The following is a 56,922-nucleotide window of genomic DNA, read 5'->3' as shown; positions in this document are numbered from 1 at the left end:
GAAAAGGAGGATTTCATTCCTTTTCAGACGGCCTTTATCATGCTTTAAGCCTGATTAGTGATGGTGATGACCGTGCGGGCCATGTACGTGACCATGGGCAATTTCTTCCTCAGTCGCATCGCGCACACCTTCAACAGTCGCTTTGAACAATACTTTCATACCGGCCAAAGGATGGTTGCCGTCTACTACGGCTTTACCGTCGGCAACATCGGTTACACGATAAATCAATACATCGCCTGTTTCCGGATCATCGGCTTCAAACATCATGCCGACTTCAACTTCAACAGGGAACACACTTACATCTTCAATGCGCACCAGCTCAGGATCTTGCTCGCCGAAAGCATCATCAGGCGACAAAGCCACTTCAACGGTATCGCCTACATTTTTACCGTGCAACGCTTCTTCCACCAAAGGGAAAATACCGTCATAACCGCCATGCAGATAAGCAATCGGCTCTTCGGTTTTGTCCAACAGTTGGTTGTTGGCATCGTACATTTCATAATGCAGGGAAACTACGGAATTTTTAACAATAGACATCATGTCGTCCTTAATTAATATTTATAAAGTCAAGCTCAGGCTATTCTATCACAGCTGTAACTAAACAATCGGTTTACCTTAAACAAATACTTTTAGCAAACACAACAAAACCAAAAAAGTCCATATAAAAAACAAAATTGAATGATTCCAATCCATAAAAGTTGCTTTTTCACAACACAAAGTTGCTAAATTACAAAAATTTCCCTAAACGCAAAAACATTCCAAACCCTTAAAACCTATAACAAATAAAAATACACAATTCATTGAATACAATGTATTTTTAAAATCTTCATTAATAATGAATATTTTCAGATGATTTTTCGCGCGCCAATATGATTTACATTATTTTCACTATTTTCGTATTGATTTTAGCCAACAAACGGTTATGCAACGTTGCATTGACCTATCCCGTGAGGCATAATATTAAAAAATTCAGCAATGAATTTCTACTGTACAGGCCGTTTGACGGCTATTTTTAGTTTAAATCGATTTAAAAAAGGTTCTTAAAAATGAAAAAATCCCTGTTCGCTGCTGCTTTGTTGTCTTTAGCTTTGGCCGCTTGTGGCGGTGCTGATAAAGCTGCTGAAACTGCTGCTTCTGCCGCTTCTGCTGCTTCCGAAGCCGCTGCTTCTGCTACTGAAGCTGCTGCATCTGCTACTGAAGCTACCGCTTCTGCTGCTACCGAAGCTACTGAAGCTGCTGCTTCTGCTACTGAAGCTGCTGCATCTGCTACTGAAGCCGCTGCTTCTGCTGCTTCTGAAGCTGCTAAATAATATTCTTTTGAATATAAGAAAAGCAGGATACCATTGCGTATCCTGCTTTTTTACATTCCTCACACTCCACTTCCCGACTTTTCCGCCTGACTGCCATGCACCTTCACGACCGTTTTGCTGAGTTTCTTTCCGCCTCTGAAATCATCGAAGCCACTCCGGCCTTGTTAAACGACCAACGCCGCCGCTTTGTTTCTTCGCCGGATATTGTCTTACAGCCGAACTCTGTCGAAAGCGTGCAGAAAATCATGCGTTTCTGCTTTGAGAACCGTATCCGCGTCACCCCGCAGGGCGGCAATACCGGATTATGCGGCGCAACGGTAACCACCGAGGGTGTACTGCTCAATCTCTCCAAGCTCAACCGCATCCGCGATATCAACCTTGCCGACAACAGCATGACGGTTGAAGCAGGCGTGATTTTGCAGAATGCACAAAACGCGGCAGCCGAAGCCGGTCGACTGTTTCCGCTCAGCCTTGCCAGCGAAGGCTCTTGCCAAATCGGCGGCAATATCGCCTGTAATGCCGGCGGTTTGAATGTCTTGCGCTACGGCAGTATGCGTGATTTGGTATTGGGTTTGGAAGTCGTTTTACCAAACGGCGAACTGGTTTCCCACCTTCAGCCCCTGCACAAAAACACGACCGGCTACGATTTGCGCCATCTTTTTATCGGCAGCGAAGGAACATTGGGCATTATTACCGCCGCCACACTCAAACTCTTTGCCCAGCCCAAAACCAAAGCAACCGCATGGGTAGGTTTAGACGATATTAAATCCGCCGTCTCGCTTTTAACTGCGGTGCAAGGCCATTTTGCCGAGCGCTTGACCAGCTTCGAGCTGATCAGCCGCTTTGCCCTCGATTTATCTTCGGAATTCAGCCAACTCAAAAAGCCTGCCGATGCGCAATGGCATATTTTGATTGAACTTGCAGATTCCGTTCCCGATGCCGGACTGGATGAAAAACTTGCCGAATTTCTCTATCAAAACGGATGGGAAAACAGCATCTTAGCGCAATCCGAGCAAGAGCGCTCCGACTTATGGACCTTGCGTGAAAATATTTCCGCTTCCCAACGCAAACTCGGCACCAGCATCAAACACGATATCGCCATCCCTATCGCCCAAGTGGCCGCCTTTGTCCACCAATGCGCCCCTGCCCTGGAAACCCGCTTTCCCGGCATACAAATTGTTTGCTTCGGACATTTAGGCGACGGCAGCCTGCATTACAATACATTCCTGCCCAACGTATTGAGCAACGAAGCCTATCAATACGAAGACGCCGTCAATACCATTGTTTATGAAAACATCCTTGCCTGCCACGGTACGATTGCCGCCGAACACGGCGTAGGCATCATCAAAAAACATTGGCTGCCCCGCGTGCGTACACAGGCAGAACTCGTTCTGATGCATGCCATCAAAAATCAGCTTGACCCTTATGGCATTATGAATCCGGACAAACTCCTGCCTTCTCTGGATTAAGTAATACAAAAAGGCCGTCTGAAACATTTCAGACGGCCTTTTATCTTATCCAAACTATTTCAATGCCGTTTTCCAATCCAATCCGCCCAAGGACGGTACCTGTATCACTTCGTTGGTATCCAAATTGACCGCCGTCAGCTCTCCGCCCCACAACGCGCCGGTGTCCAAAGCGATGACCTGATCGGTATTAACGTAGCCCAATGACGACCAATGTCCGAACACGGTAATATAATCCAAATTCTGCCTATCCGGCGCTTTAAACCAAGGGCGCAGGTAAAGCGGCATTTTTTTCAGAGTGGATTTATATTCGTAATCCAATTCACCTTTGTACGTCAGCGCACGCATACGGGTAAAGACGTTGATAATCATGCGTAGGCGCTCATAGCCTGTCAAATCGTCTGTCCACTCGGTCGGCTTATTGCCGTACATTTTGCTAAAAAATTTCCTGTACTTTTTACCTTGCAATTCATCCTCAGCTTCACGGGCAAGGCTTTCGGCTTTATCAACCGACCATTGCGGCAAAATACCGGCATGCACCATCACATGCCTGTCGCCGCGCACCAACAGCGGCTGATGACGCAGCCAGTCAAGCATGGCATGACTATCGGGGTGGGACAAAATCGGCTCAACCGTATCACTACGCTTGAGCGTTCCTTCACCGCAACCGACTGCCAGAAGATGTAAATCATGATTACCCAAAACCATTTGCACGCTGCTGTCATGCTCTTTGGCAAATTTCAGGGTTTCCAAAGACTTCGGACCGCGATTGACAATATCGCCGACCAGCCAAAGGGTGTCCGTACCATGATTAAAGCCGATTTTGGCAAGCAACAAAGTTAGCTCGTCAAAACAGCCTTGAATGTCTCCGATTGCGTAATGTGCCATTATTATTGTTTTCCGTTGTTATTCTTTTCAGACGGCCTCAAGCCCAGCCCAGGCCGTCTGAAAACATCAATTATGCATTTAAAACCAATACAGCCTCTGCTTCAACCTGAACGCCTTTAGGCAGGCTGGCCACGCCAACCGCCGCACGCGCCGGGAAAGGTTGCTCGATAAATTCAGCCATCACTTCATTGAACACGGCAAAGTTGGCCAAATCAGTCAAATAAGCATTGAGTTTGACGATATCGTTCAAAGAACCGCCGGCCGCTTCGGCTACGGCTTGCAGGTTTTTAAATACTTGCACTGCTTCGGCGCGGAAGTCGCCATTGCCGACCACGGTCATCGTAGCCGGATCCAAAGGAATCTGACCGCTCATATAAACCGTATCGCCTGCGCGGACTGCTTGGCTGTATGCACCAATCGCTGCAGGGGCTTTGTCGGTATGGATAATGGTTTTAGACATGATATTCTCCTCAAGTAGAAATGTCAGAATCAGGTGGAAGCTTCGAATTTTACTTTCAACAGAAATACGTTTCAATAAAAGCATTCAATTAATGCGTTTAGCCCGTCTTGTTCTTCCTCAATTTTAAACCTACAATCCCACACATTATTCATTTCAAAGCCGAAATTATCATGTTTTTTGTCTTATCCCCAGCCAAAAACCTCAACGAAAAAGACCCTTCCCCCGTCAGCAGCTTTACCCTGCCCGACCTTCTGCCCGAAGCAGAAATCCTGATGCAGGAGTTGCGTCAGCTTGCCCCTCAACAAATCGCCGAACTGATGCATGTTTCCGATAAAATCGCCCTGCTCAATGCCGAACGCAATGCCGCATGGCACACGCCGTTTACGCCTGAAAACGCCAAACAAGCCGTATTTATGTTCAACGGTGACGTCTATGAAGGCATCGCCGCCGATACGCTCAAACCGGAGCAAATCGACTACCTGCAACAACACGTCCGCCTGCTCTCCGGCCTATACGGCGTACTGCGCCCACTCGACTTGATGCAGCCCTATCGCTTGGAAATGGGTACGGCCTTTGCCAACTCTCGCGGTAAGAACCTCTACGAATTTTGGGGCGATAAAATCACCGACCTGCTCAACCAAACGCTGAAGCAGGCCGACAGCGACGTTTTAATCAACCTCGCCTCACAAGAATATTTCAAATCCGTCAACACCAAAAAACTCAACGCACGCCTGATTACGCCGATTTTTAAAGATGAGAAAAACGGCAAATACAAAATCATCAGCTTCTACGCCAAACGTGCGCGCGGTTTGATGGTGCGCTACGCTGCAGAACACGGCATTACCGAGCCTGAAATGCTCAAAAATTTCGACTACGAGGGCTATTCATTCAATGAAGCAGCTTCAAACGAAGCCGAATGGGTATTCATGCGTGAAGAACAATCTAAATAAAAACAAAATCCTAGATATTTTTTCTAAAATACCTCTTGGCAAAGGCCGTAAGTTCCATTAATATTACAGCTTCAAGAATGGAAGCGTGGCAGAGCGGTTTAATGCAACGGTCTTGAAAACCGTCGAGGGTTGATAGCCCTCCGTGAGTTCGAATCTCACCGCTTCCGCCATTCTTGATATTTTTTTATCTAGTGAAAATGAAATGCGAGACTTGATGATTCAAGTCTTTTTTTTATTTTCAAATCCAAAGAATACCCAAGGGCCGTCTGAAACTTTCTATAACGCAGTTTCAGACGGCCTAATATCTTTAAAAATCCCCCAAATCCCTAAAGTCCTACCCAGACATTTAGAGACTTGAGGGACTTTTGCAAAGGTCTCCGCTTTTCTGATCATTGCCGTCAAGGGTATCAACCTACCCATCACCAATACGGAATTTTTACTCGACCATGGAGGGACGTTTTCCATGCCGACGCGATTGTACATTTTGCCTCAGGTCCGCGTGCCGCCGTATCGTTTGCGGTAGGGTTTGCTGCATATTCCGAGCTGTTGCCACAAAGTACCGCCCTTGCTTTTATCCTGGATAAGGTCACGGTAAACGGCATTGTGATGGGGTGTCATTCGATGATGGTGTGGTGGCAGGACAGGTCTTGAATGTGATATCGTTCTTCTTGGGTCAGTTGCGTGTCGCTCAGGGTAATCTTTCTTATAGGAAAGGCTGTATGCTGCTACATACCGAACTTTTCCGTTATGGAAAGTTTGCCCTTCAAATCCGAATCTGCTGACCTCTATTTATCATTATTTCATCGCTACAAGGATATTTAAATGAAATGGGAAACCATTGCCCTGCATGCAGGCTATCAATCCGAACCGACTACCAAATCCGCTGCTGTCCCCATTTACCAAACCACTTCCTACACTTTTGACAATACGCAACACGGCGCAGACTTGTTCAACCTTGATGTAGCGGGCAATATCTACACCCGTATGATGAATCCGACCACTGCCGTTTTGGAAGAACGCGTTGCCCGTTTGGAAGGCGGTATCGCCGCATTGGCTGTCGCCAGCGGTATGGCTGCGATTACCTATGCTGTTCAAACCTTGGTTGAAGCAGGCGACAACATCATTGCAACCAAAACCCTCTACGGCGGCACATACAATTTCTTTGCCCACAGCCTACCGCGCCAAGGCATAGAAGTACGCTTTATCGATCCGGCCAAGCCCGAAGAAATTGCTGCCAATACCGACAGCCGCACCAAACTGGTGTATTGCGAATCTATCGGCAATCCCGCCATCAATGTCGTTGATATTCCAGCATTCGCACAAGCCGCGCACGCTCAAGGGCTGCCACTAATGGTAGACAACACCGTTGCTACGCCTACATTGTTCCGCCCGATAGAACACGGAGCCGACATTGTTATCCAATCTCTGACAAAATACATCGGCGGCCACGGCACAACGATTGGCGGTGCCATTATCGACGGCGGTAAATTCCAATGGGCAGGCAATCCGCGTTTTGAAAAAACCCTCAATCAGCCTGATCCGTCTTACCACGGAGTAAACTACTGCGAACATTTTGGTGCGGCAGCCTATATCGCCCGTGCCCGTGTCGTCCCATTGCGTAATACCGGTGCCGCCCTGTCTCCGCACAGCGCATTTTTACTGCTTCAAGGTTTGGAAACCCTCGCGCTGCGCATGGAACGTCATTGCGAAAACGCCCTAAAAGTAGCCGAATTCTTAAAGAAACATCCGCAAGTCGAATGGGTGAACTATCCTGCCCTGCCCGACAGTCCGTATAAAGCTCTGATTGACCGCGACTACGGCGGCAAAGCCTCCGGTTTGCTGAGTTTCGGCATTAAAGGCGGACGCGAAGCCGGTGCAAAATTTATCGACGCACTGCAACTCTTCCTGCGCTTGGTAAATATCGGCGATGCCAAATCGCTGGCTACCCATCCTGCCACAACGACCCACCGCCAGCTTGACGATGCAGAACTCGCCGCAGCAGGCGTCAGCCCCGACATGGTACGCCTGAGCGTGGGTATCGAGCATATCGACGATTTGCTTGCCGACTTGGCACAGGCATTGGATGCCGCACAGGCATAGGCAATAGCAGCGCTAATTAGATGAAAAAAGCCTCCGCTTAAAAAGGCCGTCTGAAAACTTCTTTTCAGATGGCCTTTTCCTTTTCTACAAATCAAATGCGGCGTTAATCAAACGTTTGGTGTAGTCGTTTTGCGGATGATGGAAAATCTGATCCGCGCTGCCGTACTCAACCATTTCGCCCTGCTTCATCACAATCACATTATCGCTGACGGCACGCACAACAGACAAATCATGACTGATGAACATATAAGTCAGGCCGTATTTCTTCTGCAAGTCGCGCAAAAGTTCGACCACTTTGGATTGCACGGAGCGGTCAAGTGCAGAGGTCGGCTCGTCCAAAAGGATGAATTTCGGGCGCAGGATAACGGCGCGTGCAATCGCGATACGCTGACGCTGGCCGCCGGAAAATTCGTGCGGATAACGGTTGAGCGCGTCAAGTGGCAGGGATACTTCCTTCATGACTTCCAAAACGCGCTGGATACGTTCTTTTTTGGTCATTTCAGGATGATGAACCGTCAAACCTTCGCCAATAATTTCGCCAACGGTCAAACGCGGAGAAAGCGAACCGAACGGGTCTTGGAACACAATTTGCCGTTGCGATTTCAGACGGCGTGCTTCTTCGGCGGTATAGTTTTTCAGGTCTTTGCCTTCAAAGGAGATATGGCCGGTATAAGGCAGCATCTGCATGACGGCTTTGCCCAGCGTAGATTTGCCGGAACCGGACTCGCCGACGACGCCCAATGTTTCGCCTTCTTTAATTTTGAGGCTGATGCCTTTGACGGCATCAAAAGTTTTGAGCGGCTTGCCGAAAAAATTTTGCTTCAATACGAAAGAAACATTGACATTATCGGCATCGATTAACACACCGGCGTTGTTTTCTTCCGGCTCTTTCATGCCTTTTGGAATGGCATTGATGAGTTCGGCGGTATATTCGTGTTTCGGATGGGCAAATACTTCTTTGATTTTGCCGCGCTCGACAATTTCGCCGTTACGCATGACGCAGACGGTTTTGGAATAGTGTTCCGCCAAACCCAAATCGTGGGTAATGAAGATAATCGCCATACCCATTTGCTGTTGCAAATCGTGGAGCAAATCGAGAATCTCGGCTTGAATGGTCACATCCAAAGCCGTGGTCGGCTCATCGGCAATCAGCAGGTCAGGTTCATTGATGAGCGCCATGGCAATCATAATGCGTTGCAACTGACCGCCGGAAAACTCGTGCGGATATTGTTTCATGCGGCGCTCGGCTTCTTTGATGCCCACACGTTCCAGCAATGCCAATGCCTTCTGTCCTGCTTCTTTTTTGCCAAGCTTTTTATTGTGCACACGCGCCGCTTCAATCAGCTGCGCACCGATACGCATAAATGGATTGAGCGAGGTCATCGGCTCTTGGAAAATCACGCTGATGCGGTTGCCGCGCAAATCACGCAGGGTTTTCTCATCGGCATCCAAAATGGAAATGCCGTCAAAAGTAATGCGCGAATCTTTGCTGTATCGGGCAAATTTCTCAGGCAGCAGGCGCATAACGGACATAGATGTTACGGACTTGCCCGAGCCGGATTCGCCGACCAAAGCCAATGTTTCGCCCTCTGCCACTTTAAAGCTGACATTACGCACGGCATGAACGGTTTTCTCATGCAGCTCAAAATCGATGTCCAGATTTTCTACAACCAGTAACTGTTTTGTCATTTTGATTATCCTTTTGGTTGTGGTTTAGCGGTCTTTCGGGTCGAGCGCATCACGCAGGCCGTCGCCGATAAAGTTGAAACAGAACAAAGTGGTTACCAAGAAGAAACTCGGCACGAGCAGCTGCCATGGTGCGGCTTCCATAGAAATCGCGCCTTCTTGCAACATCGAACCCCAACTGGTCATCGGCTCTTGCACACCCAAGCCCAAGAAGCTCAAGAAGGATTCAAACATAATCATGCCCGGCACCAGCAAAGAGGCATACACCATCACCACGCCCAAAACATTCGGAATAATGTGGCGCGTTACGATTTTACGTTTTGCCACGCCGCTCACACGCGCCGCTTCGACAAACTCTTTATGCTTCAAGCTCAAGGTTTGGCCGCGCACGATACGCGCCACGTCCAACCAAGACACCAAACCTACGGCGGCAAAAATCAAAAGCAGGTTGCGGCCGAAGAATGTGGTCAGCAAAATCACGAAAAACATAAACGGAAACGCGTTCAAAATTTCCAAAAAGCGCATCATCAGCGAATCAAGCTTACCGCCGATAAAGCCGGCAATCGCGCCATAAAGCGTACCGATGACAACGGCCACCAATGCGCCGGCCACACCGACCAGCAAGGAAATACGTCCGCCGGTTGCCGCGCGCGACAACAAATCGCGGCCGAGCAAATCCGTACCCAGATAGTGATGGGTAGAAAAGGACGGAGGAATCTGCATATTGTCCCAGTCGGTAAAGTCGTAGGTGTAGTGGACAATCCATGGTGCCACAATCACAAAAATACTGATCAGCAACAGGATGATAATGCTGTACACCGCCGCTTTGTTCTGTTTAAAACGCCGCCATGCGTCGCTCCACAGGCTTTTGCCGTGTACTTGGGCGTATTCTGCTGCCTCTGCAAGGGCCTGAGTCTGCTTCTTTTTGAATAACATAATGTTCTCTCTCGCTTTTTATTCTTTCTTCAGGCCGTCTGAACGTTTCAGACGGCCTTTGCGCAAATGGGATTAATAACGAATTTTCGGGTCAATAATGGCATACAGAATATCGAGGATGGCGTTGAACAAAATGGTCATAATGCCGACCAAAATCGTCAAACCCAAAATCATGCCGTAGTCGCGGTTGAGCGCGCCGTTGACAAATAATTGTCCGACACCGGGAATACCGAACACGTTTTCAATCACAATGGAGCCAGTGATGATGCCGACGAATGCCGGGCCTAAGAAAGAAACAATCGGCAGCATGGCGGGACGCAGCGCATGGCGCAGGATGATGCGGCTCATGGGCAGGCCTTTGGCGCGTGCCGTGCGGATAAAGGGGCTGTTCAATACTTCGATCATCGCGCCGCGCGTAATCCGCGCGATACTGGACACATAACCGATGGACAAAGTAACGACAGGCAAAATCAAGTTCATCAGTGCGCCATCGTTCCAGCCGCCCGCAGGCAGCCATTGCAGTCTGACGGCAAACACCAGCACCAATACCGGCGCCATCACAAAACTGGGAACGACGATACCGGTCATCGCGCCGCTCATCAGCGAATAATCCAGCCAGCTGTTTTGTTTTAAGGCGGCGATAATGCCGATAAACATGCCGAAGATGGCGGCGATTAAAAAGGCGTAGAAGCCAAGTTCTGCCGACACCGGCAGGGATTGGGCAAGCAACTCATTAACGCTGAAATCTTTATATTTGAACGACGGCCCCAAATCCCCCTGTGCCAACTGCTTGAGATAGTGGAAATATTGGAGGTACATCGGATCATTGAGGTGGTATTTGGCTTCGATGTTGGCCATGACCGCAGGCGGTAAATTGCGTTCACCTGTGAACGGGCTGCCCGGTGCGAGCCGCATCAGGAAAAAAGATACGGTGATCAACACCAGCATGGTCGGGATGGAAGCACATATCCGTTTGATGATGAATTTCAACATAATCAGGCTGTCCTGTCTGAACATACCGGACTCGTGAAAACAAAGCTGACCTGAAGCGGAAATCGGATGAATGGCAGCAGGCATCTTTAACGTCGCCGCGCCGGTTTCTCTCTCTATTCCGACCGGGTTATTGTTTTTATTCGGAGTCGGGTAAGGTTTTTTTAGTTTTTAGATAATTGTTGTTATAAGGCCGTCTGAAACTTTGTATCCGCCGTTTCAGACGGCCTTTCACGTTAACGCGCCAAAGGTTCGGTGCGTTCGATCAGCCATGCTTTGGCCGCGCCTTCTGTCAAAGGCTCGAGACGGCGGCGCACTTCAGCGTGATATTGGTTCAGCCATTCGATTTCGCTGCCGGTCATCAGTTTGGTATCAATCAGGCGCGTATCGATTGGGCAGAGGGTAACGGTTTCAAAATACAGGAATTTGCCGAACTCGGTTTCCTCAGGGTTTTCAACCGGACGGTTGATTACCAGGCTTTCGATACGGATACCCCACTTACCCGGACGGTAAAGACCCGGCTCGTTGGAAGTCAGCATGCCTGACTGCATCGCGTGATGCGGTTGCGGCACGGCGGCAACGGCAATGCTTTGCGGGCCTTCATGCACATTGAGGAAATAGCCCACGCCATGACCGGTACCGTGACCATAATCGCATTGTGCCTGCCAGAGCGATTTGCGGCAGATGGCATCAATCATCGGGCCTTTGATGTTTTCAGGGAAAATGGTCTCAGCCAGAGAAATATGCGCCTTCAACACCAAAGTGTAATCGCGTTTCATGGCCGCACTCGGATTGCCGACAGGAACCACGCGCGTGATGTCGGTCGTACCGCCCCAGTATTGGCCGCCGGAGTCAATCAGCAGCATACCGTCGCCTTTGATTTTGCTGTTGTTTTCCGGTGTCGCACTGTAATGAGGCAAGGCGGCATTGGCATTGTAGCCGGCGATGGTGTCGAAACTTGGCGAAATAAAGCCGGGACGTTGGCTGCGGTGTTTGTAGAGCATACCGTCGATATCCAGCTCGCTCAATTCGCCACCGTCTGCCAAGATTTGTTCAAACTCGGCAAAGAAACCGCACAATGCCGCGCCGTCTTCCGCCATGGTATTGCGGATATGGGCGATGTCGGCATCGGATTTAACCGATTTGAAGAATGTGCTTGGGTGGATGGCTTCAATCAAACGGACGTCTTCAGACAGGCGGCGCAAAGTGCCGACGGCGGTTTTGTTCGGATCAATCAGCAATGCGCCCTTAACGTCTGCCAAATAGTCCGCCGCTTGCGCATAAGGCAACACTTCAAAACCTGCCGCTTTCAAAGCTTCGGCAGATTCGGCTTTCAGACGGCCTGCATCGGTAAACAATACGGCTTTGTCTTGACTGATAAACAGATGGGACAAGAACACAGGGTTGAACGGCACATCATCGCCGCGCAGATTGGTAATCCAAGCGATGTCGTCCAAAGAAGAAACCAAATGCGCATCTGCGCCCTGCTCTTTCATGGCCGCACGGATACGGGCCAGTTTTTCGGCCGCAGTTTCGGAAACATAGTCGGGATGGTGAACGTAGATTTCCGGAGTCGGCAGTGCGGGACGGTCGTCCCACACTTCGTCCAACAAGGTTTCAGGATATTCGAGGCGGATGTTTTTGGCGGTAAGGGCCTGTTTCAAACCGCGCTCGCCGCTGAGTGCGAACATATCGGCAGGTGCGCCGACCACTGCTCCTTCGGGCAGATTTTGTGCCAACCACTCGGTATAAGGCGCATCAACGCCCATTTTTTGCAGCTCGATGCCGTTTGGAGCAAGCTGTTGGCCTGCCTGTTCCCAATAGCGGCTGTCCGTCCACACGCCTGCTTTATCAGCGGTCACCACCAAAATGCCGGCCGAACCGGTAAAGCCGGAAAAATCACGACGTGCCTGCCAATGCTCGGGCAGGTATTCGGAAAGGTGCGGATCGGCGGAAGGAATGACAAACGCGTCCACACCATGTTTTTTCATGGCTTCGCGTAAAGCGGACAAACGTTGTTGTACAGATTTCATGTGTTATGTCTCCTGTTGTTTCAGACGGCCTCGGTCATCAAGGCCGTCTGAAAACTTGTGCTATCTATAATCAATCTATTTTTTCGGTGCGAACGACCAGCTCTTGACCGTATAGTTCCGCAAAGGGTCTTTGTCGGAATAGCCGATAATATCGGGTTTGACCATACGCACTTCAACCTGATGATACAGCGGAATCAGTGCAGCGTCTTCTTGAAGCTGCTTCTCCGCATCGGCATAGAGCTGGCTGCGCGCTTCCTTGCTGACACCATCTTTAAGCGTATTGTTCATAAATGTGTCAAACGCCGCGCTTTTGTAGCGGAATGCATTGTTTGAGTTGTTGGATTTCAAGATATTGAGCATACCTGCCGGATCATTGAAATCGGAACACCAGCCGCTGAACGAAACCTTGAAATTGCCTTGCGCGCGCGTATCCAAATACGTTTTCCATTCCTCGTTGGACAAAGTCGGACGGATAAACGGAATGGCGGCCTTCCACACCGACTGCACGGCAGTGATTTGTTTTTTAGACGCTTCGCTGGTGCTGTACAAAATATCAAACTCAAGCGGATGGTCATCGTTGTAGCCTGCTTCGTTCAACAGTTTACGCGCAGTTTCGATGCGTTTTTCAGGCGTCCATTCTTTCCACTCCGGATAAACAGGAATCACGCCCTGCATTTGCGGCGGTGTCAATTGGAAGGCAGGCGTATCGCCGCGGCCGCCCACTTTGACGACAATGTCGCGGCGCGTCAGCATATTGAGCGCCTTGCGGACGCGCGGATCATTAAACGGCGCTGCTTCGTGGTTCGGCTCCAAATACCAGCTGCACAAAGAAGTCGTGCGTTTCACTTGTCCCGGAAACTCAATATCCGCCACTTTGACCTGATCACTAGGAATGCCATAAGTCACATCAATTTCATTGGCGCGATAACGGTTGTACTCGCCGCTGCCTGACAAGAAAACCGCCTTCGGAATGGCTACTTTGTCTTTATCGTAATAATTGGGGTTGCGTTCCATATTGATGTGGCTGTTGACTTTCCAATCCTTTAACAGATAAGCGCCACTGGAAACATAATGACCGGGTTGCGTCCACTTGTTGCCGTATTTTTCGACAGTGGCGCGGTGCACCGGAAATGTGAATTGCTGAATCAGCATATCGGGGAAATAAGGTACGGGCGCAATCAGCGTAAATTGCAGGGTTTTTGCGTCCAACGCCTTGACGCCCAATGTCTCAGGCTTGGCTTTGCCGTTTAATATATCTTCCGCATTTTCCACTTGGGCATCGACCAAATAGCTGCCGAAAGGTGCGCCCGTGGCCGGATCGGCAAGACGGCGGAAGCTGTACACAAAATCCTCGGCGGTAATCGGATCGCCATTGCTCCATTTGGCATCACGCAGATGGAAAGTCCAGACACGCTCGCCCTTGCTTTCCCATCTTTCCGCCAAAGCAGGAATGGTTTTGCCTTCCGCATCCGTACCGACCAAACCATCCATCAGCTGGCGGATAATCGCACCGGCCGCCATATCGCCGCTCATCTGCGGGTCCAGCGTGCCCGGCTCGACGCCGTTGCTGACCACCACGCGCTCATAATCGGTACGCTTAAACTTAGGGGCGGGTTTGACATCGCGGCTGCACGCCGACAACGCAAATACGGCGGCCAATGATGCAGCCAACAGCGGATAGGTTTTTCCGGCCATATTTCATTCCTTCTTTTGGGTATTCTTCTTTTTCAGACGGCCTGATTATTCAAACTACACTTAACTACAAATATTTGAGATTTTAAAATCCAGTTAAATCCTCTATTTCTAGATATAAAAATAGCGTTTTAAACTACCTATACCATCGAAATAAAAGCAGCCGTCCAAGATTGTTGGCAAATTAACACAAAAATACGTAACTGAAAACTATTTTTCAATTTATCCTACGATAAGTTACAAATGTATTGATTTTTTATAATTTGTCAAATAAGATTATCCGAATTTCCCGTCCCCAATTAAGAAAAAGACATAAAAGGAGAACAAAATGAACAAGTTATCTTGTTTTGTTGCCACTACCCTCATTGGCTCTTCCATAAGCTTCGCACACGCCGAACCTAAAATGAGCGGTACCATCTACATCATGACCGAGGTCGAACACAACAATAAAACCGGTGTAACCTCTACAACCATTTCCGATAAAAGTTCCAGTCTTTATCTCTCCGATGAAGTACCGCTCAACAACGACTTATGGTTGAAATGGCAACTTGGCTCCTTTATTTACTTCGATTCCGACCGCTGGGGAGGCTGGGGTACTGCCGACTCATACGTTGCGCTCAACAGTTACAAAAACCTCGGCACCGTCAAAATGGGTTACATCAGTACCCCTATGAACAGCATCTATCTGAACCCTTTCGACACCAACAGCCCGATTTTGGAATTCGGCAAAATTTCCCGTTTCGGCCAACGCCGCGTTTCCATGGCTTATGAGTCGCCTTGGAAAAACGGTTTCCAATTCAAATTCAACGTTTCCCCCGGTTCCAATGCCGCGCGCAACAACAATGACTGGAATCCGGACAAAAAACGTGACGGCGACTGGGTCTTCGGCTGGGGCGTGGACTACTACCACCCCAACAACGGCTTTAACGCGCACTACGCTGCCGAATACGCACCCAACGACTCTCCAACCGAAACCAAAGACTTCCAAGCCCACGCATTCATGGCCGGATACAGCAAAGACAAAATCTCCGTCGATGCTGCGTTTCAATACGCCAAAAACACTTGCGACGGCTTCAGCTGCTGGGGCGTATGGAAAGATGCGGCAGGCAACGTAGCCGGTTCTTACGACAAAGAAATCAACAACACCAAAGAATTTATGGTTTCCGGCTCATACAAAGTGGGCAATTTCAAACCTCAAATCGGCTTTGCCTACGGTAAAAGCTCTGTCGGCGAAGACTACAAACACGTCGCCGTCAGCACCGATTACAGCTTCTCCAAACGGACAACCGCCACACTCGGCGCCGGCTGGTTGAAAGAAAACGTCAATCCGAAATACGACGAAGATTTGCCGAAAAAATCTTCTTACGCAGTGGGCATGGTATTCAAACACCGCTATTAATGCCTGACAGATTAAAGGCCGTCTGAAACAATTTGTTCAGACGGCCTTTTCTACATCCTATAATTAAACTTGCAGCCCACCTTAAAAATCATTACATTGCCCACACTCAAGCAACAAAAACGTCATCATGAACGCCCACCGCACCCTCATCATCTCCGTTTTTATCGTCGCCAGCTGCGGCCTCGCTTACGAGCTCATCATCGCCGCGCTCGCAAGCTATCTTTTGGGCGACAGTATTTTGCAGTTTTCCTCCGTCATCGGGCTTTATCTGTTTTCAATGGGTATCGGTGCCCACCTGACCCAATACATCAAAGATAAAGACGTATTGCACCGCTTTATCGAAATCGAACTTCTGGTCGGAATCATCGGCGGCATTTCCGCGCTGGCATTATTTGTGGCCTTCGGTTTATCCGCCGCCCCGTTCCGCACCCTGCTCTACGCTTTTGTACTGATTGTCGGCATAGTTGTCGGCATGGAAATTCCTTTGGTCATGCGCGTGTTAAACCAAAAAGGTGCGGAATTTAAAGAACTCGTTTCCAAAGTCCTGACCTTCGACTACTTAGGCGCACTTGCCGTCTCTCTGTTGTTTCCGCTTCTGCTCGCCCCCAAACTCGGCATGGCGCGTTCCGCCCTCTTGTTCGGCATCCTCAACGCCGCCGTCGCCTACCTGACCGCGCGCGTCTTCAAAGCCGAACTGCCCCGCTATCGCGCCATCCGCCTGCGTGCGCTGATTGTCTTGTCCATCCTCGCCATCATCTTCGCCTACGCCGACCGCATTTCCTTCAAAGCCGAACAAAGCTATTTTGGCGACCCCGTCGTCTATCAAAGCCACTCGCCCTACCAGCGGCTGGTAGTGACACGCTGGAAAGACGACACCCGCCTCTACATCAACGGCAACCTGCAATTCTCCTCACGCGACGAAGCCCGTTACCACGAAGCACTCGTTCTGCCTGCCATGCAGATGGTGCCCAACGCCGAACGCGTCCTGATTCTCGGCGGCGGCGACGGATTAGCGGCACGCGAAGTCTTAAAATATCCGCAGGTCAAAAAAGTTACTTTGGTCGATCTCGACCCCGACATGACCGCTACTTTTAGAACCTCCGCCACCTTGAGCGCGCTCAATCAAGGCTCGCTGTCCCATCCCAAAATGCACGTCGTCAACGACGATGCCGCCAAATGGCTGGAAGGGTCGTCTGAAAAATTCGACGTTATCATCATCGACCTGCCCGACCCATCCAATTTCTCGCTGGGCAAACTTTACTCCGTCCCCATGTACCGCCTCGTTGCCCGCCATCTTGAGCCACATGGTAAGATTGTTGTGCAATCGACTTCGCCTTATTTCGCCCCTAATGCCTACTGGTCGGTCGTTGCCACCCTCGAAGCGGCCAAGTTGAATACCGTACCCTATCATGTTTACGTCCCTTCCTTTGGCGAATGGGGATTTGTGTTGGCAGGGTTTGACCAAAACTTCCCCATTCCGCAAAAATTCGACGTCCCCACCCGCTATCTGAATGCCCAGACCGTTGCCGAAATGTTCCGTTTTCCGCCCGATATGGCAAGGCGCAAGGTGGAAGCAAATTATTTGAACAACCAAATTCTCGTCAGTTATTTTGAAAGCGATTGGAACAATGTGATGCGATAAAATATCTAAAGGCCGTCTGAAACATCTGTCTTCTTTTATCTCCGTTCAGACGGCCTCATCGCCTGTTTACCCTTTTTCACACAGCATTTGCTTGAAAAAATAAGGTTTATCTTTATCTAGATAGAACACAATCGACACTATCCGTTGAATGAAGGAATAAACTCTTATGCAGTATTTTGGAATCGGTTTTTTGGTTTTAATCTTTTTGGAAATCATGTCCATCGTCTGGGTTGCCGACTGGCTTGGCGGCGGTTGGACGCTGTTTGTGATGGCCGTCAGCTTTATCAGCGGTATCTTTATGCTGCGCCATACCGGCATTTCCGGCCTTTTGCTCGCAGGCGCAGCCGTCCGCAGCGGCCAAAACATTTCCCTCTATCAAATGCTGTGGCCGATTCGCTATACCGCCGCCGCGGTTTTCCTGCTCAGCCCAGGCTTTATTTCAACCGCCGTCGCCCTGCTCTTGCTGATTCCGTTTAAAGGCAACGCGGCCGTTTCTTCTACGCAGTCTTTCCAAAGCCGTCAGACTTACAGCTCCGCCAAAGAGGATGAAGACATTATCGAAGGCGAATATACGGTTACGCGCACCAGCAAAGCCGACAAACCGCAAGACTATATCGAACACAAACCCGATTGACGACTGCCTTCATAACAGGCCGTCTGAATTAGGAATACCTCAAAAGTGTTTCATATTTCAGACGGCCTTAGTCATTTCCTGGCTTTAAAAATGTAAATATCGGTTTGTAATTCGGTTATTCCGCATAAATCATTTAAAATAAGCGGCTATTTTGATTCTAAAAACGACACGGTATCCAATGAACGTTCAACGTCTTTTCCCTCTCTCCCTCAGCTTGATTACCGCCGCTGTTTTATCGGCGTGTGCCACCCAAAACACACCGACTGCTTCGAAAACCGAAACCGTTGTTCAGCCTAAATCTACTTCTATTCCTTCACGCCGCGCCGACAGCGAATCCAAAGTCCTGTCCGATTACAGCCAATACCAAAGCGCCATTGATGCCGCCAAACGCGGCGACGATGCTTGGGTACAACAATTTTTATCCCAAGCCAGCGACAGCGCAATGGCTGAAAACGTCCGCAACGAATGGCTGAAAACCTTGGGTGCGCGCGGCCAATGGGATTTGTTCCGTCAAGAATTCAGCAAATTGAACGCCGCCGGCGTCGCACAAGAAGTGCAATGTTATGCCGATTTGAGCAGCGGCAATTACAGCAAAGCCGCCGAACTGGTTCACGTGACCAGCAAACTGCCTGCCGGCTGTACCCGCTTGGTTGAAAGCGCGGCAGCTTCAGGCCGTCTGAACACCAACGACGCATGGCGTCGCGTACGCGGCTTATTGAGCAACAGTCAAACCACAGATGCACGCAACCTCGCCGCCGCATTGGGCAGCCCGTTTGAAGGTGGCGCGCAAGGTGCGACCGAATACAGCCTGTTGAGCGTGATCGGCAAAGATGCACGCAAATCCGCTTCTGCCGCCGCTACCCTGTCCGACATGGAATCAGGCCTCAGCCGCGAACAACGCAGCTTCGCATGGGGCGTATTGGGCCACTACCATGCACAAAGCCAAAACATGCCGACTGCTTTAAGCTACTACGGCCGCGTTTCCGACCGCAAGCAACTGACCGACGAGCAATTGGAATGGTACGCACGCGCCGCTTTGCGCCTGCAACGCTGGGACGAATTGGCAAGCGTGATCCAGCATATGCCTGAAAAACTGCAAAAAGACCCGACATGGCAATATTGGCTGGGCCGCAGCTTTGCCGCACAAGGCAAAAGCAACCAAGCCAAAGAAATGTATGAAAAAGCCGCCGCTTCCGGCCGCAATTTCTACGCCGTAATGGCAGGTGAAGAACTGGGCCGCCGCATCAATACGCGCAACAATGTTGCCGATGCCGATGCCAGAGACGTCCGCCGCATGAGCGAAGACGGTGCCATCAAACGCGCATTGGTTCTGTTTAAAAACAGCCAAAGCAACGGCGACTCCAAAATGCGCCGTCAGGCGCAGGCAGAATGGCGTTTTGCCACCCGCGACTTCAACGAAGACAACCTGCTGACTGCCGCGCAAGTCGCTTTTGACAACCAGTTCTACGACATGGCGATCAACAGCGCAGACCGTACCGACCACAAACTCAACTACAAACTGCGCTACCTCTCTCCGTTTAAAGACCTGACCGTCCGCTATGCCGCACAGGCAGGCGTTGACCCGGCATGGGTTTACGGTTTGATTCGCCAAGAGAGCCGCTTTGTCATGGGCGCGCAATCTAGCGTCGGCGCACAAGGCCTGATGCAGGTCATGCCTGCAACCGCCCGCGAAATTGCCGGCAAAATCGGCATGAGCAGCAGCGAACTCTACACCATGGACGGCAACATCCGCATGGGTACTTGGTACATGGCGGATGCCAAACGCCGCCTGCAAAATAACGAAGTGATGGCCACCGCAGGCTACAACGCCGGCCCCGGCCGCGCCCGCAACTGGCAGGCTTCTTCTCCTTTGGAAGGTGCCATCTACGCCGAGACCATCCCATTCACCGAAACTCGTGATTACGTGAAAAAAGTCATGACCAACGCGACTTATTACGCGTCATTGTTCAACGAACCGCAAACTTCGTTGAAACAACGTATGGGTACGGTTCCCGGCCGTTATTAATACCCGATAGGCCGTCTGAAAAGTGAGACAGAATCAAATGTTCAGACGGCCTGCAACCTTGACAGACTATCGGGTTTATAAGATAATCGCCCGATTATTTCTGACCGAAAAGGTCACTTGCACGGCAAAAGCCGACTTGTTAGGAGGTGATGTTTACATCACGGCGCGTATCCCGCCCTGCCTTAGGCAAACCAGCGATACAACAACTACCCCATTATGACAAACCGTCCTCTATTTCTTAAAACGGTTTGATTGAACAAAATTTAAAGGAAATAAAATGCCTGCTATTCGTGTTAAAGAGAATGAACCATTTGAAGTTGCCATGCGTCGTTTCAAACGTGCCGTAGAAAAAACCGGTCTGTTGACCGAACTGCGCGCCCGTGAAGCGTACGAAAAACCAACTACCGAACGCAAACGCAAAAAAGCTGCTGCAGCCAAACGTCTGCAAAAACGTCTGCGCAGCCAACAACTGCCTCCTAAAATGTACTAATTACAGGCCTGCCCTGTGATAAACGACACACCGCAAGGCAGCTTTGCGGTGTGTTTTGTTTTTCAGACGGCATCTTTTTATATAAAGTGAGAACATTATGAGCCTAAAAACACAATTAACCGAAGACATGAAAACCGCCATGCGTGCCAAAGACCAAGTGTCTTTAAGCACCATCCGCCTGATTAATGCCGCCATCAAACAATTTGAAGTAGATGAGCGCACTGAAGCCGATGACGCAAAAGTCATCTCTATCCTGACCAAAATGGTAAAACAGCGCAAAGACAGCGCCAAAATCTACACCGAAGCCGGTCGTCAAGATTTGGCTGACAAAGAAAATGCGGAAATCGAAATCCTCAACCGCTACCTGCCGCAAATGATGTCCGCAGAAGAAATCAAGACTGTCGTTGAAGCAGCCATTGCAGAAACCGGTGCATCAGGTATGGCAGATATGGGCAAAGTCATGGGCGTATTGAAGACCCGCCTGGCCGGCAAAGCCGACATGGGTGAAGTCAACAAGGTTTTGAAAACCGCATTGACTGCTTAATCCTCAATAATCAAAAAGGCCGTCTGAAATATTATTTTCAGACGGCCTTTCTTATTGTGCCAATCAAGCAGCAGTTACTTTACCTTCATGACGCAACAAAGTAATCAAATCGCTGATACGTTTTTTCATGGAACGGCGATCGACGATTTGGTCGATTGCGCCCTTCTCCAATAAGAATTCTGCACGTTGGAAACCTTCCGGCAAGGTTTCACGTACAGTCTGCTCAATAACGCGCGGACCGGCAAAACCAATCAGCGCATTCGGTTCTGCCAAAACCACATCACCCAAGAAGGCAAAGCTGGCAGATACGCCGCCCATGGTCGGGTCAGTCAATACGGAAATAAACGGCAGACGTTTTTCAGTCAGCAAATGCAAAGCCGCGCTGGTCTTCGTCATCTGCATCAAAGAGTTAATCCCTTCCTGCATACGCGCACCACCGGAAGCCGCCACGCAAATAAACGAACAATTATCTGCAACGGCACGACGTACCCCCTGAACGAAACGCTCACCCACGACCGAACCCATAGAGCCGCCGATAAAACGGAATTCAAATGCAGCCACCACGACAGGCAGGCCGTTCATGGTGCCTTTCATAACGACTAAAGCATCGTCTTCGCCGGTTGCTTTACGCGCAGCCGCGAGGCGGTCAGGATATTTTTTGCTGTCTTTGAATTTCAGCGGGTCGGTCGGTTTAATATTGGCTGCAATCTCTTCACGGCCTTCTTCATCCAAAAGTAGATTCAAACGTTCGCGCGCAGAAAGCGGATTGTGGTGATTACATTTCGGGCAGACTTCGCTGTTTTGCTTCAACTCGGTTGAATAAACCGTTGCCGAACAAGACGGACATTTGTGCCACAGGCCTTCAGGGACGCTGGACGAACTGCTTCGGTTTTTAATTTTCGGAGGAAGAATTTTATCTAGCCAGCTCATGAATGACTCCTTGGAATTCAGAATTCAGACGGCCTGTTGAATGTAAGGCCGTCTGAAATAATGGAATAAAAAATATTAGCGAATCGCGTCTTTCAACTCTTTAACCAACACGCCTACCACTTCGGCCTCGCTACCTGCGTGGCTTTCAATCTCTTTGACGATACGGCTGCCGACAATAACGGCATCCGCTACCGCACCAATTTTACGCGCACTCTCCGCATTATTGATGCCGAAGCCGACACCAATCGGAATATCGATGTATTTGCGCAAAAGCTCTATTTTACGCGAAACTTCTTCAGTATCCAAACTTGCCGCACCGGTCACGCCTTTGAGCGATACATAATACACAAAACCGCCGGCCACTTTGGCAATCGTTTGAATACGCTCCTCAGTTGTTGTTGGCGCAATAAGGAAAATACAATCAATACCTTGCGCTTTCAACGACTCATGTAAAGGCTCAATGGTTTCTACCGGAGAATCCACGGTCAATACGCCATCTACGCCTGCTTCGGCAGCCGCTTGCGCAAACGCCTGATAGCCCATTTTATGTACAGGGTTCAAATAGCCCATTAACACAATCGGCGTTTTATCATTGGTTTGGCGGAACAAACGTACTGTTTCCAATACGTCGTGCAAAGAAACATGATTTGCCAACGCCCTTTCGGCCGCACGCTGAATGGTCGGACCATCCGCCATAGGGTCAGAAAACGGCACACCCAGTTCCAAAATATCAGCACCATTAGCCACCAGGCTATGCATCAATGCCAAGGTTGTCTCAAGACTGGGATCACCCACCGTAATATAAGGAATCAGTGCTTTTGCGCCATTGAGCGCTGAGAAAGTTTGTTGGATTCTGCTCATTTTCTGCTATCCATTTCATCGATTTGAATGTTGTCCGGCAGCCTGTTTATTCTGCCGTTACATTTGTTTTAAAAACCTCAGTCTGCCATGAAAAGGCGGTATCTATCCGCATTATCTAATGACTGGTTCTTTCCAATCGGCAAACAAGAGGCTAAGTATAACATTTACGGCTATTTCATAGAATCATTTGCAATCAAGATTCTGATATTTTGAAAGCAATATAAAACAATAAAGGCCGTCTGAAAATCATTCAAACAGCCTTTATTAGAATCAATTATGCAAATCTTTGTATGCCTTCGCACTTTTGATCACAATTTTCTTATCGATTATAGCTCGACATGGTGGTTTTGTTGTTCAGAACCAAGATGACGCTCCAAATCAGACAAAACCTGCATCAGACCATGACGGACTTCTTCTGCATTGGCGGCAGGATTGCCGTTTGCATCCAAAGCACCACGGCTGAACGTATCGATATACGGTTCAAACGTATCTTTCAGTTTCAACAACTTAACTACATCTGAGCGCGTATATCGATCGCCACCGTATCCAATCACAACATTATTTTCATGTTGCCATTGAGCAAACTGAGCCGGGCTGATTTGCAACAATTGGCACATCTCATCCAACGTAAAATAACGCTTGGCAGGAATAACCGGATTATTGTTGTTTGTCATAGTAATGCTCCACCATGCCTTTGAGTTTTTGGCTGGCATGGAAAGTTACCACACGGCGTGCGGTAATCGGCACTTCTTCGCCTGTTTTAGGGTTACGGCCAGGGCGTTGAGGTTTGTCGCGCAATTGGAAATTGCCGAAACCGGAAATTTTAATTTCTTCACCACGCGCCAAAGTGCTGCGGATTTCTTCAAAAAAGAGCTCGACGATTTCTTTGGCATCATTCTTGGTGACGTTGCTGACTTTGTCGACCAAAATATCAGCCAATTCTGCTTTAGTTAGTGTCATGTGTTTACCTTCATTCAAACTGGTGCAATTATTACCAAAATTCTTTTAAAAATCAAGTCCTCACCAAAAAATCAAATATTATTGGTGATTTTTGGCGACAACTTTTATCTTATTTTAAGCGCGAAGCTGTGCGTCTTTTTCGGCTGCCGCTTTAATCATTTTCGCAACCAAAGGCTCGATGACTTCATCTGTCAGCGTGTTTTCCATATCTTGTAAAATGATTTTGACGGCAACGCTCTTCATGCCTTCAGGCACGCCCGTACCGCGGTAAACGTCAAACACGCTGATTTCTTGAACCAGCTTGTTTGCCGCCGCTTTCAGGGCATTTAACAAATCATCATGCGTTACAGCTTCAGGCATTACAAATGCCAAATCTCGGCGCGCAGGTTGGAATTTGGATACAGACTGATAACGGGTTTTCTCACGGCCCAATACCGCATCCATATCGATTTCAAACACCAGCGGCGCTTGTGGCAAATCATATTTTTGCAGCCATTTCGGATGCAACTCGCCAACAAAACCAACTACTTTGCCGTCTGAAACGATATTGGCGGCACGTCCTGGATGCAATGCCGGATGTTCGGTCTTAACAAAGGATACTTCCTTGTTTTTCAAAAGGCTCTCAACATCGGCTTTCATATCGTAGAAATCCACGTTGCGTGTTTTCTCGCCCCATTGCTCAGGCAGCACGGAGCCATACCACAAACCGCCGATACGTTCGTTTTGAACAAATTGATCAGCCGAATCTTTGCTGAACACACGGGCAATTTCAAACACGCGTACTCGGTTTTGCTTACGGTTCAAATTGTTTTGCAAAACTTCCACCAAACCGCCGATAAGCGTAGAACACATGACGGCATACTGCGCCGCCAACGGATTTTGCAGGCGGATAGGATTAGTATTGGCAGCAAAGTCTTGCTCCCATTGCTCATCCACAAACGCATAGCTGACCACTTCACGGTAACCGCGAGCCGCCATTTCGTTATAAACCGCAAAACGCGGGCGTTTGGTTTCAGGCAATGCCAACATTTTCAGACGGCCTGAAGTATAGTCGTCAGGAATATTTTCATAACCGTAAACGCGGCCGATTTCTTCAATCAAATCGGCTTCGATCTCGATATCGAAACGGAAGCTAGGAGAAGTGACACGGAAGCCTTCTTCGGTTTTCTCAGGCTGCAAACCCAAGTGTTGCAAAATAATTTCAACTTGCTCGGCAGGGATTTCAACGCCCAATACCGTTTTCAGACGGCCTAAACGCAATTCAACTTGTCTTGCCTCAGGCAATTCGCCTTGCGCCTCAACCATTTCACCGGCCGCGCCACCGCAAATCTGCAACACCAATTCGGTAGCACGCTCAATGGCATCAGCTTGCAAGCGGTAATCCACACCACGCTCAAAACGGAAAGAAGAATCCGAGCCAAAACCATATTGACGGGATTTACCGGCAATAATCTCCGGAGCAAACCAAGCAGCTTCCAACACAATATTTTGCGTCTCATCAGAAACCGCGCTTGCCTCGCCGCCCATCAAACCGGCCAAGCTCAACGCACCTTTTTCATCAGCAACTACCAGCGTATTGTCAGCCAAAGTAACCGTCTTCTCGTTCAGACACGCCAAAGTCTCGCCATTTTGAGCACGGCGGACAATCAAACTGCCTGACAGCTTGTCAGCATCGAAAACATGCATAGGCTGACCGATTTCCAGCATCACATAGTTGCCGATGTCCACCAATGCAGAAATGCTGCGGATACCGCTGCGTTCCAAACGTTGTTTCATCCAATCGGGAGTAGCTGCTTTCGCATTGACATTTTCAATAACGCGGCTGATAAAACGGCCGCAGTCGGCCGGTGCATCAATACGGACAGCCTGTTTTTTCTCACTGCCGATAGAGGCCGTCTGAATTTCAACAGGCGTAAACGCACATTGAGTCAAGGCAGAAACCTCACGCGCGATACCCTTAACACTCAAGCAATCAGCGCGGTTAGGCGTAATTTTCAACGTAAACAGCGTATCGTCCAAATCCAAGTATTCGCGGATGTTGGTACCGACAGGCGCATCTTCAGGCAGAATGTGCAGACCGTCTACACCGTCATCAGGCAAACCCAGTTCATTGGTCGAACACAGCATACCGTTTGATGGTACGCCGCGCATTTTAGTCGGCTTAATTTTGAAATTGCCCGGCAAAACGGCACCCGGCAAAGAACACGGCACTTTAATACCAAGCTTGACATTCGGCGCACCACAAACAATCTGAACCAACTCGCCCGTACCGGCATCAACTTGGGTAACGTTCAAACGGTCTGCATCAGGGTGTTTTTCAACGGATTTTACTTCGGCAACAACCACACCACTGAAAGCAGGGGCGGCAGTATCGATTTCTTCCACTTCCAAACCGGCCATGGTCAAAAGATGTTCCAGTTTATCGGCAGAAAGATCAGGATTGGCTTGAGTTTTCAGCCATGAATAAGGAAATTGCATATTATTTTCTCTACTATCAGGCCGTCTGAAACAAATTTTTATCAGACGAAATCAGTAATATCTATCCACTTTTCAGACGGCCTATCAAAAGACTATCTGAAATTTATTTAAACTGCTTCAAAAAGTTCAAATCATTATCGAAGAACAGGCGCAAGTCGTTCACGTTGTAACGCAGCATAGCGAAGCGGTCGAGACCAATACCAAAGGCGAAACCGGTATATTTTTCAGGATCGATATTAACGTTTTTCAACACGTTAGGATGTACCATGCCACAGCCACCAACTTCCAGCCATTTACCGTTTTCGCCCATGATGTCGATTTCGGCAGAAGGCTCAGTAAACGGGAAGAAAGACGGACGGAAACGTACTTGCAGGTCATCGCTTTCAAAGAAGCGACGGATAAAGTCAGTGAACACTGCTTTCAAGTCAGCAAAAGTTACGCACTCTTCTACCCACAAACCTTCGGCCTGATGGAACATAGGCGAGTGAGTGGCGTCACTGTCCACGCGGTAAACGCGACCGGGAGCAATAATGCGGATAGGCGGCTCTTTTTTGTCGAGCATATAGCGGATTTGAATAGGCGAAGTGTGTGTACGCAAAACGTCGCCGTTTTCAACGTAGAAAGTATCTTGCATCGCACGCGCTGGGTGATTTGCAGGAATATTCAAGGCTTGGAAATTATGGAAATCGTCTTCGATTTCAGGGCCGTCTGCCACTCCAAAACCCATACCGTGAAACAGCTCAACCACACGTTGCAAAGTCAAAGTCACTGGGTGCAAACCGCCATGCTCTTGTGCACGGCCCGGCAAAGTAATATCCAAGGCTTCTGCAGCCAATTGAGCTTGCAGCTTGGCTTCATTCAGGGCATCGCGTTTGGCATTAAAGGCCGTCTGAAACTGATTTTTGCATTCGTTGATGTGCGCGCCTATGGTTTTACGCTCTTCAGGAGACATTTGACCCAAAGTTTTCAAAAGTCCGGTCAATTCGCCGGTTTTACCAAGATAGCGTGCTTTAATTTGTTCTAAGGCATTGAAGTCTTGCGCGGCTTCAATAGCGGCAATACCTTCTGCAACGATACGGTTTACATTTTCCATAGTGGTTTATCGTCTGTTTGTTGATGGCAGGACGTCTGGAACAACAAAGCCGTCTGTTGGATTTGATTGCAAACCCGTTCAGACGGCCTTTTGTCTTACTGCGGCCAATCCGTTTGATAAGAGAGACCTATTTTATCGCAAATTAGTATAAAAAAATAGAGTTTAAAGAAAGAAAATCAACTACATAGGATTTCTTTAAGAAAAGAAAAAAGGAAGCACAAGCTTCCTTTTTAAATAATCTTATCGAATTAAGCAACCAAAGCAGCTTTAGCTTTTTCAACCAATTGTGCAAATGCAGCTTTGTCGAATACAGCCAAATCAGCCAATACTTTGCGGTCGATTTCGATAGCAGCGCGTTTCAGGCCGTTCATGAATTTGCTGTAAGACAGACCATTTTCACGGGCACCTGCGTTGATACGAACGATCCACAGTTGACGGAATTGACGTTTGCGTTGGCGACGGTCACGGTATGCGTATTGACCGGCTTTCATTACCGCTTGTTTGGCAACACGGTAAACGTTTTTACGACGACCGCGGTAGCCTTTGGCTAACGCGAAGACTTTTTGGTGGCGAGCACGAGCGGTAACACCGCGTTTTACGCGTGGCATATTCTAAACTCCTTAAGCGTAGGGCAACATTTTAGCAACAGAAGCCAAATCGCGTGAATCCACCATAGCGGTGCCGCGCAATTGACGTTTAGTTTTAGTGGTTTTTTTGGTCAGGATGTGACTTTTGAACGCATGACCGCGTTTTACACCACCGTTACCCAGTACTTTAAAGCGTTTTTTCGCGCTAGACTTGGTTTTCATTTTAGGCATTGGAAAACTCCATTCGTTATTAGATAAGGTATAAGGGGTTTTGAAATAAATTTCAAACACTTGGAACCCAAAATACCACGGTTTTTGCCGCTAATTAAACCTTATTCCGAGCGGCAATCGAAATAAGCCTTGTATTATAGCTTTATTTTTTCTTAGGCGCAATCATCATCACCATTTGGCGGCCTTCCATTTTAGGGAAAGACTCTATTTGTGCCACTTCAGCCAACTCTTCTTTTACGCGTTCAAGCAGTTGGGCGCCCAATTGTTGGTGGGCCATCTCACGACCGCGGAAACGCAATGTCACTTTGACTTTGTCACCATCGGCAAGGAAACGGTTGATGTTGCGCATCTTGATTTGATAGTCGCCTTCATCAGTACCCGGACGGAATTTAATTTCCTTGATTTGTACCTGCTTTTGGTTTTTCTTAGCTTCGTCGCGCTTCTTGGCTTGTTGGTATTTGTATTTACCGTAATCCATCAGTTTGCAAACGGGCGGTTTGGCAGTCGGGGAAATTTCTACCAAATCGACATCTTGCTCTTCGGCCATAGCCAGAGCTTCACGAACTGAAACGACACCAAGCTGATCGCCTGACTCACTGATTAATCGCACTTCTTTGGCGGTAATTTCACCATTGATTCGTGCTTCGCGTTCTTGAGCGATGATGAATACTCCTATAAAAATTAATGATTGACGAGGGCATCAGTGATTTCTTGCTGCAATTGTGCAATAAAATCATCTACATTCAAAGAACCCAAGTCTTCTGCTTTGCGGCGTACCGCAACTTTGTTTTCTTGTTTCTCTTTATCGCCGACAACAATTTGATAAGGGAAACGGTATTGGCTGTTGTCACGGATTTTGTAACCGATTTTTTCGTTACGCAAATCCAATTCGACACGGAAGCCTGCCGCCTGCAATTTGGCAGCCACTTCACGACAATAATCTGCCTGGTTCTCGGTAATATTCATAATCACCATTTGAACCGGAGCAAGCCACAATGGGAATGAGCCTGCATGGTTTTCAATCAGAATACCGATGAAGCGCTCCAAAGAACCCAAAATAGCACGGTGCAACATTACAGGACGCGCACGATCGTTGTTTTCTGTTACATATTCGGCATTCAAACGCTCTGGCAATACAAAGTCCAACTGCAGGGTACCGCACTGCCAAGAGCGACCCAAGGCATCTTTGACATGATACTCAATCTTAGGACCGTAGAATGCACCTTCGCCAGGTAACTCTTCCCACTCTACACCGCAAGCGGTCAATGCATCACGCAAACCTTGTTCGGCCTTATCCCAAACTTCGTCAGAACCTGCACGTTGCTCAGGGCGGAGGGACAGCTTCACAGCAACATCATGGAAGCCGAATTGTTTGTAAATGCGAACCAGCAATTCATTGAATGCACGTGCTTCATCAACGATTTGATCTTCAGTACAGAAGATATGCGCATCATCTTGCACAAAACCGCGAACACGCATCAGACCATGTAATGCACCGCTTGGTTCATTGCGGTGGCAAGAACCGAACTCGGCCAAACGCATTGGCAAATCGCGATATGAGCGCAAACCGTTATTAAAAATTTGCACATGACCCGGACAGTTCATCGGTTTAACTGCGTATTCGCGTTTTTCTGAACTGGTCACGAACATATTGTCTTTATAGTTTTCCCAGTGACCGGATTTTTCCCAGAAGGTCTTATCCATAATCTGAGGCGTTTTCACCTCTTTATAACCGGCAGCATTCAGCTCTTTGCGCATATGCTGCTCAATCACCTGCCACAAAGCCCAGCCCTTAGGATGCCAGAACACCATACCCGGCGCTTCATCTTGCAGGTGGAACAAATCCAATTGTTTACCCAGCTTACGGTGGTCGCGTTTTTCTGCTTCCTCGATGCGTTGGATATAGGCTTTCAATTCGTCTTTACTTGCCCAAGCCGTACCGTAAATACGTTGCAACATTTCATTATTGCTGTCGCCGCGCCAGTATGCGCCTGCCAGTTTGGTCAGCTTAAAGTTTTTCAAGAAACGGGTATTGGGAACGTGAGGACCGCGGCACATATCGACGTATTCTTGATGATGATACATACCCATTGCTTCCACTTCAGGCATATCTTCAATCAGACGCAATTTGTACTCTTCGCCGCGATCTTGGAAAATTTTGACGGTTTCTGCACGGGGTGTCATCACTTTAATGACGTCATAGTCTTGTGCAATCAACTCTTTCATGCGCGCTTCGATAGCGGCCACATCATCAGGCGTAAATGGTTTTTCAGTCGCAATATCGTAATAGAACCCGTCTTCAATCACCGGGCCGATAACCATTTTTGCATCTGGGTAGAGCTGCTTGACCGCATGACCGACCAAGTGCGCGCAGGAGTGGCGGATAATTTCCACGCCTTCTTTGTCTTTAGGCGTAATGATTTGAACATGGGCATCTTCGGTAATCGGATCGCAAGCATCCACCAATTTACCGTTAACCTTGCCCGCTACCGTTGCCTTTGCCAGACCTGCACCGATAGACGCTGCAATTTGCGCCACGGTAACGGGTGATTCATATTGGCGGACCGAACCGTCCGGCAAGGTAATGTTCAACATCAGAAAGCTCCAAAACATTAAAAAATAACGGCATAAAGCCGTTATGGAAATTTGGTAGGCACAATTGGACTCGAACCAACGACCCCCACCATGTCAAGGTGGTGCTCTAACCAACTGAGCTATGTGCCTTCATCTAAGTCGCTTATTGTAACGAAGCGTGTTCCCTTTTGCAAGCATTCGTAAATACTTTTCAGACGGCCTGAATATTTTTGTTTGATTTATGTCTCATTTTTTATTTCCTCTATTATTTATTCAGGCCGTCTGAAGCATTGTTTTGACAAAGATAAAATCCAGCCGTCAACCAACGAAAAATCCTTTATAATCTGCCCTTTCATTTCGCACACACGCGAACGTCCAATCTATTATTACTATGCTCAAATTTACCTTACACAAAAAAGACGGTCATGCCCGACGCGGCACTTTGGAACTGAACCACGGCAAAATCGAAACGCCGGTATTTATGCCGGTCGGTACTTATGGTTCGGTCAAAGCGATGAACCCGCAAAACCTGCATGATATCAAAGCGCAAATCATCTTAGGCAACACTTACCATCTGTGGCTACGCCCCGGTTTGGAAGTCATCGAACAATTCGGCGGCCTGCACGAATTTATAGGTTGGGATAAGCCGATTTTGACAGACTCAGGCGGTTTCCAAGTATTCTCGTTGTCCGATATGCGCAAGCTGACCGAAGAAGGCTGTACATTCCAAAGCCCGATCAATGGCGACAAACTGTTCCTCTCGCCTGAAGTGTCGATGAAAATCCAAACTGTGTTGAATTCCGACATTGTGATGCAGTTAGACGAATGCACCCCTGGCGAAGCAACGCACAGCCAAGCGCAAAAATCGCTGCAAATGAGCCTGCGCTGGGCGGAACGCAGCAAAAAGGCTTTTGAAGACCTGAAAAACCCAAATGCGCTGTTTGGTATTGTACAAGGCGCGATGTATGAAGATTTGCGCGAAGAGTCGCTGAAAGGTTTGGAAGAACTCGACTTCCCCGGCTTGGCCATCGGCGGCTTGTCTGTTGGCGAACCTAAGCCCGAAATGTACCGTATGTTGCGCGCCGTCGGCCCTATCCTGCCGGAACACAAGCCACATTATTTGATGGGCGTCGGCACGCCTGAAGACTTGGTATACGGCGTGGCACACGGCGTGGATATGTTCGACTGCGTCATGCCTACCCGCAATGCGCGTAACGGCTGGCTGTTTACCCGTTTTGGCGATTTGAAAATCAAAAACGCCAAACACAAACTCGACAAGCGTCCGATTGATGAAAGCTGCACCTGCTACGCCTGTCAGAATTTCAGCCGCTCCTACCTGCACCATCTGCACCGTGTCGGCGAAATCTTGGGCGCACAGCTCAACACCATCCACAATCTGCACTTCTACCAAGTCATCATGGCAGAAATGCGCGAAGCCATCGAACAAGGTAAATTTGCCGATTGGCAGGCGCAATTCCATGAAAACCGCGCCCGCGGTGTGGATTAATCCTTTTAAAGGCCGTCTGAAATTAGGTTTTAATTCAAACTGCTTTTCAGACGGCCTCAATATTCTTAATTAATAAAGCACAATCATGTCCCGTTTCCATACCGAACCTCCCTTAGCCTACACAGCACAAAACCGTACCGCCGTCCTACTGCTCAACCTCGGCACGCCTGACGCGCCCACTGCTGCCGCAGTCAAACCTTACTTGAAAGAATTTCTGTCCGATCAACGCGTTGTCGAACTGCCCAAGCTCTTATGGCAACCGATATTACGCGGCTTGGTATTGACTTTTCGCCCGAAAAAAAGCGCACATGCCTATGAAAAAGTTTGGTTTAAAGAAGGTTCGCCGCTTGAGGTTTACACACGCCGCCAAGCAGAAGCCTTGACCAAACATTTACCCGATGTCATCGTCCGTCATGCCATGACTTACGGCAACCCAAGCGTTGCCGACGTTTTGGCGGAACTCAAAGCCCAAGGCGTGGGCAAATTGCTGGTCATTCCTCTCTATCCGCAATATGCCGGCTCTTCTACTGGCGCGGCTTTGGACAAAGTGTTTCAAGAGTTATTGCTGCAACGCAACCAAATGAGCGTCCGCACCGTCTCCCGTTATTACGACGATGCCGCCTATATTCAAGCCATGAAGCAGCATATTGAAGCCTATTGGGCCCAAAACGGACGCGGTGAAAAACTGATGTTGAGCTTCCACGGCATTCCGCAAAAGCATCACGACGACGGCGACCCCTATCCTGACGAGTGCCACCATACTGCCAAACTGCTGGCGCAGGCATTGGGCTTGTCCGAACAAGAATATATCGTTTCTTTCCAAAGCCAGTTTGGCAAATCCCAATGGGTCAAGCCCAGCACGCAAGCCCTGTTTGATGAGCTTCCGAAACAAGGCACAACCAAACTCGACGTATTCTGCCCCGGCTTCCTGGCCGATTGCCTTGAAACCATGGAAGAAATCGCCATTATGGGACGCGAACAATTCCACGCCGCAGGCGGCAAAGAATACCGTTACATCCCCTGCCTCAACGATTCCGCCGACTGGATTGCCGCACTTGCACAATTAAGTCGGGCCAATCTGCAAGGCTGGATTTGACCTAAACCAAAGGCCGTCTGAAAAATCCACTTTCAGACGGCCTTTAGCGTTATCATCAAGTTATTCAAACGCAAACCAAGCGTGTAGCCATCAAAAACACTACTCAAAAAGGAACACATCATGACTGCACTCCGCCCTATCCTGCTCCTTCTGACCGCACTCAGCATCCCAACCGCTTTTGCCGCTGATGCCACGCTGATGAGCAAAGGACAAAAGATTTACGAAACCAACTGCGCCGCCTGCCACGGCAAAAAAGGCGAAGGCCGGGGTGCCATGTTCCCGCCACTGTTCCAGTCCGACTATATCAATAAAAAACCGCAAGTCCTGTTGCAAAGCATGACCAAAGGTATCAACGGTCCGATTAAAGTGAACGGCAAACCCTACAACGGCTTCATGCCTTCTACCGCCATCAATGATGCCGATGTCGCCGCCGTTGCCACTTACATCATGAACGCCTTCAATAATGGCGGTGGTACGATTACTGAAGCAGATGTCAAAAAATCTCACGGGAAAAAATAAAACGTCTCTCCCCTAAAGGCCGTCTGAACATTTCAGACGGCCTTATATATTGCGTTCCATCAGGGGCGCATATTCTTAACTCTTGTAAAGCCCCTTAACTTAGCCAGTGAAGGGGCTTTAATTATGCTTATTTTCTATACCGTAAATCCCGAGCCAGTATCTTTTCCAAAGGCATATATCCTCAAAGTTTTTAAGGATATCAATGATGAATCTCAATGTGTCAAAACCCTTTGCTTTCCTATTTCTTATCCAGCTTTAAAACACAAGGCTGAAAACGCCGCAAACGAATGCGGAAGACTTTTAGTAAGGGAATTGATGAATGAAGAATTTAGCCGTGAAAGCTTGGGAAGATAAAGCCGTGGCGGTAGGCGCAGATATGGCGGCCGCTTTAGCGGACGGCAATCCTGCGCCAACCGCCGAAGGCTGCCCCCCTAGGCTAATAGGGGGGAGCAAAATAAAACCCCTAATCCGAAGGGTGCGGAAAAATCGGATAATCAAGATTTTGAGTTTGAATATTTCAGCCATTTCGTATCGGATGGAAAAGGCAAATTCATTGAAATACCGTTAAGAAGAGGAAGGGATGACGGCGCATTTATTGACCAAATCACTTTTACAATTCATGAAGACAGTTTGCCTAAAGTAACAGGTAAAGGATTGGTATCAGATACAGAATTCGTTGTGAAGTATAGCGAGCTGTTAGAAGAAATTTTAGGTTTTGGCATTACCCAAAAACTACCGTTTAAAGGAAAGTTTTTCTATAAAAGCTGTTACCAACTTGGCCCGGATAACGTCGAATATGGCAAGGTTCATTACGGCGGTCAGAGAGAAACAATGCTGGTTGAATTGAATGGTACAGGTTGTCAGGCTGCTATACCCGGTTGGGAAAACCGACTGTATGAGTTTTTAAGTAAGTGCATACGTCCAAAAATTACCCGCGTTGACGTCGCCCATGATTTTTTTAACGGCGAATACACACCCGATCAGGCATTACTTGATCATGATAATGGTCATTTTGACGTTCATAACATGAGGCCAAAAAGCGAATGCCGCGGTACTGCATGGCGCAATGATGATGGTAGCGGCAAAACATTTTATGTAGGTAAACGCGGCAATTCAAAATTCACTCGCGTTTATGAGAAAGGAAAACAATTTGGCGATGTCAACAGTCCATGGGTCAGGTTTGAAACTGAATTTCGGGCAGGCGATATAGAAATACCCTTAGATGTTTTGCTTTATCCCGGTTCGTATCTTGGCGGCGCTTATCCGATATGTAATGCGATCTTCAAAACAGAAGCCAAACGGATGGATGCCAAGACAGAAACAGTAAATTTATCTTTCGATCACAAACTGTTTCATGCGCGTAATCAGGTTGGAAAGATGGTTAATTTCCTTCGCGATATAGGGTGGGATGATACAAAAATTGTAGATGAACTTGTAAAAGGAATTGAAGGTTATCCCAAAGGTTTACAACCTGAACAATACGACTGTAGAGATCAGACACAAAAGATTCAGTATATACACGAAGAGCAAAAAGCAATTGATGATTTGAACATGCAAACATTACTTGATGATTTGCTTGATGAGAAAGAAACCGCATTCCCACAAGATAGGGAAAAACAACACATTAAAGACATCGAACTCGAAGAGAGAATTATTTCAAATTTTTTAAACAAGTAAAGGAAATTCAAAATGTTTGAGCAAAGCCAAGTAACCACGTATTCAGCAACCCTTTTGGGAGCAAAACAATTCAAAGGCGAAATCGACGGTAACAAAATCGATTCTTGCACTGTTTTGGTAGCCAGCCCCATGCCTTCAAACGGCAATGCCGTAGGCTTTACCGCGGCAAGCATGAAATTTGGCGATAGCCATAATTTCGACAAGCTGAAAAATCTTAAATTCCCATGCGCGGTTGACGTAACCGTTGCAATGGAATCAACAGGTAAAGGCCTTGTTCCAAAATTGCTTGATTTCCAAGTTAAAGGCGCAGCGCCCAAAGCCTAAGAAAGGCTGAATCATGAGTAAGTATCAGCAAAAATTTATTGTACAAGAACTCGAAAACCATGAATTTATCTATCCCGATCCATTCGGCGATATTGGCTTTACTCCTAACATTAAATCTGCCGGTCAATATGAAAGTTATGAAGATGCTTTCAGTTCGGCGATTGAAGAAATCGGCGGCGAATTTTTAATTTTCAGTTTTTATACAAAAGAAGATTAAGTTTAAGAGGCTCGGCGGGCGGTCTCTAAAACCTTCACATAGCCCGCAAACACATTTTTTTAAACATTTCGTTAAGGAAAACATCATGAAATTGATGAACACTTGCCGTAAATACGGCGCAAAACTGGCCGTTGTTGCCGCAGCTCCTCTGGCTTTCGCTACTCAAGCATGGGCCGAAGTACCTGAAAGCGTTAAAACCGACTTGGCTACTGCAAAGACTGATGCATTATCCGTTGCGGCCATCGTACTGGGTATTATCGCTTCAATCTTCGCTATCCAGCTGATCCGTCGCGTATTGCGCTAATTCGAAGCCTATTTCAGACGACCCCTTAAAGGTCGTCTGAATACTAATTGACATGAGAATTTAAATAATGGGCTACCAAGTCGGAAATAATTGTTACGCAACCCGTCAGGATGCCGAAAACGTCTATTTCAGCCTAGTCTCTCCGAAGATTGGCGATGATGGAAAGCTATATCAGCTTAATTTTACAAAGTTTGGCTGGAAATATGGGGAACAGATTTTAAAAGCTGAATTGCCAGAATGTAACCCGATAGACAGCATGAAGGACGGATCCTATATAGGCTGGTCAGTAGTTGCCATCATGGCAGCGGTTTGGGGTATTAGGTTGATATGGCAGAAATTAAGGTAAAACCATGATGGACTTTTATTTTTATCTTGGTGTGTTTGTTCCGGTCGTGGTGGGCTGGATGATTTTTAAATGACGTGGCTATATAATCTAACTTTCAGCAATCATTACGAAAGTTAGCATTATGTTTTACATTTCAGAAGAAGAATTGAGATTTAAAAAAGATACGAATCCAGATTTTGAAAATGAAAAATTGTGTCATGTGTTTATGACTGAATTATTCAATTTGAAAAATTTGTATCCGTTCCATAATTTTATTGAGATTGCAAAAAACGCAATGCATTATTATTTGAACAGAAGTTACTTAGATGAAGTAATTGTATTTTTTGAAGATTGTTCAATTCTGAAAGTGAATTTCACAAAAGATGGGTTTGAGTGGTCTGAATATTATGATGAAGATATTACAACGGCTTTTTATTACGGTCGTTATACTTTTAGGGTTTAATATTTCGTTCGCTGATGTCGATATACACGTTGAAAAAAATGGTCGGATGCGTGTACCGGCTGGCGGATTTAATCAGAATGGGATACGCCCTTGGATGTATCTTGATAGTAACGGACCTAAGTTTCATCATGAATATGTTTCAAGATTCGACAAATCACTTCATGTCCGCGAAGCCTCCACAGGTCTCCGCTCTGCCTCAACCGTACCAGTAACCATAGAACAAAAAGTATCCCGTTCTACCGTCCTAAAAAACCTCCTCTCCAAAGCCCGTGTTGGCGGTAAATTCGCAAGAGTAGGCGGCGGTCCTGTCGGTTTTGCAGTATCGACCGCTGCTTTTTATCTCGTAGATGCAGCCTTAAGCAAAGAAGGCTATGAATATAATACAGACCATGAAAACTTCGGCAAGACAGAACCAAATTATGGCTATTGCGTTTCGGCATTAAATTCTAATTATTGCACTGAATACCGAATAGAAACAAAAAAAGATTATTGGCAGGAAGGCGCAGCCAATAATGAAAAATTGAAAAAAGCAATGTGTAATCTTGCTTATGCAAAAGGCCTTTTTTTTAATCCTGTGCCTTTTACGCCTGATGAGATACGCGTCGAAGGTGATTGGTGTGTTGCTTATCAAAAAAGTGAAAATGGCGAAACAAAGCCCTCGGTTTTAATGTCGGTTATTTCTTACGTCAAATATAAAGGCAAATTTTCGCCTATTTCGCAATCAGAATTTGACCGCATTATCGGCCCTAAAGCCGATTCCTCCCCGTCTCAATACGTTAACGCAACCGCCAACGAAGACGGCAGCATTCCGGGTGAATCGCAAAGCACGCTGACCGTGCCTAACGGCACAGTCATCACACTTGGCCCGGCAACAGGGCAAGACGGAAGACCATTTCAAATAACCATCAGCTTTACGACAGGGTCAGACGGCAACACAAGCGCGAAAGTAACCACAACCCCGCGCCCCGATCTTACACCTGGCGGATCTGAAGCACCTAATACCAAGCCTGATCCAGATCCTGCGCCTAATCCTGATGGAAAGCCAGATAAAAAACCTGATGATAAACCCGATTCAGATGATAAGCCTGATAAACGTCCAGATGATGATCCATCTAATAAAAGGAAAGAAGATAAAAAAGAAGATAAAAAAGATGACAAGAAAGAAGAATCAAAAGGATTACTTTGTAATGTTTTCCCTGACATATTAGCTTGTTCAGAAAAAGGCGATGTAGAGGAACAAGAAGAACCTTTCAAAATTCCTCATACAAATAACGAAACAACATTTAGCCCCGATTTCTTCCTACCCGAAAATGGTGTTTGCCCTGCTCCACGAACTGCAACCTATTTGGGCATAACCATGGAATTTAAATATGACATGATTTGTAATTTTGCCGAAATGATACGCTTCCTTGTGATTGGTATCGCTGCGGTAGCAGCAGCATTTATCATGTTTTCAAGTAGAAAGGACTAAAGCATGAAAGCTGCGTTTTTCGCCATATTACAAAGGCTATTAACCTATATTGTTGCGAAAGTATTTATTGCCCTTGGCATTAGTTTTGTAACCTTTACAGGTTTTACAGTTGGCTTAGGTTTTATAAAAGACTACGTAAAAAATCAGTTCAACTCAATGCCATCAGACATTCTTCAAATTGTCATGATGGCAGGCTTCGGCCATGCATTAGGTCTGATATTCGGAGCATTTGCATTTAACGTTGCTATGCAAAGTATTAGCAAACTGTCATTTATTCCAGGGGGAAAAGCTAAATGATTATTTTACAAACTGGCGTACCAGGTAGCGGAAAAACTAGCTCTGTCGTCAATATGCTGATGACAGACGAAAGCTACACACATTTTACTGATAAAGACGGTGTAAAGAAAAAACGTCCATTGTTCGTCAACGGCATTCCTGAATTGAAGATAGAACATGAAGAACTTACAGATGAACAAATTAAAGAAAAGCCATTTCAAGATTTTCTCCCTTATGGCTCGCTCGTCATCATAGATGAAGCGCAAAGGCTGATGGGCACACGTTCAGCCGCTTCAAAAGTACCTCCATTTATAGAAGCTTTGGCATTACATCGACATCATGGTTTAGATATTGTGCTGATTACTCAACATCCAAGTTTTCTTGATAGCTTCGTAAGAAAGCTTGTTCAACGTCATATGCATGTATCGATTAAGCCGGTAGGACGTAAACTCTATGAATGGAACGAATGTGTAGATCAGCCTGATAGCAGTGTGAATATTGCTAGGGCAATAGAAAGAACGTTTGTAGTACCTAAAAAATCTTTTGGTATGTACAAATCCGCTGAAGTCCATACTAAGCCGAAAAGACGTATACCAAAAAGTCTTATATTCGTAGCCTTGTTTTTACCTTTATTAATTGGTTTTGCCGTTTATACCATTAATGGAATGAGTAAACGATTTAACCAAGAGGAAAAACAACAGACAGCGGCATTGACTACATCAGATACAACGGATGAAGTTACAACACCGGAAAATAGTACACCGCCTCAACCGACTAGTAGTTTAAAGCCTGAAGATTTTGTACCTACACTTGCCGAAAAACCTGAAAGTAAACCCATTTATGACAATGTAAGACAAGTTAAAACCTTTGAATACATCGCCGGTTGCGTTGAAGGTGGTAATAGTGGCTGTACTTGTTATAGCGCACAAGGCACGCCGCTAAAAGAAGTTACTAAAGCCATGTGTAAGGACTATGTGAAAAACGGTCTGCCTTTCAATCCCTATAAGGATGAACAGCACACCGTACAACAGCCACAAACAACACCGCAGACAGCCTATGCGCCTGAAAATGGACAAGTGCTTACAATGGGCGGTAAAAGCCCTCAAAACCTGATGTATGACGGCTATGTTGAAGCAGGCGAAACAACAGGATTCCAAAACGGTGCAAAGGTCGGCAGTTAAGAGATATTTATTTAATTGTTGATGTAGCCTAAGCGGAATCAACGGTTAAATAAATATCAACGGGGTGCGGGAACTCCCGCCTTTTTGAAATTGGGTAAATTAAATTGAAACCTGTAAATCGTTTTAATTAAGACGGTTTACAGGTTTTTGTTTAAGCGCAAAACAAAAGCCTGGGCGGTTTAGACAGTATAACGGCCAAAGTTAAAAACTGACGAAAAGATATGCCGAACCGTCCAATTACCTTAAAGATTGAATATCATCATAGCCGTATCAGGCTGAATAAATAAGGAAAATGAAATGAATGTAATAGGGTTGGATGTATCTAAAGACACGATAGACGCAACATTGATTACAACTAAAGGAAGCAAAGAATATATAAAAATATCCAACAATACAGAAGGATTTGAGAATCTGATTAATTGGATAAAAACAAAAAGAATCAGAAAAATTGCCATAAGTATGGAAGCAACGGGTATTTACTACGAACAGGCGGCTGAATATTTGAGCGTTTTATATACGATCTTTGTTATTAATCCCTTAAAAATCAAAGAATACGCAAAAAGTCAGTTTAGCCATACCAAAACAGATAAAGCAGATTCAAAACTTATCGCCGAATTTACAAACCGCCATTTAGACAAACTGACACCGTTTAGGCCGTCTGAAAATCCCATACTCTACAAACTGATAAATCTGCTGCAACAACTTAAGGAACAGCAAAAAGAAACACAAAACAGGTTGCATACCGCAAAAGACATCTACATAAAATCAACCCATGAAGCAATCATAGAACTGCTTGAAGAAAAAATAGATCAGACATCAAAGCGAATAGAAGGCATGATAAAGCAGAAAGAAAGCCTAAATATCGAATATCAAAACTTGCAAACCATACCGGCAATAGGAAAAGAAACCGCAGTGATCCTACTAAGACACCTGACAGATAAGAATTTTGAAACAGCGAATAAATTTGTAGCTTTTGCCGGCCTAAGTCCAAAAATTGAACAATCAGGGACAAGTGTCAATAAAAAAGGCAGATTGAGCCGATACGGACACCGGCAATTAAAACGCGCCTTGTTCATGCCTGCCCTTGTTGCCTACCGCATGAATGCATTTCCTCAACTTGTAAGCAATTTGGAATCGGCAAAAAAGCCTAAGATGATAATCATCGTTGCACTAATGCGGAAATTGGCAAAAATCGCCTTTTATATACACAAGACTAAAAAGCCGTTTGATAAAGCGCGACATCAGACGGTTTAACGAATTTATACAAAATAAAACGGCTGTAAAAACAGCCGTTCCTTGTCGTTTCCGTTGAAAATGCAATAACTAAATACCTATTAAAAACAGTGATATAATAAATTAACCTATTTTAATAATTGACAGGTCAATATATCATCTTTTCGATACGGAACACATTTTTGTTTCCATATTTATGGTTATACAACATCAACAAACATACGCAAAAAACCGTCAAATCAAAAAAAGCATATGCGTTTTGTGTTAAAGTAAACGTTATTTAGCGGCTGTTTTGCGTCCAGGCCGTCTGAAAGGTTTTATGTTATGAACTTTTTCCGCAAGACTGTTTTATTTTTAGTCGTCCTCTCCATATTTGCCGCCTGCGGCTCCTTTATTTCCCAATACGTTTTGGGCATGAACCCGTGCGTATTATGCATCCTGCAACGCTTGTGCGTATTGGCTGTCGGGCTGTTGGCCATTGTTACGGCATTCAGTTCTCAATCTTCCAAATTTGCCCGCTCGCTCTCGGCATTGTTGATTGCCGCTCCGGCCGTTTACGGCGCCGGTGTCGCCGCCTATCAAATTTGGCTGCAAAGCCTGCCACCCGGCACCGCCCCTTCTTGCGGCGCACCTTGGACCTTCCGCCTGCGCGACTGGCCTTTGTTCGATTGGTTTGAACCCATCGTCCGCGGCTTTGGCAACTGCGCCGAGCCGGACTATCTATTCGGCGTCGCCCTGCCGGTGTGGAGTATTTTGTATTTCAGCTTCGTCGTATTGCTGCTGCTTTGGGCTTGGTTGAAAACCAGAAAAATCTGATTGGTTTCGATATAAAAAGGCCGTCTGAAATTTCAGACGGCCTTTTGTTCTTTAAACTGTTTAGTCCAGATTCAACACGGCAGAAGTGTAAACGTCTTGTACGTCGTCCAAATCTTCCAATGCGTCAATCAGTTTTTGCATCTTAACCGCATCTTCGCCGCTTAACTCGGTTTCCTTTTGGGCGCGCATGGTAACGTCACCGTCAACAGATTTGTAACCTGCGGCTTCCAATGCTGCTTTCACGCCCGCCCAGTCGTTCGGCGCGGTAACCACTTCGATGGAACCGTCGTCGTTGGTGATCACGTCTTCCGCACCTGCTTCCAAAGCCGCTTCCATCAGCGCATCTTCGTCAACACCCGGTTCAAACACCAAATAGCCTTGATGAACGAAGTTGAACGCTACGCAGCCGTCGGTACCCAAGTTACCGCCGTTTTTAGTGAACGCATGGCGTACATCGGCAACGGTACGGGTTTTGTTGTCGGTCAGACAGTCCACCATCAAAGCCGCGCCGCCGATGCCGTAGCCTTCGTAACGCAACTCGATGTATTCCACGCCTTCCAGATTGCCCGTACCTTTATCGATGGCACGTTGCACGTTGTCTTTAGGCATATTGTTTTCAGCGGCTTTTTCCAAAGCCAGGCGCAGGCGCGGGTTTGCGCCGGGATCGCCGCCGCCCATGCGGGCAGCAACGGTAATTTCTTTAATCAGACGGGTGAAGATTTTGCCGCGTTTGGCATCTTGTCGGGCTTTTTTGTGTTGGATATTTGCCCACTTACTATGGCCTGCCATGTTGATTCCTTTCGTTTTTTCACGCATTGAGGCGGAATTTGCTTCATTTGTAAGGCGTGCATTTTATCATAAGTTGCCTTTAGCCAAAATATTCAGACGGCCCGAACATTTGCAAAAAAGGCCGTCTGAAAACAAAAAAACCTTTTTTAAATAAAGAAGCACATTTGCGGCAAACCTTTGTCAGTTTTTCGTTTTAATTCACGAAGGTTTACGGTATGATGACAAAATCGGTCAAAATTGTTAACAACTTAACCGGTATCGAATGGCAAAACGGCCTGCTCGCCGATATTGCCAACTGCGAAAAATGAGTGGGAGTAGTTACCCGTATCATTTTATTTTTATTGTTTTTATTAAAGGTTTTATTATGGAAGAAATATTGTCTGCTCTGGTGGGTGCAGTCAATCAGGTTCTTTGGGACTACCTGCTGATTTACGCCTTAATCGGTATCGGCCTGTTTTTTACCCTGTACTTGGGCGCGCCGCAAGTTACCAAATTGGGGGCGGGTTTTAAAGCCGTTTTCGGCGGCTTGTTCAGCAAAAAAGACAAAGACCACGAAGGCAAATCCCTGTCTCAATTTCAAGCGCTTGCCGTGGCGATTTCCGCGCAAATCGGTACCGGTAACGTTGCCGGTGTCGCCACTGCGATTACTGCCGGCGGCCCGGGTGCCATTTTTTGGATGTGGTTGTCTGCCATTTTGGGTATGTCTACCATTTTTGCAGAAGCCGTTTTGGCGCAAAAATACCGCGTGGTCAGCCACGGCAAATACATCGGCGGCCCTGCATTTTACATTACGCATGGTCTGACGCCGAAAATCGGCCGTGGCGCGGCGCGTTTCCTGTCAGGCTTTTTCTCTATCGCCTTGATTATCGCGCTGGGTTTCATCGGTAACGCGACCCAATCCAACTCCATCGCCTCGGCCATGAATTTGGCTTTCGATATTCCTCCGATGGCTGTCGGCATTGCTTTGGCGGTATTCGCCGGCCTGATCATCATCGGTGGCATCAACCGCATTGCCGGTATCGCGCAATTTGTCGTGCCGTTTATGGCGGTGATTTACATCTTGTGCGCGGTGATTATTTTGTTCAAATTCTCCGACCACATCATCCCGATGTTCCACAGTATCTTTGTCGCCGCCTTCAATCCTGAAGCGGTATTGGGTGGTGCGGCCGGTATCGGTATGCGCGAGGCCGTCCGCTTCGGTGTGGCACGCGGCCTGTTTTCCAATGAAGCCGGTATGGGTTCGACCCCGCACGCTCACGCGACCGCCAACGTCAAACACCCTGTACAACAAGGTATGGCCGCGTTTATCGGTATCTTTATCGATACGCTGATGGTCTGCACGGCAACCGCGCTGATTATCCTGCTGACCGATGCCAACCTGTCCGGCGAAACCGGCGCGGCGGTTACCCAACTGGCTTTTAACAAAGCCTTCCCGGGTTTCGGTTCGCAACTGCTCGCCGTCTGTCTGACCTTCTTCGCCTTTACCACCATCATCGGCTGGTACTACTTCGGCGAATCCAATATCCGCTTCCTGTTCCGCGGCAAACACTTGGGCATCTACCGCGCATTGGTTTTGGTGGCCATCGTATTGGGTACATTGGGCAAAGTGGATTTGGTTTGGAGCATGTCCGATATGTTCAACGGCTTTATGGTCTTGCCGAACTTAATCGCCCTCTTCCTGCTACGTAAGGAAATCCGTGCAGTTTACGACGATTATCTAGCGCAAACCAAAGCCGGCAAAGAGTTGACCTACAACTACGAATTCCACGAATTCCACGACAAAAACCCAGGTTAACGACAAACAAAAACCTCTCAGCCAAACTGAGAGGTTTTTTATTTCAGGCCGTCTGAAACTACAACACATAAAAATAAATACTGATAAATTGCGTCAAACTGCCTGCCAAGACAAATAAGTGCCAGATACCGTGTCCGTGGCGGATTTTCGTATCGTTGATAAACCAATAAATCCCCGCGCTATACAATACGCCGCCCAACACCAGCCAAAATAATCCACCGGCCGAAAGCGATTTTATCAGCGGCCATACCGCCACCACAATCAGCCAGCCCATCAACACATAAATCACCATCGACAGCAGCCGCTTCTCGCTTTTGCGCCCAATCGTCAGCTCCTGAACAATGCCCAGCAAAGCCAGCCCCCACGACACGCCGAAAAGCGACCAGCCCCAGCCGCCGTGAAGGGTAATCAGCGTAAACGGCGTATAGCTGCCTGCAATCAAAAGATAAATCATACAATGATCGACCTTTTGCAAAATCGCCTTGGCTTTCGGCTGCGGAATACTGTGGTATAAGGTTGAACCCAAATACAGGAGCAGCAGGCAAACTCCGTAAGTCAGTGCACCGGCAATCCGATAGCCGTCCGCCGATTCCACCGCTTTCACCAGCATCAGCACCAAGGCCGCCACTGCCAATAAGAAACCGGCCAAATGGCTGTACGCATTAAATCTCTCGCCGTGATACATAAACCATTCTCATTTATAAAAGACCAAAGTGTACGCGAAGACAGGCGCTTCGTCAGAGAAATCGGGTTAAAAATAAGTTAAAGCGCAAAGGCCGTCTGAAAAACACGGCCTTGCAATATAACAAAAACATCTTTGCAACAAACAAACCATTCTTTCCCTTTTTCAGACGGCCTCACTAAAGTATCGGCTATCGCCAAGGTTGCAAAGAGAGAAAAAATGTCTATCCAAAACCACCACCTCGACTGGCTCGAAGCCGAGTCTATCTACATTATCCGCGAAGTGATTGCCAACGCCCAAAATCCGGCCTTGCTGTTTTCCGGCGGTAAAGACTCCGTCGTATTGCTGGCGCTTGCCGTCAAAGCCTTCCAAATCGAAGGCCGTCCGCTGAAGCTGCCGTTCAAACTCCTGCACGTCGATACCGGCCAAAACTACCCCGAAGTCATCCGTTTCCGCGACGATACGGTCGCGCGTACCGGCGTACAACTCGTAGTCGGCAGCGTAGAAGAATCCATCCGCAAAGGCAGCGTCGTTTTGCGCCGCGAAACCGATTCACGCAACGCCGCACAAGCCGTTACGCTGGTTGAAACCATCGAAGAACAAGGCTTTGATGCGTTGATGGGCGGTGCACGCCGCGACGAAGAAAAAGCGCGCGCCAAAGAACGCATCTTCTCTTTCCGCGACGAGTTCGGCCAATGGGATCCCAAAAACCAACGTCCTGAATTATGGTCGCTCTACAATACGCGCCTGTTCCAAGGCGAAAACATGCGCGTATTCCCGATTTCCAACTGGACGGAATTAGACATCTGGCAATACATCGCACGCGAAAAACTCGCCCTGCCGCCGATTTATTACACCCACAAACGCGAAGTTGTCGAACGCAACGGCCTGCTCGTTCCCGTTACCCCGTTGACCCCTAAACGCGAAGGCGAAGTTGCCCAAATCCGTGATGTCCGTTTCCGCACCGTCGGCGATATTTCCTGCACCTGCCCTGTTGCCAGCACCGCCGCCACACCCGAAGACATCATTGCCGAAACCGCCGCCGCGACCATTTCCGAACGTAGCGCCACACGCATGGACGACCGCGTATCGGAAGCGGCAATGGAAGAACGCAAAAAACAAGGCTATTTCTAAACCTGTTTTTCAGACGGCACATATATATTTCAAACCCAAACAACACGGCAACGCCATCCGCCCCTGCCGTGTTGTTTGCTTTATTATTCTTGCAAATATCATTTAACAACAAAAGCTTAATTAGAAATCCTTACCAAGCGACAAACAATAAAACATAAACAAACATGGTATAATGAACGCTTACAGGCAGAGATTTAGACAAAAGTCTCAGGCCGTCTGAAGGAGGAAAAACATGAATCGACGCGTTTATATCGTACATGGCTTTGAAGGCAATCCGCACGGCAACTGGTTTGACTGGCTTTGCGCCCAAGTCAAAAGCACCGGCGCACAAGCAATCTCCCTCGCCATGCCCAATCCCGACAAACCAAGCACGACCGCGTGGCAGTTTACCCTTGACCAGCACATCGGCAAGCCCGATGCCCATACCTTCCTAGTCGGCCACAGCCTCGGCTGCATTACCCTCCTTCACTTCCTCAGCCGCCAACAACCGCAAAAAATCGGCGGCCTGTTGCTTGCCGCCGGTTTTGCCGATACGTTGCCTCCCCTGCCCGCACTCGATGCCTACATTAAAGCAGCGTCCCCCGATTTCGACATCCTGCGCAAAATCGACATGCCCAAACACTGCCTGGTTTCCGACAACGACACCCATGTTCCGCCCGAACTGACTCTGGACATGGCGGCCAAACTCAAAAGCCCTGTTACCCATATTCCCGAAGGCGGCCATTTGATGGCTTCGGACGGCTTTACCCAACTGCCGCAGGCTTGGGAAGCGCTGAAACCCATGTTGACCGAATAAACACGCAATATAATTTGGTTTTCAGACGGCCTTGTATGCCTCCCTCCCCATGACAGGCCATCTGAACAACAATAAAAAACAACCTGCCCTTTCAGGCAGGTTGTTTCTTTTTATGTCTCATTGACGGCAAATTTAATATTGCACCGTCCATTCAATCTCGCCGCCTGCCCTCATCGGCACAAGCTCGCCATCTCCGTAAGGCACACTGGCAGGTACGGTTTGCGTTTGTTTGACCAATGTGATGGTATCGGTATTTTCAGGCAGGCCGTAGAAACGCGGGCCGTTTTTAGAAGCAAAGGCTTCCAGTTTGTCCAACGCGTCGGCTTTCTCAAACACTTCGGCATAAAGCTCAATGGCAGTCATCGCGCTGAACATACCGGCGCAACCGCAAGCATTTTCTTTGGCAGTTTTGGCATGTGGCGCAGAATCCGTGCCGAGGAAGAATTTGTGCGCCTTATCGCCGGTAACGGCAACAACCAAAGCCTGACGGTGGGTTTCACGTTTGAGTACAGGCAGGCAGAAATGATGAGGGCGCACGCCGCCGACCAAAAGGTCGTTACGGTTGAGCAGCAAGTGTTGCGGCGTCACGGACGCAGCCACATTATCGCCTGCTTCCAATACCAGTCGGGCTGCTTCGGCAGTGGTGATGTGTTCAAACACGACTTTAAGATTCGGCACTTGCGCCAAAACCGGTTTCATCACGCGCTCGATAAAGGCGGCCTCACGGTCGAAAATATCAATTTCAGGATCAGTGACTTCGCCGTGAACCAAGAACAAAATACCCTGTTTCGCCATTTCTTCCAACACGGGAATCAGTTTGAACAGGTCGGTTACGCCGGAATCGGAATTGGTGGTCGCGCCTGCCGGATAGAGTTTGAAAGCCACAATACCGGCAGCCTTGGCTTCGCGCACGAGTTCGGGAGTGGCATTGTCGGTCAAATAAAGCGTCATCAACGGCTGGAAGGTACTGCCTTCAGGCAGGGCGGCCATAATGCGCTCTTTGTATGCTTGAGCATCGGCAACGCTGACAACGGGCGGCTTCAGGTTGGGCATGATAACCGCGCGGCCCATTTGTCGGGCGGTGTATGGGGCAACGGCTTTGAGCGCGTCGCCATCGCGCAGGTGTAAGTGCATATCGTCGGGGCGGATGATGGTCAGGGTTTGCATAGCTTACTTTCGAGTGGTTTGGTTTGATAATGTTTCAGACGGCCTTTATTCGGCGGTAACGGTTTCTATTAATTTGATGTTTCAATCGTCAACCGGCCTAAGGCAAAACGGCGGCCTTATTGTCGTAAGAATGATGAGTCAGATAAAAAACAGCCTGTACCGGAAAATACTCGGACGACGTTGTTTTGACGGTCAGCAAGGTTTCTTTCGGACTGCCGGACGCGCGCCATGCGTAGGAAATCTGACGCATAGGCAACGGGATTTCCGCCAAATTATCGGCACGCAACTCAGCGTTCAAACCTTGCGGCGGATTTTCTGACAAAGCCAAAAATTGTTTGAAAATCAGATGGTCGTCGGCTTTAGCCGTGCGCACGCTGCAACTGTCTTCGGTCAGGCTCAAATAATAATCCGCGCCGTTTACCGTTTTCTTCCAAATGCTTAATGCCTCCCAATCCATCATTCCGGCAGGCAAATCGGCAATATCTTTTTTCGACAATAAAACCAGTTTGTTGGCATTGGCAAACTCGCCGACAAGGGCGGCATCGCCGTCTGCGACCACGCAGCTTTGGCGGAACAAGTCGGTTACATTTTGGGCATAATCGGCAGCGTTCTGCGGCAAAACGCCTTCATTACCGCATGCACTCAGGCAGACGGCCAATACGGCGGCAGACAACGCGACGGCTTTAGACATTTCAGACGGCCTTTATTTGTGCTTCAACACCAGCTTGAACACGCCGTCGGCCTCGCTCGATTCCAGCAAAACATGCCCGGTCTGACGGCAAAACGCTTCAAAATCGCCGGGCGCGCCGCCATCAGTAGCCAATACGGTCAGCACTTCGCCTTCCTGCATTTGTGACAAAGCTTTTTTGGCACGCAAAATCGGCAACGGGCATTTCAAACCGATGACATCCAGAGTTTGTGTATTCATAAGGCTCCATAGGTGTATTGGGGTTAAGTTTTATTGCCGCGTTACCAACAGCGGCACAACTATTCAGCTATAACTAACGCAATGATAAATTTAACTTTTAACTATTTTAGAGAATTCAGCATTTTTAATGTAAAAGAAATTTTTTTGCGGTATTTTGTGAATTTTCAGAAATATATTTTTCAATCAATATGGCTGTTTCTGCAAAATACTCAGTAGATGTTTCAAATTCTCTTGTTTGCTGCATCTTTGTGAAAGCAATGTAAAACATAAAAAATTCTGTCAGGCTATTACTCAACTGATAAAAATCTGGGTCTCCTGGTCTTCCTGCATATACAGGAGACATTAAATGAGTTATATCGCAAAAAATAATGGCATCACTATCTGTACAAGCAAAAATTTGATATTTCCCATCTATAAATTCTTCATAATCTTGCAAAGCCCAATGTTCGACTGTTGTAAATTCGGAATGTAAAGGCAGCAATATTATATTGAAATTACTATTTTCAAAATAACAATCTCCCTTCATTTGGACATGCTGATAATAATATAAAAGCTCCCCTTGAAAAGATAAGGATGAAATATCCAGCTCTTCAAATGAAAATTCTAATTTATTTGAAGGAAATGGGGTTGTTCTTGAATACAGCTCTATTAACTCACTTAGTACATTGTCTAATTTCATATTTTCCCCTTAGCATTTATCTTGTTATCGATTTAATCGCTGTTTCAAAGCTGCTTTGAGATCGATTAACCTTCCTGTATTTTTACCGCTATGTCCTTAGTATGAAAACTCGTCATATTAATCAGAATTAACGCCAATTATACCGCACTTACTTGCACCCCACCCTGCAAGCCCATAAAATAAAGCCGTTTTTCACTTTGGAGCTGTCTATGCGCCGTTTTGCCCTTCTCGCTCTCAGCCTTGCCGCGACTCAAGCATTTGCTTTGGGTTTCAGCCAAAAGGATACGCTGACCAACACGCGTTATCAGGAAAGCCCTGAAGAAGTTGCCGCACGCGAATTTAAAGAACACAAAGCCGAGTTGCCGCCCTTGCCCGATACACAATCGGGTGATTGGTTCGACCTCTACGTCAACGAAACCTACGGCAAGCAGCCCAAAATCCTGCTCAGCAGCCTGCAAATCATGCCTGCGCCTGACAACAGCATCCGCTATGTCTTGAATGTGCGCTCCGACAAAGGCTACGACAACCTCTCCGTCGAAGGCCTCTATTGCGCCCGCACGTCCTTTACTTACAGCAACGACAAGCGTTCGTCTTACAAAGTATTCGCTTACGGCGACACAGTAAACCACCGCTGGATCGAGCCGCGCAAAGGCGATTGGAAGCTGATCGGCAATGCGTTCAGCCGCAACGACGCCCTGCACACCGCCCTGTATCAGGCATTCTGTATCGACGGTATGCCGACAACGGTTGAAGGCTTGGTACAACGTTTGAAAGAACGCGGCGGCCGTCACGGCACAACACTGACCAACCACGACAAATAAACTGCTTTAATCAACAAAAAGGCCGTCTGAAATTTTTCAGACGGCCTTGTCTTTCAAGACGGCTTAGAATTTGTGATACAGGCCCACGGAAGCGGCTTTTTGTTCAACGCCGCCTTTGTTGGCTGCAGTCAGACGGGTTTTGTTGCCGACTTTCAGATACGCCAGTTGGGCATTGATGCCGGTGCGTTTGCTGAAGGTGTATTGGCCGCCGACAACGACTTGGTCGAATTTATCCACCAATTTCTCGCCACTGTTCACGCCCTTGGCAGGCCAGCCGTGTGCGTAAGTAATGCGTGGGGTCACGTTGCCGAATTTGTAGCCGACAGTTACCGCTGCATCAACTACTTTTACGGCTTCAGATTTGCCTGTATCGACAGTAATGTCACTACCCTTGTACTCATTAAAACCATCGGTGAAATAGCCTAAATATTCGTTGCCTGTCTCATGGCCTTTGGCATAGTGTACGCCGCCGCCGACAAAGAGATTGTCTTTATCGTAATAAGTTTCGACTTTGGCGATTTGCGCCGCTTTGATTTTGCCTGATTTGTCGGTGTACGCGCCGTTGTAGTGGCCGTAAGCCGCATTGGCGGTAAAGCCGTTTTTAGAGAAGCTCACGCCGCCGGTGTATTGGTCTTTGGCCGCTTGGGTGTGCGTGTATTTGTCTGAAGGATTGCGGTTGTCGCGTGGTGCGTAAGACACGTTGAATTTGAATCCGCCGAAATCCGGGCTGTCATAGCGTACAGCGGCGTTACGGTTGCCGGTACGGGTAAAGATGCCCAAGCCTGCGGCATTGGTTTTGTACATCCATGGATCGATGGTGTCCATTTCATTCAGCATATTGCTGAGTTTACCGGCGCGAATCTTACCGAAGTTACCTTGCAGGCCGATGAAGGAGTCTCGAGTGGCAAAACCTTGGGAACCACCGGTAATGGCCGTTTTTTGTTCAACTTGCCAGATGGCTTTCAAATCGCCGCCCAAGTTCTCGCTGCCTTTGAAACCGATACGGGAAGTATTGTCATTGATGCTGGTTGCGGTAGAGCTGGTTTCAGAACCTGCATCACCTTTGATTTTTACTTGACCGACGGTCACGCTGCTTTTGATTTGACCATACAGAATCACTTCTGCAGATGCAGCCAGTGGCAAACCGGCAATAACCAAAGCGATAATCGATTTTTTCATTATTCTCTCCAAAACAAAGTTAAAATCTCGTGAAAACACGTTTAGCAATATTAATGTTTTCCAACGCTACAAACAACTACTTTCATCTTGAGAAACACTTTTATTCATTAGAGTTTAGACTTTTTACAACATTCTCAAATAAAACAGGCCGTCTGAAAGAAATTTCAGACGGCCTCTCCTATTCAAAGTTACAACAAGGACAATCATCCCTCTTATTGCAATCATTTAATCAAAAATGATTGCTTGATAAATGTTTGCCATATATCAACCCAATATTCCCAAATTGCCACTATCATTAACTTACTTCTTATAAAGAAGTTTTTTTATATCAATAATTTATTTGGTATAAATTTTTCCTTTTACCTAATATAAATAAATAGGAGCCTTTATGTTAAACAAACATCTCTTTTTATCTTTGCTAATGGCTGTCTCTACTGCAGCGGTGTCCGCCGAAACCCATCATGCACATTGGTCTTACACAGGTGAAAACGATGCTGCACACTGGGGCGACTTGAGTGAAGACTTTGCCGTCTGCAAAACAGGCAAACAGCAATCTCCAGTGGACTTCTCCACAACAAAAGCAGTAAAAGGCAAACAACCGGCATACCGTTACAACGTCGCCGACTACAAAGTAGAAAATAACGGCCACACCCTTCAAGCCACGCCGCAAGGCAAGGCCCAAACCATCGTGATTAACGGTAAAACCTATACCTTCAAACAATTCCACTTCCATACGCCGAGCGAACATACTTTCAAAGGCAAACATTTTCCAATGGAAGCGCATTTCGTTCATCAAGCCGAAGACGGCACTTTGGCGGTCATCGGCTCTGTATTTAAACCGGGCAAAAACAACCCTGCCTTGTCCGCGCTCACTGCCAAAAAACTGAAAGCGGGCGAATCCGTAACGTTGAAAAACTTGAATATCCAAGCCCTGCTGCCTAAAGATAGCAAGTCCTTCCAACTGAAAGGCTCGCTGACAACACCGCCTTGCAGCGAAAACGTGACTTGGGTTGTCTTAAAAACTCCGGTTCAGGCAGATGCGGCGCAGTTTAAAGCCATGCGCGATATTATCGGCGGCGAAAACAACCGTCCCGTACAACCTTTGAACGACCGCGAAGTCAATGAAGACAAATAACTTCTAAGGCCGTCTGAAAACAAAAAAAGCACCCAGAAACGGGTGCTTTTTCAATCACATCAATCAGGCTTTTTTGTTACCCAACGCGGCTTTCACAAACGCGCTGAACAAAGGATGGCCTTTGCGCGGATTGGAAGTAAATTCCGGATGGAACTGACACGCGAAGAACCAAGGATGATTTGGCAATTCGATGGTTTCAACCAAACGCTCGCGGCCTGCGGATACGCCGCCGATGACCAAACCGGCTTTTTCCAACTGAGGAACATAGTTATTATTGACCTCGTAGCGGTGGCGATGACGTTCGCGGATATGTTCGCTGCCGTAGATTTTTGCCGCAAGGCTGCCTGGTTTGAGGTCAACTTCTTGCGCACCCAAACGCATGGTACCGCCCAAATCGGCAGATTCGTCGCGGGTTTCTACGCTGCCGTCTGCAGTTTGCCATTCGTCAATCAGGGCAACGACAGGCGCGGCGCATTTCAAGTCAAACTCGGTAGAGTTCGCACCTTTCAAGCCTGCAACATCGCGGGCGTATTCGATCAGGGCAATTTGCATGCCCAAGCAGATGCCCAAGTATGGTACGTTGTTTTCACGTGCATAACGTACGGCGGCAATTTTGCCTTCTACGCCGCGTGAACCGAAGCCGCCCGGCACCAAAATCGCATCCATGTCTTTGAGCATGGAAACGTCGCCATTGCCCTTCTCGATGCTTTCACTGTCGACAAAGGTAATTTGTACGTCGGTTTCAGTATGAATACCGGCGTGTTTCAGGGCTTCGATCAGCGATTTGTAGGACTCGGTCAAATCAACGTATTTGCCGACCATTGCGATTTTGACGGTGTGTTTCGGATTTTGAATCGCGTGAACGATTTTCTTCCATTCGGTCAAATCGGCTTGTTTGACATTCAGTTGAAGCTGCTCGGTAATAATGCTGTCGATACCTTGGTTGTGCAGCATTTCCGGGCATTCGTAAATGCTGTCCACATCGTAGCTGCCCACGATGGCACGTTCTTCAACGTTACAGAACAAAGCAATCTTACGGCGCTCGTCCGCAGGCATTTCTCTGTCCATACGGCAGATTAGGATGTCCGGTTGCAAACCAATGCTCAACATTTCTTTAACGGTATGCTGGGTCGGTTTGGTTTTGATTTCGCCGGCAGCGGCAATGTAAGGAACATAGCTCAGGTGGGCAAACAATGTATTGTTGCGGCCGAGCTGGCTGCGCATTTGACGGATGGCTTCCAAGAAAGGCAACGATTCGATATCGCCGACTGTACCGCCGATTTCGACAATCGCCACATCATAACCGGCCGCGCCTTCATGGATACGGCGTTTGATTTCATCGGTAATGTGCGGAATCACTTGTACAGTACCGCCCAAATAGTCGCCGCGACGCTCTTTAGCAATCACGTTTTCATAGACTTGGCCGGTACTGAAGCTGTTGCGGCGGGTCATGGTGGCGTTAATGAAACGCTCGTAGTGACCGAGGTCGAGGTCGGTTTCCGCGCCGTCATCGGTCACAAATACTTCACCGTGTTGAAACGGGCTCATGGTACCCGGGTCAACGTTGATATACGGGTCGAGTTTAAGCATGGTCACGTTCAAGCCACGCGACTCGAGAATAGTAGCAATAGAAGCGGCGGCGATACCTTTACCCAAAGAAGATACAACGCCGCCGGTTACGAAAATAAATTTAGTCATGATGTGATACCCATGTTGGAATGTGTGATTTTAACTTGAAGCAGCATATTCTGGCAAACGGCAAAAGCTTCAGGCCGTCTGAAAACAGCGTTTTCAGACGGCCTTATCATACTAATTCTATATATCAGCGCAACTCGCGGCGCAGGATTTTGCCAACGTTGGATTTTGGCAACTCGTCGCGGAATTCGATGTCTTTCGGCACTTTATAAGCAGTCAGCTCTTTACGGCAGAAATCGATCAGTTCTTCCTTGGTCAAAGACGGATCTTTGCGTACGACGAAGACCTTAATCGCTTCGCCGGTTTTCTCACTTTTCACGCCGATACAGGCGACTTCCAAGACTTTGTCGTTGCTGGCCACCACTTCTTCGATTTCGTTCGGATACACATTGAAGCCGGATACCACAATCAAATCTTTTTTGCGGTCCACCAGCTTCAGCCAGCCTTTTTCATCCATCACGGCAATGTCGCCGGTCTCTAAAAAGCCACGTGCATCGATTGCTTTGGCGGTTTCTTCAGGACGGTTCCAATAGCCTTTCATCACTTGCGGACCGCGTACCCACAATTCGCCCGGCTGTCCGATAGGCACTTCTTTGCCGTCCGCATCGCGTAATTCGACTTCGGTCGAAGGAACCGGCAAACCGATATCGCCGCTGTAAGCCTCGATATTCAAAGGATTGCAACATACGCCAGGGCTAGCTTCGGTCAAACCGTAAGCATCCACAATCGGCGTACCGGTGATTTTTTTCCATTTTTCCGCAACGGCTTTTTGCGTTGCCATACCGCCGCCAACCGTCAGTTTCAAAGAAGAAAAATCGATTTCGGCAAAATCAGGACGGTTGACCATCGCATTAAACAAAGTGTTTACGCCGACAAATACGCTAATACGCTCTTTTTTCAATTCAGCAATAAAGCCTTTCATGTCGCGCGGGTTGGTAATCAGGATGATTTTTGAACCTGTATTCGCAAAAATCATCAGGTTTATCGTCAACGCAAAAATATGGTACAGCGGCAAAGCGGCGATGACGGTTTCTTTGCCTTCGCTCAGTTGGAATTTAATCCATTCTTTTGCCTGCAACATATTGGCGCAAATATTGCCGTGACTGAGGACGGCGCCTTTCGCCAAACCGGTCGTACCACCTGTATATTGCAGCAAGGCAGTATCGTCGCGCGTCAACTCGACTGGTTTGAACGTATTTGCCGCACCTTGCTTCAAGGCCGTCTGAAAAGTCACGGTATTGGGAATACGGTATTCCGGCACCATTTTTTTCACTTTGCGGATGACGAAGTTCATCAACGCGCCTTTAATCATGCCGAACATCTCACCGACTGACGCGACAATCACATGTTTGATTTGTGTACGCGGCAACACCAACTCCAACGTATTGGCAAAGTTCTCCAACACGACAATCGTTGTCGCACCGCTGTCTTTCAACTGATGTTCCAACTCGCGCGGCGTATAAAGCGGATTCGTATTCACTGCCACCAAACCTGCCTGCAAAATACCGAAAAGCGCAATCGGATATTGCAAAACGTTCGGCATCATAATCGCCACACGCTCGCCGCGCGGCAGTTTCAATACGTTTTGCAGGTAAGATGCAAAATCAGTCGCCAACTTGCCCACTTCGGCATAAGTCAGCGTTTTGCCCATGTTTTGAAAAGCAGGTTTATCCGAAAATTTCTCAACACTTTGACGGAATACGTCGCTGATGGAGCTGTATTGCGAAATATCGATTTCGGGGTTGACACCTTG

The 56,922-nt window shown here is 47.6% G+C and carries 56 protein-coding genes, 2 tRNA genes and 2 pseudogenes (1 of these 60 running past the window's edge); 31 read left to right on the top strand and 29 right to left on the bottom strand.

All coding sequences use genetic code 11. The annotated features are described in order from the left end of the window. Nucleotides 1-54: 54 nt before the first annotated feature. Nucleotides 55-537, bottom strand: a complete 483-nt coding sequence (locus tag ACTHTY_RS01380; RefSeq protein WP_003683125.1) for an FKBP-type peptidyl-prolyl cis-trans isomerase — start codon at nucleotides 535-537, stop codon at nucleotides 55-57. 509 nt (nucleotides 538-1,046) lie between these two features. On the opposite strand from ACTHTY_RS01380, the gene ACTHTY_RS01375 reads away from it, so the two are divergent. Both ACTHTY_RS01375 and ACTHTY_RS01370 read left to right on the top strand, forming a co-directional pair. Then, nucleotides 1,047-1,310: a hypothetical protein gene (locus ACTHTY_RS01375; protein WP_049333183.1), complete on the top strand. Its 264-nt coding sequence runs from the start codon at nucleotides 1,047-1,049 to the stop codon at nucleotides 1,308-1,310. Between the two features lie 95 nt (nucleotides 1,311-1,405). Further along, nucleotides 1,406-2,779, top strand: coding sequence for an FAD-binding oxidoreductase (locus ACTHTY_RS01370; protein WP_440366223.1), 1,374 nt, complete (start codon nucleotides 1,406-1,408; stop codon nucleotides 2,777-2,779). A 54-nt stretch (nucleotides 2,780-2,833) separates the two neighbouring features. On the opposite strand, the gene ACTHTY_RS01365 is transcribed toward ACTHTY_RS01370, so the two are convergent. Further along, the gene (locus ACTHTY_RS01365) at nucleotides 2,834-3,664 is read right to left on the bottom strand and encodes a symmetrical bis(5'-nucleosyl)-tetraphosphatase (protein ID WP_440366222.1); all 831 of its coding nucleotides are present in this window, start codon (nucleotides 3,662-3,664) and stop codon (nucleotides 2,834-2,836) included. 70 nt (nucleotides 3,665-3,734) lie between these two features. After that, nucleotides 3,735-4,124 (bottom strand): RidA family protein, encoded by a 390-nt coding sequence (locus ACTHTY_RS01360; protein ID WP_003746001.1) that lies wholly within the window; start codon nucleotides 4,122-4,124, stop codon nucleotides 3,735-3,737. Nucleotides 4,125-4,294: 170 nt separating this feature from the next. Between ACTHTY_RS01360 and yaaA the strand changes: the two genes are divergently transcribed. Both yaaA and ACTHTY_RS01350 read left to right on the top strand, forming a co-directional pair. Continuing rightward, nucleotides 4,295-5,074, top strand: a complete 780-nt coding sequence (yaaA, locus tag ACTHTY_RS01355; RefSeq protein WP_070843133.1) for a peroxide stress protein YaaA — start codon at nucleotides 4,295-4,297, stop codon at nucleotides 5,072-5,074. Between the two features lie 79 nt (nucleotides 5,075-5,153). Then, a tRNA-Ser gene (locus tag ACTHTY_RS01350) sits at nucleotides 5,154-5,244 on the top strand. 322 nt (nucleotides 5,245-5,566) lie between these two features. On the opposite strand, the pseudogene ACTHTY_RS01345 reads toward ACTHTY_RS01350, so the two are convergent. Then, nucleotides 5,567-5,701: pseudogene (locus tag ACTHTY_RS01345) on the bottom strand (IS30 family transposase); the annotation flags it as partial. A 195-nt stretch (nucleotides 5,702-5,896) separates the two neighbouring features. On the opposite strand from ACTHTY_RS01345, the gene ACTHTY_RS01340 reads away from it, so the two are divergent. Next, nucleotides 5,897-7,174, top strand: coding sequence for an O-acetylhomoserine aminocarboxypropyltransferase/cysteine synthase family protein (locus ACTHTY_RS01340; protein WP_440366221.1), 1,278 nt, complete (start codon nucleotides 5,897-5,899; stop codon nucleotides 7,172-7,174). A gap of 84 nt (nucleotides 7,175-7,258) precedes the next feature. Here ACTHTY_RS01340 and ACTHTY_RS01335 read toward each other — a convergent pair whose 3' ends face one another. The 5 genes from ACTHTY_RS01335 to ACTHTY_RS01315 all read right to left on the bottom strand — a co-directional run bounded on the left by ACTHTY_RS01335 (nucleotide 7,259) and on the right by ACTHTY_RS01315 (nucleotide 14,514). Further along, entirely contained in the window at nucleotides 7,259-8,863 is a 1,605-nt protein-coding gene (locus ACTHTY_RS01335; protein ID WP_440366220.1) for an ABC transporter ATP-binding protein, read from the bottom strand. 24 nt (nucleotides 8,864-8,887) lie between these two features. After that, nucleotides 8,888-9,796: an oligopeptide ABC transporter permease OppC gene (oppC, locus tag ACTHTY_RS01330; protein ID WP_440366219.1), complete on the bottom strand. Its 909-nt coding sequence runs from the start codon at nucleotides 9,794-9,796 to the stop codon at nucleotides 8,888-8,890. A gap of 72 nt (nucleotides 9,797-9,868) precedes the next feature. After that, a complete protein-coding gene (gene oppB / locus ACTHTY_RS01325) occupies nucleotides 9,869-10,789 on the bottom strand; it encodes an oligopeptide ABC transporter permease OppB (protein WP_036472303.1) in 921 nt (306 codons plus the stop codon). 233 nt (nucleotides 10,790-11,022) lie between these two features. After that, on the bottom strand, nucleotides 11,023-12,819 hold the full coding sequence (locus tag ACTHTY_RS01320) for an aminopeptidase P family protein (protein WP_440366218.1): 1,797 nt from the start codon (nucleotides 12,817-12,819) through the stop codon (nucleotides 11,023-11,025). Nucleotides 12,820-12,894: 75 nt separating this feature from the next. Then, a complete protein-coding gene (locus ACTHTY_RS01315; RefSeq protein ID WP_440366217.1) occupies nucleotides 12,895-14,514 on the bottom strand; it encodes an ABC transporter substrate-binding protein in 1,620 nt (539 codons plus the stop codon). Nucleotides 14,515-14,839: 325 nt separating this feature from the next. On the opposite strand from ACTHTY_RS01315, the gene ACTHTY_RS01310 reads away from it, so the two are divergent. The 6 genes from ACTHTY_RS01310 (at nucleotide 14,840) to ACTHTY_RS01285 (ending at nucleotide 21,246) form a co-directional block, all read left to right on the top strand. Further along, nucleotides 14,840-15,910, top strand: coding sequence for a porin (locus ACTHTY_RS01310; RefSeq protein ID WP_440366216.1), 1,071 nt, complete (start codon nucleotides 14,840-14,842; stop codon nucleotides 15,908-15,910). 124 nt (nucleotides 15,911-16,034) lie between these two features. Next, nucleotides 16,035-17,552, top strand: coding sequence for a polyamine aminopropyltransferase (locus tag ACTHTY_RS01305; protein WP_440366470.1), 1,518 nt, complete (start codon nucleotides 16,035-16,037; stop codon nucleotides 17,550-17,552). Nucleotides 17,553-17,718: 166 nt separating this feature from the next. Then, the gene (locus ACTHTY_RS01300; RefSeq protein ID WP_440366215.1) at nucleotides 17,719-18,186 is read left to right on the top strand and encodes an FxsA family protein; all 468 of its coding nucleotides are present in this window, start codon (nucleotides 17,719-17,721) and stop codon (nucleotides 18,184-18,186) included. A 178-nt stretch (nucleotides 18,187-18,364) separates the two neighbouring features. Next, nucleotides 18,365-20,212 (top strand): transglycosylase SLT domain-containing protein, encoded by a 1,848-nt coding sequence (locus tag ACTHTY_RS01295; protein WP_440366214.1) that lies wholly within the window; start codon nucleotides 18,365-18,367, stop codon nucleotides 20,210-20,212. 277 nt (nucleotides 20,213-20,489) lie between these two features. Continuing rightward, entirely contained in the window at nucleotides 20,490-20,702 is a 213-nt protein-coding gene (rpsU, locus tag ACTHTY_RS01290) for a 30S ribosomal protein S21 (RefSeq protein ID WP_003680926.1), read from the top strand. Nucleotides 20,703-20,799: 97 nt separating this feature from the next. Then, nucleotides 20,800-21,246, top strand: coding sequence for a GatB/YqeY domain-containing protein (locus ACTHTY_RS01285; protein WP_371459364.1), 447 nt, complete (start codon nucleotides 20,800-20,802; stop codon nucleotides 21,244-21,246). A gap of 63 nt (nucleotides 21,247-21,309) precedes the next feature. Here the strand turns inward: ACTHTY_RS01285 and accD are convergent, their stop codons facing one another. The 11 genes from accD to ACTHTY_RS01230 all read right to left on the bottom strand — a co-directional run bounded on the left by accD (nucleotide 21,310) and on the right by ACTHTY_RS01230 (nucleotide 31,110). Next, the gene (gene accD, locus ACTHTY_RS01280) at nucleotides 21,310-22,176 is read right to left on the bottom strand and encodes an acetyl-CoA carboxylase, carboxyltransferase subunit beta (protein WP_049331298.1); all 867 of its coding nucleotides are present in this window, start codon (nucleotides 22,174-22,176) and stop codon (nucleotides 21,310-21,312) included. Nucleotides 22,177-22,251: 75 nt separating this feature from the next. Next, nucleotides 22,252-23,037 carry a tryptophan synthase subunit alpha gene (gene trpA, locus ACTHTY_RS01275; RefSeq protein WP_440366213.1) on the bottom strand — a complete coding sequence of 262 codons (786 nt, stop codon included), beginning with the start codon at nucleotides 23,035-23,037 and terminating at the stop codon, nucleotides 22,252-22,254. Nucleotides 23,038-23,363: 326 nt separating this feature from the next. Then, nucleotides 23,364-23,711, bottom strand: coding sequence for a hypothetical protein (locus tag ACTHTY_RS01270; RefSeq protein WP_128582784.1), 348 nt, complete (start codon nucleotides 23,709-23,711; stop codon nucleotides 23,364-23,366). After that, complete coding sequence (locus tag ACTHTY_RS01265; protein WP_003680933.1) at nucleotides 23,695-23,997, bottom strand: integration host factor subunit alpha; 303 nt, start codon at nucleotides 23,995-23,997, stop codon at nucleotides 23,695-23,697. Before ACTHTY_RS01265 ends, ACTHTY_RS01270 begins: the two co-directional genes overlap by 17 nt. Nucleotides 23,998-24,111: 114 nt before the next feature. Beyond that, nucleotides 24,112-26,475: a phenylalanine--tRNA ligase subunit beta gene (gene pheT / locus ACTHTY_RS01260; RefSeq protein WP_440366212.1), complete on the bottom strand. Its 2,364-nt coding sequence runs from the start codon at nucleotides 26,473-26,475 to the stop codon at nucleotides 24,112-24,114. 103 nt (nucleotides 26,476-26,578) lie between these two features. Continuing rightward, a complete protein-coding gene (pheS, locus tag ACTHTY_RS01255) occupies nucleotides 26,579-27,568 on the bottom strand; it encodes a phenylalanine--tRNA ligase subunit alpha (RefSeq protein WP_440366211.1) in 990 nt (329 codons plus the stop codon). Between the two features lie 248 nt (nucleotides 27,569-27,816). Then, nucleotides 27,817-28,176: a 50S ribosomal protein L20 gene (gene rplT / locus ACTHTY_RS01250; protein WP_440366210.1), complete on the bottom strand. Its 360-nt coding sequence runs from the start codon at nucleotides 28,174-28,176 to the stop codon at nucleotides 27,817-27,819. A 12-nt stretch (nucleotides 28,177-28,188) separates the two neighbouring features. Then, complete coding sequence (gene rpmI / locus ACTHTY_RS01245) at nucleotides 28,189-28,386, bottom strand: 50S ribosomal protein L35 (protein ID WP_003675505.1); 198 nt, start codon at nucleotides 28,384-28,386, stop codon at nucleotides 28,189-28,191. Between the two features lie 142 nt (nucleotides 28,387-28,528). After that, nucleotides 28,529-29,050 carry a translation initiation factor IF-3 gene (gene infC, locus ACTHTY_RS01240; protein WP_079453677.1) on the bottom strand — a complete coding sequence of 174 codons (522 nt, stop codon included), beginning with the start codon at nucleotides 29,048-29,050 and terminating at the stop codon, nucleotides 28,529-28,531. A 17-nt stretch (nucleotides 29,051-29,067) separates the two neighbouring features. Beyond that, nucleotides 29,068-30,981 carry a threonine--tRNA ligase gene (gene thrS, locus ACTHTY_RS01235; RefSeq protein ID WP_070843132.1) on the bottom strand — a complete coding sequence of 638 codons (1,914 nt, stop codon included), beginning with the start codon at nucleotides 30,979-30,981 and terminating at the stop codon, nucleotides 29,068-29,070. Nucleotides 30,982-31,033: 52 nt separating this feature from the next. Continuing rightward, nucleotides 31,034-31,110: transfer RNA gene (locus tag ACTHTY_RS01230), tRNA-Val, on the bottom strand. Nucleotides 31,111-31,351: 241 nt separating this feature from the next. On the opposite strand from ACTHTY_RS01230, the gene tgt reads away from it, so the two are divergent. From tgt to ACTHTY_RS01155, 15 genes and pseudogenes are all read left to right on the top strand, one after another. After that, nucleotides 31,352-32,467 carry a tRNA guanosine(34) transglycosylase Tgt gene (gene tgt, locus ACTHTY_RS01225; RefSeq protein ID WP_003745960.1) on the top strand — a complete coding sequence of 372 codons (1,116 nt, stop codon included), beginning with the start codon at nucleotides 31,352-31,354 and terminating at the stop codon, nucleotides 32,465-32,467. Between the two features lie 85 nt (nucleotides 32,468-32,552). Next, nucleotides 32,553-33,563 (top strand): ferrochelatase, encoded by a 1,011-nt coding sequence (hemH, locus tag ACTHTY_RS01220; protein WP_440366209.1) that lies wholly within the window; start codon nucleotides 32,553-32,555, stop codon nucleotides 33,561-33,563. Between the two features lie 120 nt (nucleotides 33,564-33,683). Further along, nucleotides 33,684-34,082, top strand: a complete 399-nt coding sequence (locus tag ACTHTY_RS01215; protein ID WP_070616128.1) for a c-type cytochrome — start codon at nucleotides 33,684-33,686, stop codon at nucleotides 34,080-34,082. Between the two features lie 123 nt (nucleotides 34,083-34,205). Beyond that, on the top strand, nucleotides 34,206-34,436 hold the full coding sequence (locus ACTHTY_RS01210; RefSeq protein ID WP_440366208.1) for a hypothetical protein: 231 nt from the start codon (nucleotides 34,206-34,208) through the stop codon (nucleotides 34,434-34,436). A gap of 22 nt (nucleotides 34,437-34,458) precedes the next feature. Then, nucleotides 34,459-35,759 (top strand): annotated as a pseudogene (locus ACTHTY_RS01205) (replication initiation factor domain-containing protein). A 12-nt stretch (nucleotides 35,760-35,771) separates the two neighbouring features. After that, a complete protein-coding gene (locus ACTHTY_RS01200) occupies nucleotides 35,772-36,083 on the top strand; it encodes a hypothetical protein (protein WP_049336679.1) in 312 nt (103 codons plus the stop codon). Nucleotides 36,084-36,096: 13 nt separating this feature from the next. Further along, nucleotides 36,097-36,300 (top strand): hypothetical protein, encoded by a 204-nt coding sequence (locus tag ACTHTY_RS01195; protein ID WP_049336678.1) that lies wholly within the window; start codon nucleotides 36,097-36,099, stop codon nucleotides 36,298-36,300. An 85-nt stretch (nucleotides 36,301-36,385) separates the two neighbouring features. Next, a complete protein-coding gene (locus ACTHTY_RS01190) occupies nucleotides 36,386-36,604 on the top strand; it encodes a major capsid protein (RefSeq protein WP_070836707.1) in 219 nt (72 codons plus the stop codon). A 67-nt stretch (nucleotides 36,605-36,671) separates the two neighbouring features. After that, on the top strand, nucleotides 36,672-36,950 hold the full coding sequence (locus tag ACTHTY_RS01185) for a hypothetical protein (RefSeq protein ID WP_440366207.1): 279 nt from the start codon (nucleotides 36,672-36,674) through the stop codon (nucleotides 36,948-36,950). A gap of 121 nt (nucleotides 36,951-37,071) precedes the next feature. Further along, on the top strand, nucleotides 37,072-37,392 hold the full coding sequence (locus ACTHTY_RS01180; RefSeq protein WP_440366206.1) for a hypothetical protein: 321 nt from the start codon (nucleotides 37,072-37,074) through the stop codon (nucleotides 37,390-37,392). After that, nucleotides 37,337-38,863, top strand: a complete 1,527-nt coding sequence (locus ACTHTY_RS01175) for an IgG-binding virulence factor TspB family protein (protein WP_440366205.1) — start codon at nucleotides 37,337-37,339, stop codon at nucleotides 38,861-38,863. The genes ACTHTY_RS01180 and ACTHTY_RS01175 overlap by 56 nt, the downstream gene beginning before the upstream one ends. Nucleotides 38,864-38,866: 3 nt before the next feature. After that, nucleotides 38,867-39,160 carry a DUF2523 domain-containing protein gene (locus ACTHTY_RS01170; protein ID WP_070459732.1) on the top strand — a complete coding sequence of 98 codons (294 nt, stop codon included), beginning with the start codon at nucleotides 38,867-38,869 and terminating at the stop codon, nucleotides 39,158-39,160. After that, the gene (locus ACTHTY_RS01165; protein ID WP_440366204.1) at nucleotides 39,157-40,320 is read left to right on the top strand and encodes a zonular occludens toxin family protein; all 1,164 of its coding nucleotides are present in this window, start codon (nucleotides 39,157-39,159) and stop codon (nucleotides 40,318-40,320) included. Before ACTHTY_RS01170 ends, ACTHTY_RS01165 begins: the two co-directional genes overlap by 4 nt. 297 nt (nucleotides 40,321-40,617) lie before the next feature. After that, nucleotides 40,618-41,574 (top strand): IS110 family transposase, encoded by a 957-nt coding sequence (locus tag ACTHTY_RS01160; RefSeq protein ID WP_440366203.1) that lies wholly within the window; start codon nucleotides 40,618-40,620, stop codon nucleotides 41,572-41,574. A gap of 303 nt (nucleotides 41,575-41,877) precedes the next feature. Then, nucleotides 41,878-42,369, top strand: coding sequence for a disulfide bond formation protein B (locus ACTHTY_RS01155; RefSeq protein WP_039864291.1), 492 nt, complete (start codon nucleotides 41,878-41,880; stop codon nucleotides 42,367-42,369). A 60-nt stretch (nucleotides 42,370-42,429) separates the two neighbouring features. On the opposite strand, the gene ACTHTY_RS01150 is transcribed toward ACTHTY_RS01155, so the two are convergent. After that, nucleotides 42,430-43,158, bottom strand: a complete 729-nt coding sequence (locus ACTHTY_RS01150) for a YebC/PmpR family DNA-binding transcriptional regulator (protein WP_440366202.1) — start codon at nucleotides 43,156-43,158, stop codon at nucleotides 42,430-42,432. 364 nt (nucleotides 43,159-43,522) lie between these two features. On the opposite strand from ACTHTY_RS01150, the gene ACTHTY_RS01145 reads away from it, so the two are divergent. Next, nucleotides 43,523-44,953 (top strand): alanine/glycine:cation symporter family protein, encoded by a 1,431-nt coding sequence (locus ACTHTY_RS01145; RefSeq protein WP_107697005.1) that lies wholly within the window; start codon nucleotides 43,523-43,525, stop codon nucleotides 44,951-44,953. Between the two features lie 58 nt (nucleotides 44,954-45,011). On the opposite strand, the gene trhA is transcribed toward ACTHTY_RS01145, so the two are convergent. Next, nucleotides 45,012-45,638 carry a PAQR family membrane homeostasis protein TrhA gene (trhA, locus tag ACTHTY_RS01140; RefSeq protein WP_440366201.1) on the bottom strand — a complete coding sequence of 209 codons (627 nt, stop codon included), beginning with the start codon at nucleotides 45,636-45,638 and terminating at the stop codon, nucleotides 45,012-45,014. A 189-nt stretch (nucleotides 45,639-45,827) separates the two neighbouring features. On the opposite strand from trhA, the gene cysD reads away from it, so the two are divergent. Together cysD and ACTHTY_RS01130 are read left to right on the top strand one after the other, a co-directional pair. Then, a complete protein-coding gene (gene cysD / locus ACTHTY_RS01135) occupies nucleotides 45,828-46,769 on the top strand; it encodes a sulfate adenylyltransferase subunit CysD (protein ID WP_440366469.1) in 942 nt (313 codons plus the stop codon). Between the two features lie 232 nt (nucleotides 46,770-47,001). Next, nucleotides 47,002-47,565 carry an RBBP9/YdeN family alpha/beta hydrolase gene (locus ACTHTY_RS01130; protein ID WP_003681918.1) on the top strand — a complete coding sequence of 188 codons (564 nt, stop codon included), beginning with the start codon at nucleotides 47,002-47,004 and terminating at the stop codon, nucleotides 47,563-47,565. 132 nt (nucleotides 47,566-47,697) lie between these two features. On the opposite strand, the gene pyrC is transcribed toward ACTHTY_RS01130, so the two are convergent. The 4 genes from pyrC to ACTHTY_RS01110 form a co-directional block, all read right to left on the bottom strand. After that, nucleotides 47,698-48,732: a dihydroorotase gene (gene pyrC, locus ACTHTY_RS01125; protein ID WP_440366200.1), complete on the bottom strand. Its 1,035-nt coding sequence runs from the start codon at nucleotides 48,730-48,732 to the stop codon at nucleotides 47,698-47,700. A gap of 97 nt (nucleotides 48,733-48,829) precedes the next feature. After that, nucleotides 48,830-49,423 carry an NMCC_0638 family (lipo)protein gene (locus ACTHTY_RS01120; protein ID WP_440366199.1) on the bottom strand — a complete coding sequence of 198 codons (594 nt, stop codon included), beginning with the start codon at nucleotides 49,421-49,423 and terminating at the stop codon, nucleotides 48,830-48,832. A gap of 12 nt (nucleotides 49,424-49,435) precedes the next feature. Then, nucleotides 49,436-49,660, bottom strand: a complete 225-nt coding sequence (locus ACTHTY_RS01115; protein WP_440366198.1) for a sulfurtransferase TusA family protein — start codon at nucleotides 49,658-49,660, stop codon at nucleotides 49,436-49,438. 124 nt (nucleotides 49,661-49,784) lie between these two features. Further along, entirely contained in the window at nucleotides 49,785-50,339 is a 555-nt protein-coding gene (locus ACTHTY_RS01110) for a hypothetical protein (protein ID WP_440366197.1), read from the bottom strand. Nucleotides 50,340-50,548: 209 nt separating this feature from the next. Here ACTHTY_RS01110 and ACTHTY_RS01105 point away from each other — a divergent pair, with 209 nt between their 5' ends. After that, on the top strand, nucleotides 50,549-51,160 hold the full coding sequence (locus ACTHTY_RS01105) for a CNP1-like family protein (RefSeq protein ID WP_063067910.1): 612 nt from the start codon (nucleotides 50,549-50,551) through the stop codon (nucleotides 51,158-51,160). Nucleotides 51,161-51,223: 63 nt separating this feature from the next. Here the strand turns inward: ACTHTY_RS01105 and ACTHTY_RS01100 are convergent, their stop codons facing one another. Further along, on the bottom strand, nucleotides 51,224-52,339 hold the full coding sequence (locus ACTHTY_RS01100; protein ID WP_440366196.1) for a porin: 1,116 nt from the start codon (nucleotides 52,337-52,339) through the stop codon (nucleotides 51,224-51,226). A gap of 388 nt (nucleotides 52,340-52,727) precedes the next feature. Between ACTHTY_RS01100 and ACTHTY_RS01095 the strand changes: the two genes are divergently transcribed. After that, the gene (locus ACTHTY_RS01095) at nucleotides 52,728-53,474 is read left to right on the top strand and encodes a carbonic anhydrase (protein ID WP_440366195.1); all 747 of its coding nucleotides are present in this window, start codon (nucleotides 52,728-52,730) and stop codon (nucleotides 53,472-53,474) included. Between the two features lie 63 nt (nucleotides 53,475-53,537). Here the strand turns inward: ACTHTY_RS01095 and ACTHTY_RS01090 are convergent, their stop codons facing one another. Both ACTHTY_RS01090 and ACTHTY_RS01085 read right to left on the bottom strand, forming a co-directional pair. Then, nucleotides 53,538-55,172, bottom strand: a complete 1,635-nt coding sequence (locus tag ACTHTY_RS01090) for a CTP synthase (protein WP_004519451.1) — start codon at nucleotides 55,170-55,172, stop codon at nucleotides 53,538-53,540. 124 nt (nucleotides 55,173-55,296) lie between these two features. Next, nucleotides 55,297-56,922, bottom strand: the 3' portion of a protein-coding gene (locus ACTHTY_RS01085) for an AMP-binding protein (protein WP_440366194.1). The gene runs 30 nt beyond the window's last position; only the last 1,626 of its 1,656 coding nucleotides appear in the window; the start codon falls outside the window, past its right edge; its stop codon occupies nucleotides 55,297-55,299.

This window comes from Neisseria sp. P0019.S002 (assembly GCF_051957155.1).
In the GTDB taxonomy this organism is placed as follows: domain Bacteria; phylum Pseudomonadota; class Gammaproteobacteria; order Burkholderiales; family Neisseriaceae; genus Neisseria; species Neisseria perflava.
This window is presented reverse-complemented; position numbering and strand designations above follow the sequence as displayed.

Bases quoted from the DNA above. Each gene is read 5' to 3' on its own strand.
- ACTHTY_RS01380 (WP_003683125.1), bottom strand. From the start codon at position 537: ATGTCTATTGTTAAAAATTCCGTAGTTTCCCTGCATTATGAAATGTAC.
- ACTHTY_RS01375 (WP_049333183.1), top strand. From the start codon at position 1,047: ATGAAAAAATCCCTGTTCGCTGCTGCTTTGTTGTCTTTAGCTTTGGCC.
- ACTHTY_RS01370 (WP_440366223.1), top strand. From the start codon at position 1,406: ATGCACCTTCACGACCGTTTTGCTGAGTTTCTTTCCGCCTCTGAAATC.
- ACTHTY_RS01365 (WP_440366222.1), bottom strand. From the start codon at position 3,664: ATGGCACATTACGCAATCGGAGACATTCAAGGCTGTTTTGACGAGCTA.
- ACTHTY_RS01360 (WP_003746001.1), bottom strand. From the start codon at position 4,124: ATGTCTAAAACCATTATCCATACCGACAAAGCCCCTGCAGCGATTGGT.
- yaaA (WP_070843133.1), top strand. From the start codon at position 4,295: ATGTTTTTTGTCTTATCCCCAGCCAAAAACCTCAACGAAAAAGACCCT.
- ACTHTY_RS01340 (WP_440366221.1), top strand. From the start codon at position 5,897: ATGAAATGGGAAACCATTGCCCTGCATGCAGGCTATCAATCCGAACCG.
- ACTHTY_RS01335 (WP_440366220.1), bottom strand. From the start codon at position 8,863: ATGACAAAACAGTTACTGGTTGTAGAAAATCTGGACATCGATTTTGAG.
- oppC (WP_440366219.1), bottom strand. From the start codon at position 9,796: ATGTTATTCAAAAAGAAGCAGACTCAGGCCCTTGCAGAGGCAGCAGAA.
- oppB (WP_036472303.1), bottom strand. From the start codon at position 10,789: ATGTTGAAATTCATCATCAAACGGATATGTGCTTCCATCCCGACCATG.
- ACTHTY_RS01320 (WP_440366218.1), bottom strand. From the start codon at position 12,819: ATGAAATCTGTACAACAACGTTTGTCCGCTTTACGCGAAGCCATGAAA.
- ACTHTY_RS01315 (WP_440366217.1), bottom strand. From the start codon at position 14,514: ATGGCCGGAAAAACCTATCCGCTGTTGGCTGCATCATTGGCCGCCGTA.
- ACTHTY_RS01310 (WP_440366216.1), top strand. From the start codon at position 14,840: ATGAACAAGTTATCTTGTTTTGTTGCCACTACCCTCATTGGCTCTTCC.
- ACTHTY_RS01300 (WP_440366215.1), top strand. From the start codon at position 17,719: ATGCAGTATTTTGGAATCGGTTTTTTGGTTTTAATCTTTTTGGAAATC.
- ACTHTY_RS01295 (WP_440366214.1), top strand. From the start codon at position 18,365: ATGAACGTTCAACGTCTTTTCCCTCTCTCCCTCAGCTTGATTACCGCC.
- rpsU (WP_003680926.1), top strand. From the start codon at position 20,490: ATGCCTGCTATTCGTGTTAAAGAGAATGAACCATTTGAAGTTGCCATG.
- ACTHTY_RS01285 (WP_371459364.1), top strand. From the start codon at position 20,800: ATGAGCCTAAAAACACAATTAACCGAAGACATGAAAACCGCCATGCGT.
- accD (WP_049331298.1), bottom strand. From the start codon at position 22,176: ATGAGCTGGCTAGATAAAATTCTTCCTCCGAAAATTAAAAACCGAAGC.
- trpA (WP_440366213.1), bottom strand. From the start codon at position 23,037: ATGAGCAGAATCCAACAAACTTTCTCAGCGCTCAATGGCGCAAAAGCA.
- ACTHTY_RS01270 (WP_128582784.1), bottom strand. From the start codon at position 23,711: ATGACAAACAACAATAATCCGGTTATTCCTGCCAAGCGTTATTTTACG.
- ACTHTY_RS01265 (WP_003680933.1), bottom strand. From the start codon at position 23,997: ATGACACTAACTAAAGCAGAATTGGCTGATATTTTGGTCGACAAAGTC.
- pheT (WP_440366212.1), bottom strand. From the start codon at position 26,475: ATGCAATTTCCTTATTCATGGCTGAAAACTCAAGCCAATCCTGATCTT.
- pheS (WP_440366211.1), bottom strand. From the start codon at position 27,568: ATGGAAAATGTAAACCGTATCGTTGCAGAAGGTATTGCCGCTATTGAA.
- rplT (WP_440366210.1), bottom strand. From the start codon at position 28,176: ATGCCACGCGTAAAACGCGGTGTTACCGCTCGTGCTCGCCACCAAAAA.
- rpmI (WP_003675505.1), bottom strand. From the start codon at position 28,386: ATGCCTAAAATGAAAACCAAGTCTAGCGCGAAAAAACGCTTTAAAGTA.
- thrS (WP_070843132.1), bottom strand. From the start codon at position 30,981: ATGTTGAACATTACCTTGCCGGACGGTTCGGTCCGCCAATATGAATCA.
- tgt (WP_003745960.1), top strand. From the start codon at position 31,352: ATGCTCAAATTTACCTTACACAAAAAAGACGGTCATGCCCGACGCGGC.
- hemH (WP_440366209.1), top strand. From the start codon at position 32,553: ATGTCCCGTTTCCATACCGAACCTCCCTTAGCCTACACAGCACAAAAC.
- ACTHTY_RS01215 (WP_070616128.1), top strand. From the start codon at position 33,684: ATGACTGCACTCCGCCCTATCCTGCTCCTTCTGACCGCACTCAGCATC.
- ACTHTY_RS01210 (WP_440366208.1), top strand. From the start codon at position 34,206: ATGCTTATTTTCTATACCGTAAATCCCGAGCCAGTATCTTTTCCAAAG.
- ACTHTY_RS01200 (WP_049336679.1), top strand. From the start codon at position 35,772: ATGTTTGAGCAAAGCCAAGTAACCACGTATTCAGCAACCCTTTTGGGA.
- ACTHTY_RS01195 (WP_049336678.1), top strand. From the start codon at position 36,097: ATGAGTAAGTATCAGCAAAAATTTATTGTACAAGAACTCGAAAACCAT.
- ACTHTY_RS01190 (WP_070836707.1), top strand. From the start codon at position 36,386: ATGAAATTGATGAACACTTGCCGTAAATACGGCGCAAAACTGGCCGTT.
- ACTHTY_RS01185 (WP_440366207.1), top strand. From the start codon at position 36,672: ATGGGCTACCAAGTCGGAAATAATTGTTACGCAACCCGTCAGGATGCC.
- ACTHTY_RS01180 (WP_440366206.1), top strand. From the start codon at position 37,072: ATGTTTTACATTTCAGAAGAAGAATTGAGATTTAAAAAAGATACGAAT.
- ACTHTY_RS01175 (WP_440366205.1), top strand. From the start codon at position 37,337: ATGATGAAGATATTACAACGGCTTTTTATTACGGTCGTTATACTTTTA.
- ACTHTY_RS01170 (WP_070459732.1), top strand. From the start codon at position 38,867: ATGAAAGCTGCGTTTTTCGCCATATTACAAAGGCTATTAACCTATATT.
- ACTHTY_RS01165 (WP_440366204.1), top strand. From the start codon at position 39,157: ATGATTATTTTACAAACTGGCGTACCAGGTAGCGGAAAAACTAGCTCT.
- ACTHTY_RS01160 (WP_440366203.1), top strand. From the start codon at position 40,618: ATGAATGTAATAGGGTTGGATGTATCTAAAGACACGATAGACGCAACA.
- ACTHTY_RS01155 (WP_039864291.1), top strand. From the start codon at position 41,878: ATGAACTTTTTCCGCAAGACTGTTTTATTTTTAGTCGTCCTCTCCATA.
- ACTHTY_RS01150 (WP_440366202.1), bottom strand. From the start codon at position 43,158: ATGGCAGGCCATAGTAAGTGGGCAAATATCCAACACAAAAAAGCCCGA.
- ACTHTY_RS01145 (WP_107697005.1), top strand. From the start codon at position 43,523: ATGGAAGAAATATTGTCTGCTCTGGTGGGTGCAGTCAATCAGGTTCTT.
- trhA (WP_440366201.1), bottom strand. From the start codon at position 45,638: ATGTATCACGGCGAGAGATTTAATGCGTACAGCCATTTGGCCGGTTTC.
- ACTHTY_RS01130 (WP_003681918.1), top strand. From the start codon at position 47,002: ATGAATCGACGCGTTTATATCGTACATGGCTTTGAAGGCAATCCGCAC.
- pyrC (WP_440366200.1), bottom strand. From the start codon at position 48,732: ATGCAAACCCTGACCATCATCCGCCCCGACGATATGCACTTACACCTG.
- ACTHTY_RS01120 (WP_440366199.1), bottom strand. From the start codon at position 49,423: ATGTCTAAAGCCGTCGCGTTGTCTGCCGCCGTATTGGCCGTCTGCCTG.
- ACTHTY_RS01115 (WP_440366198.1), bottom strand. From the start codon at position 49,660: ATGAATACACAAACTCTGGATGTCATCGGTTTGAAATGCCCGTTGCCG.
- ACTHTY_RS01110 (WP_440366197.1), bottom strand. From the start codon at position 50,339: ATGAAATTAGACAATGTACTAAGTGAGTTAATAGAGCTGTATTCAAGA.
- ACTHTY_RS01105 (WP_063067910.1), top strand. From the start codon at position 50,549: ATGCGCCGTTTTGCCCTTCTCGCTCTCAGCCTTGCCGCGACTCAAGCA.
- ACTHTY_RS01100 (WP_440366196.1), bottom strand. From the start codon at position 52,339: ATGAAAAAATCGATTATCGCTTTGGTTATTGCCGGTTTGCCACTGGCT.
- ACTHTY_RS01095 (WP_440366195.1), top strand. From the start codon at position 52,728: ATGTTAAACAAACATCTCTTTTTATCTTTGCTAATGGCTGTCTCTACT.
- ACTHTY_RS01090 (WP_004519451.1), bottom strand. From the start codon at position 55,172: ATGACTAAATTTATTTTCGTAACCGGCGGCGTTGTATCTTCTTTGGGT.